Genomic DNA, 56,585 nt, shown 5'->3' on the forward strand with positions numbered 1-56,585 from the left:
GAAGAACGCGGTCAGGAAGAACACCGTGAACGGCAGCGAGTAGGCCGCGTACACCAGGATGAGTCCGGTCCACGTGCCGAACAGGCCGGCGTTGCGTACCACGAAGAAGAGCGGCACCAGGGCGAGGAAGACCGGGAACATCAGCCCGCCGACGAACAGGTAGTAGACGAACTGCTTGCCGCGGAAGTCGTACCGGGCGAAGACGTACGCCGCGGCGGCGCCCATCAGCATGGTCAGGCTGACCGAGCCGGCGACCACCACCAGGCTGTTGACGAAGTACGTGCCGATGTGTGCGCCGGTCCAGGCCCGGGCCCAGTTGTCGAAGTGCAGCGTCCCCGGCAGCCCCCACGGGTCGGCCAGGATCTCGCCGTTGCTCTTGAACGAGCTGATGAACATCCAGAGCAGCGGCAGCACGGTGAGCAGGCCCCAGAACAGCAGGAAGCCGTGCGAGAAGACGTTGGCGATGCCCAGTTCGCGGCGTACCGGCCGATCCTTGGCGGCGACCGGCGGCGCGGTGGCCGGCGCGGTCGAGGCGGCGGGGGCGGTGTTGTCCAGTGTGGTCACGAGTACTCGATCCGATCGCGCCGGCCGACCCGCAGCGACAGGACCGCCACCGAGAGGGTCAGGAAGAACATCACCACGCCGATCGCCGAGGCGTAGCCGAACTTGGTCTCGCTGCCGAAGGCGGTGTCGTACATCCGAACGCCGATCACGTCGGTGGAGAAGTTCGGCCCGCCGTTGGTCATGAGCTGGACCAGGATGAACCCGTCCAGGGCGAAGATGGCCAGGTAGACCCAGGCGACCTGCACGGTCTCCCAGAGCAGCGGCAGGGTCACCTTGCGCAGGGTGGTGAACCGGGACGCGCCGTCGAGCATCACCGCCTCGTAGATCTCCTTCGGAATGGCGGACATCGCCGCGCCGAAGAGCACCACATAGAAGCCGACGTTGCTCCACACCATCACCGCCAGCACACACCAGAAGGCGGTCGCCGGATCACCGAGCCAGGTCGGCGAGGGCAGCCCCACGGCGTGCAGGGCGCTGGTCAGCAGCCCCTTGTTCGGGTGGTAGACCTCCTTCCAGAGCAGCGCGATGATCACCACGGAGAGCACCTGCGGGAAGAAGTACACCGTGCGGTAGAGCGCGCCGCCGCGTACTCCGGTCACCCCGGCGCGGCCCTTGCGCCCGCCCATCGCCAGCATGGTGGCGAAGAAGAGCCCGAGCACGATGGTGAGCACGGGCACCAGGGCCAGCAGGACGGCGTTGTTCTGCAACGCGTTCCAGACGTACCCGTCGTGCCACAGGGCCTTGAAGTTCGCCAGCCCGACGGAGTTGGCGTCGGCCGAGTAGCCGAGCCAGTCGGTGGTGGAGATCTGGAACGCCTGCAGGTACGGCGACACGACGAAGACGACGTACAGCAGCACCGGCGGCACCAGGAAGGTGACGATCAGCGGCCACTTGCCATGTCTCACGATGAGGACCTACTTCCGGAGGTACGGCCGGTGGGGGCGGGAGCGCCCACCCCCACCGGTCGGGGTGTCACGCGGTCCGCTTGTACTTCTTGATCGTGCTGTCCTGGGCGATCGAGTCGGCGCCCTTCTGGCACTGGTCGAGGAAGTCCGCGGGGCCGATCCGGCCGCTGAAGAACTCGCCGCACGCGGCGTCGATGAGGTTGCGCTCCAGCTTGCGGTAGTAGTTGTTGTAGACCCAGTTGAAGCCGTTGGCGCCGGAGGCGTCGAGGGCCTTGACCACGGTGTTCAGCCCGTACGGCAGCTCCACGCCGTCGCTGGCGCCGGCCACGACGGTCAGGCTGGCGACCTTCTTGGTGAAGTCCTGGGCGCCCTTGCGGGACAGCATGGTCCGGAAGTACTCCAGACCACCGGCGACGTTGCGGGCCTTGGCCGGCACCATGAACGGCTCGCCGGCGGTGCCGCGGATCGCCTCGAACGGCAGCTTGTCGCCGCTGCCCAGGCTGGGGGTCGGCGCCACGGTCATGTTGAAGCCGGCCGGGGTGACGTCCTTCTGCTCGCTCTCCAGCCACGAACCGCAGGAGATGAACGCCGCCTTGCCCTGGCACCAGGCGGTCTGGGACTGCTTGTGGTCCAGGCCGGGCGAGCCCTCCAGGATGTACTTGTCCTTGACGATCTGGTGCCAGGCGTCGGCCGCGGCCTTCATCGCGTCGGACTTCCAGGCGTTGGGCTCCAGGTTGTCGATCGCGGTGGCCACCGACGGGCCGCCGAACTTGATCGCGGTGGAGATGAGCGGCCAGCTCATGTAGCGCGGGTGCAGACCGGCGTACGTCCAGGGGGCGATGCCGGCGGCCTTGATCTGCTTGCAGAGCGCGATGTGCTCGTCCCAGGTCTTGGCGTACTCCCACTTGCGCTCGGTGAAGAGCTTGCTGGAGTACCAGATGCCGTAGACGGTGTAGGTGTAGTTCAACACCAGGAACTTGCCGTCGTACGAGCCGACCTCGACCGCGCCGGGCAGCAGGGTGTCCTTGACCGTCTTGCCGGGCACGTCGAGGCTCGGCGCGGCGAGCAGCTCACCGAGGTCGGCGATGGCGTTCTGGGAGACCAGGCCGTTGAAGTCGATCTGGCCGGCGCCGGAGTTGTTGACCACGTCCGGCGGGGTGCCGTCGACGAAGCGCGGCTGGAGGGTCTTGCTGATCTCCTGGGTGGCGGTGTGCTTGACCTTCGCCTTGGGATACTTCTCGGTGTACATCGCCTCGTGGGCCTTGGCGTACTCCTCACCGAACCCACCGCCGAAGATCACCACCTCGAGCGGGGCGTCCTCCTTGACCCCGAGCGGGTTCTGCTCGCTCTTGGTGCCCTTGTAGGCGGCGGCGTCGCTCTTGTCGTCGCCACCGCCGGTCGCACAGCCGGCCAGCAGGCCGGCGGCGGGGGTGGCCAGCAGGCCGGCGGCGGCGCTGCGCCGCAGGATGTCACGCCTGTTCATGATCTCTCCTCGGTTCGGGTCGGGCGGTCGCCGGTGCAGGGGGTGGCGTCCGTCGCACGAGGCGCGGGGGCTTGTTGCTTGTCTTCATTTCACACAGTGTTGCTGAAGAATTTCTACGGCAGGAGCGCGCCGACTTCAAGCCCGACGCCCGAACCGTTATCACCATCGGCCGAACCGAGCTGGCATAGCCTCGGGCCATGCGCCGTCTGCGGCAGCTCGCCGCCGGTACGCCGGCTGCGCGGGAACGCGTCGTCGACCTGCTCCGCGCCCTGGCGATCGTCATGGTCGTCCTCGGTCACTGGGCCGTCGCCGCCATCGGGTACGACGCCGCCGGACGACCCACCGGGCGTTCCGCCCTCGGCGAGCTGCCCTGGGCGTACCCGCTGACCTGGGTGGCCCAGGTGATGCCGGTCTTCTTCCTGGTCGGCGGGTACGCCAACGCCGCCTCGCTGACCGCCCGTCAGGCCCGTGGTGGCGACGCCACCGGCTGGCTGCTGGACCGGGGCGCGCGACTGCTGCGACCCACCAGCGCGCTGCTGCTGGTGCTCGCCGGCGGCGCGCTGGTGGCCCGAATTGTCGGCGCGCGGCCCGATGAGATCCGCACCGTCGTCTGGTTCGCCACCATCCCGCTCTGGTTCCTCGCCGCCTACCTGTTCGTGGTGCCGCTGACCCCGGTGATGTACGCCCTGCACCGTCGCTTCGGCCTGCTCGTGCCGCTGGCGCTGGTCGCGTTGGTCGCCGTCGGTGACCTGGGCCGGCTCGTCGGACCGGGCACGCTGGCCTACGGCAACTACCTCTTCGGCTGGCTGGCGGTGCACCAGCTCGGTTTCGCCTGGCACGACGCGCGGTCCGCACCGGAGCACGACCGGCGCGGGCCGAGATCCCGGCGGCTGCCGCCGACCCGGCGGGTCGGGCTGCCGCTGCTGCTCGGCGGGCTGGGCGCCGCACTGGTGCTGACCGTCGTCGGCCCCTACCCGATCAGCATGCTCAACATGCCCGGCGTGCGGCTGGACAACGCCGCACCGCCGAGCCTGGCACTGCTCGCCCTGGCCACCGCCCAGCTCGGGCTGATCCTGCTGCTGCGCGACCGGGCGGAGCGCTGGCTGCACCGACCCCGCCCCTGGCAGGCGGTGATCGCGGTGAACGCGGTGGTCCTGACCGTCTTCCTGTGGCACCTGACCGCCGTCATCCTGCTGGTCGGCGCGCTCGACGCCGTGCACCTGCTGCCGACCCCGCAGGTCGGCACGGCCGCCTGGCTGGCCTGGCGGGTGCCGTGGCTGCTGCTGCTGGCCGTGGTCCTGGCCGGGCTGGTCGCCGTCTTCGGACGCATCGAGGCGCGCGGCGGACCGGCCGGCCAGCCCCGCAGGGACGGGACCGGCCGGGCGGCCCGCCGCCCACGCACAGACGGCGCTGACCCACCGCACAGCGCCGGGCGGGCGAGCGCCCGGACGCTGCTCACCGCCGGCGGATACGTCGCGGTGGTGGTCGGCCTGGTGATCAACAGCGTGACCCCGAAGACCGCACCCGAACCGCTGGGGGTGCCCGTCGCGGCCCTGCTGGCCTACCTGGCCGGGGCGGGCACCCTGCGCCTGCTCAGGTCTGGGTGGGGAAGCCGAGGTTGACCCCGCCGTGGCGGGGGTCCAGCCACCGGCTGGTGACCACCTTGCCCCTGGTGAAGAAGCGCACCCCGTCCTCGCCGTGCGCGTGCAGGTCCCCGAAGAGCGACGACTTCCATCCGCCGAACGAGTGGTACGCCATCGGCACCGGGATCGGCACGTTGATGCCGACCATGCCGACCTCCACCTCGTGCTGGTAGCGCCGGGCCGCGCCGCCGTCGTTGGTGAAGATCGCCGTGCCGTTGCCGTACGGGCTGGCGTTGACCAGTTCCACCGCCTCGTCGTACGAGCCCACCCGCACCACGCTCAGCACCGGACCGAAGATCTCGTCGGTGTAGATCGACATCTCCGGGGTGACCCGGTCGAACAGCGTCGGGCCGAGCCAGAAACCGTTCGGGTCGCCGTCCGGCGTCACGTCCCGGCCGTCCACCACCGGCACCGCGCCGGCCGCCACCCCGGCGTCCACGTAGGCGCGCACCTTCGCCGTGTGCGCGGCGGTGACCAGCGGACCCATGTCGCAGCCGCGCCGGCCGTCGCCGGTGCGCAGCCCGGCCATCCGCGCCGCGATCCGCTCGACCAGCGCGTCGGAGACCGGCTCCACCGCCACCAGCACCGAGATGGCCATGCAGCGCTCCCCCGCCGAGCCGAACCCGGCGTTCACCGCCGCGTCGGCGGCCAGGTCCAGGTCCGCGTCGGGGAGCACCACCATGTGGTTCTTCGCGCCGCCGAGCGCCTGCACCCGCTTACCGGCGGCGGTGCCGCGCTGGTAGACGTACCGGGCGACCGGGGTGGAGCCGACGAACGACACCGAGCGCACCTCCGGGTGGTCCAGCAGCGCGTCGACCGCCTCGGAGTCGCCGTTGACGACGTTGAGCACCCCGTCGGGCAGGCCGGCCTCCGCGAACCACTCGGCCAGCAGCAGCGCTGCGCTCGGGTCCTTCTCGCTCGGCTTGAGCACCACCGCGTTGCCGCAGGCCACCGCCACCGGCACGAACCACAGCGGCACCATCACCGGGAAGTTGAACGGGGAGATCACGGCGACCACCCCCACCGGCTGACGCAGGGTGTACGAGTCGACCTCGGTGGAGACGTTCTCGCTGAACGCACCCCGCAGCGCCGAGGGGATGCCACAGGCGTACTCGATCACCTCCAGGCCGCGCTGCACCTCGCCGGCGGCGTCGGCGAGCACCTTGCCGTGCTCGGCGGTGATTACCTCGGCGAGCCGGTCCCGGCGGGTGTGCACCAGCTCGCGGAAGGCGAACAGCACCGCCGACCGCTTCGCCAGCGACGCGTCCCGCCACGTCCGTGCCGCTCGGGCGGCGGCCTCGACCGCCACCGCCACGTCCGCGGCCGAGGCCAGCTCCACCTCGGCGGTACGCCGACCCGTCGCCGGGTCGAACACCTCGCCGCGCCGCTCCGACCCGCCGGAGATCCGCTTCCCGTCGATGAAGTGTCCGATGCTCATGCCGCCACCTCCGCGGACGAGCGGATCGCGTCGATGAGGATGGCCAGGCCCTCGCGGGCCTCCTCCTCGGTCAGGGTCAGCGGCGGGCCCATCCGCAGCACGTTGCCGTAGAGGCCGCCCTTGCCGGCCAGCAGGCCACCGGCCCGGCACGCCTCGAAGACCCGGGTGGTCAGCGCCGGATCGGGTTCACCGCTGCCCGGCCGGACGAACTCGACGCCGAGCATCAGCCCCTTGCCGCGTACCTCGGCGACGCAGTCCAGGCCGCCCACGGCGGCGCGCAGGCCATCGGCGAGGATCGCGCCGACGCGGGCGGCGTTGGCCTGGAGGTCGTGCTCGGTCAGGTAGTCGAGTACCGCGTTGCCGGCGGCCGTGGAGATCGGGTTGCCGCCGAAGGTGGAGAAGCTGATCGCCGGCACCGCCTCCAGCACGTCGGCCCGGCCGACCACGCCGGCCAGCGCGAAGCCGTTGCCGATGCCCTTGGCGAAGGTGAGCAGGTCCGGGGTGACGCCATGCGCCTGGTAGCCCCAGAAGTGCTCGCCGGTACGCCCCCAGCCGGTCTGCACCTCGTCGGCGATGAACAGGATGCCGTGCTCGTCGAGCACCTTCTTCCAGGCGGCGAAGAGCCCGTCCGGCGGGTGCACGAAGCCGCCCACGCCCTGGATCGGCTCGGCGATCAGCGCCGCCACGTCGCCGGAGGTCTGGGTGGCGAGCACCTCGCGCAGGTCCTCCACGGCGGCGTCGACCTGCTCGTCGGCGCTGAGGCGGGCGAGCAACCCGCGCACCCGGTCGCCGGAGTGCAGCCAGGCCACCTGGAGCGGGTTGAGGCCGCTGGCCGACCAGTTGCGGTTGCCGGTGACGCCCATCGCCGCGTACGACCGGCCGTGGTAGCTGTTGCGCACCGCGAGGATCTGGTGCGAGCGGCGGTGGTTGGTGGCCACCAGCAGCGCCGCCTCGTTGGCCTCGGTGCCCGAGTTGGTGAAGAACACCCGGGCGTCCGGAATGCCGGAGCGCTGGGCGATCTTCTCGGCCAGCTCCACCTGCTGCCGGATCAGGTACAGCGTCGAGCTGTGCACGATCCCCGTGGCCAACTGCCGCTCGACCGCCTCGCGGATCTCCGGGATGTCGTAGCCGATCATGTTGGTCAGCACGCCGCCGAAGAAGTCCAGGTAGCTGCGGCCCTGCGCGTCGGTGACCCGGCGACCCGAGCCGGAGACCAGCTCGATGGGCTCGTCGTAGTAGAGCGGCATCCAGGACGGGAGCACGGCCCGGTGCCGGGCCAGCAGGTCGTCGGTCATCGTGGCAACCCTTCAGCGGCGTTCGTGGATACCGCACGCTCCCACCGCCCGCCGATCCGGACAACTGCCACTGTGTAGCGCAGGACGCGCCGACTCCTGACAGTGCGTCAGCCCGCCTGCACGGCCGTGCGGGGTCGCTTGACCGACCCGAGGCGCCTGACGTCGGGGTGTCCGGGTGGCGAGAATGCCCCGACATGCAGGAAGTCGAGCCGATCTTCGGCTGCCTGCCCGGCGGTGGCCGGGCGGCTCCGGCCCGGCACGGTCCGACGCCGGTACGATCCGGCGGTGCCAGAACTCCCCGCGCCGCCGCCGTCCGGGCCGCTGGCCACCCGGCCGGACGTGACAGTGCCCGCCGGGCCGGACGTGACAGTGCCCGCCGGGCCGGACGTGGCGTTGCCCGACGGGGCCGGACCGACGGCGGCGCTGGTCGCCGGGATCGCCGGCTGGATCGGCGCCGACCCGCTGCGCCGACTGGTGGCCCGCTTCGGCGGCACCTGGCCGAACGCCGACCTCGCCGACACCCTGTGGTTCCTCGACGAGTTCTCCGCCCGGCACTGGGACTTCCGGGGCGGCCGGGAGCGGCCCGACGCCCGGGAGCCGGACCTCGACCCCGGCACCGCGGAGCTGGTACGCGCCGCGGCCACCGCGCTCGGCCTCGTCCGGCCCGTGCCGCCGACCCGACCGGCGTACGCCCACCTGGTGGTGCTCGGCGGCCTGGCGCACGCCTGCCTGCGTCGCGTCGCGTACGCCGCGCACCTGCTGCGCGCCGGTCTGCGGGTGACCGGCGAGGTGGCCGTGCTGGGCAGCTTCCGTCCGCTGTCAGATCTGGAGCACCGGACGTTGGCCGAGGCGGACGTGCCCGGCTGCGTGACCGAGGTGGACGCCCTCGACGCGGCGGTGCGGCTGGCGTTCGGGGTGACCGCCCCGTCCCAGGAGGACGGCGTCGACGGCGGGCACCCGCACCACTCCTGGTCGTCGCGGACGTACCTGCCGGCCGGGCTGCCACGGGTGCGGGTGCTCGCCGCGCCGTCCAGCGAGCCACAGCGGCGGCGGGCGCACACGGCGGACACCCAGCGGTTCTGGGCCGGGCACGTCCGCCTCGCCCCCATCGACCCGGTGCTGCTGGTGACCGCGCCGATCTACGTGCCGTTCCAGCACTGCGACGCGCTGCGCACGCTGGCCGTGCCGTACGGCTGCGGCATCGAGACGGTCGGGGTGGACGCCACCCTCGAGGATCTGGCCCGACTGCCGGAGCCGACGCTGAGCCCGGGCCGCTACCTGCAGGAGATCCGCTCAGCCATCCGCTCGATGCGCGCCCTGCACGACCAGCTCCCCGCACGCTGACCGGCCGCCCGCCGGCGACCGGCGAGCGCGGTGTCAGCGGGTCAGGCCCCGGCGGTGTCGGCGACGGCCTGGGCGAAGACCTCGGAGCGGTGCTCGTAGTTGCGGAACCGGCCGTAGCTCGGCGCGGCCGGCGACAGCAGCACCACCCCGCCGGGCGGGGTCAGGTCCCGGGACAGACGTACCGCTTCCACCAGGTCGTCGACCAGTTCGGTTCGCACCTTGGGCAGGTTGGTGAGCGCTTCGACGATCCGGGGACCGCTGTCCGGGATGCCGATCACGGTCAGCTCCCGCTCGGCCAGGTGCTCGGCCAGCGGCGCGTAGTCCACTCCCCGGTCGTTGCCTCCGACGATCACCGTCAACGGCCGTCCCTCGTACGCGTCGATGGCGTGCATGGCCGCGTACGGGCTGGTGGCCAGGGTGTCGTCGACGAAGGTCAGCCCGGACGGGTCGGCGATCTCGGTGAGCCGGTGGGCCAGCCCCTGGAACTCGGCGACGGCGACGGCCAGGGTGTCCTTCGCGGCCAGCACGTCGACGCCGAGCGCGTCGAGCACGGCGAGGGCGACGCAGAGGTTGCCCTCGTTGTGCCGGCCGACCAGGGGCAGCACGGCGCGGGGGAACAGCGGCTGGTCGCCGAGGTGGAACCACGGCGTGCCGTCCGGGCCGGTGGTCACGTGCGTGGTGTCCGGACGCCCGGCGCGGACCGCCGGACGGTCGGCCAGCTCGGCGGCCAGCCGGGGGTCGGCACCGTTGACCACGATCGTCTTCGGATCGTGCGCGATCAGGTTGAGCTTGTCCCGGTAGTACTCGCGCTCACCGCCGTGCGCGTCCAGGTGCTCGGGGAAGAGCGCGGTGACGACGGCGACCCGGGGTGAGTCGGTCAGGTCGCTGCACTGGTAGCTGGAGAGTTCCAGCACGTACAGCGGCGCCTCCGGCAGGTCCAGGGTGGGTACGCCGATGTTGCCGCCGAAGACGTTGGGCCGGCCCACCGCGGTGAGCAGGTGACTGATCAGGCTGGACGTGGTGCTCTTGCCCTTGCTGCCGGTGACGCCGACGGTCCGCTCGGCGTGGTCGGCCATCCACAGCGCGGTGCCCTGGGTGACGGTGGCGCCGCGCCGGCGCAGCTCGACCAGCCAGGGGTGGGTCTGCGGCACGCCCGGCGAGCGGACCACCACGTCGGCGGCGGCCAGCCGGTCGAAACCGGCCTCGCCGGTGACCAGGGGGGCCGCCTCGGCCAGCGGCCCGTCCCAGGGCAACGAGAGGAAGTTGGCGCTGTCGTCGACGGCGACCAGCTCGGCCGGGCCGTGCGCGGCGATGGCGGTCACCGCGGCCCGACCCTCCCGGCCGGTCCCCCAGACGGCGACGGTACGTCCGCGCAGGTCAGACAGGCGCACAGGCTCTCCTCGATGCTTCCGGCGGCGTTCGGCGGGCACGGTCCGACGCAGCCGGACACGGCCGGACGAACCAGGGCCTAGTATGGCGTGTGCCCAACGAGCAGCTCCGGCGGATGGACGCCTTCACTTTTCCGTCCTACTCGATCGACTTCGCCACCGGCGAGGCGTTATTCGACTACGCCCTGACCGGTCCGGCGGGCGAACAGCGGTTCACCGAGGTGATCACGCTTCCGCTGCCCGCCGAGCCGCCGTCGGACGAGACGGTGGCCACCCTCAACCGGGTCCTGGAACTGCTGCACCTGGTCGCCGGGGTCAGCTACTACAAGGCCGCCGCGCCGCACCGGCTGGTGCTGCCGGCGCCGCTGGGCGCGGCCGCCGTCGAGTACGTCACCGCCGTCTACACCCAGGGCCTGGCGGAGTACGCGTACCGCAACCAGCTGCCGCACGTGCTGGAGCTGCGTCCGGAGGTGCCGTCCGGCTCGCCGGAGCCGCCCCGCGTGTACGACGACTCCGACCGGCGCCCGCTCTCCGCCGTCGGCGGCGGCAAGGACTCCATCGTCAGCCTGGAGGCGCTGCGCCGGGCCGGCCTGGACCCGGTGCCGTTCTCGGTCAACCCCAACCACGTGATCGTCTCGGTGAACGAGGCGTCCGGGCTGACCCCCCTCGCGGCCCGGCGACGGATCGACCCGGTGCTGTTCGACCTGAACGCGGCCGGCGCGCTCAACGGGCACATCCCGGTCACCGCGATCAACTCGCTCATCGCGGTGGCCACCGCGGTGCTGCACGGGCTCGGGCCGGTGGTGATGTCCAACGAGCGCTCCGCCTCCGACCCGAACCTGATCTGGAACGGTCACGAGATCAACCACCAGTGGTCGAAGGGGGTCGCGGCCGAGGGGCTGCTGCGGGCCGCGCTGGCCGAGCACGCCGGCCTCACCGAGCCGTACTTCTCGCTGCTGCGCTCGCTGTCCGAGCTGCACATCGCCAAGCTGTTCGCCGAGTTCACCCGCTACGACGACGTGGTGACCAGCTGCAACGCCGCGTTCAAGCTGCGCGACGCGAGCGAGCGGTGGTGCCGCGACTGCCCGAAGTGCCGGTTCGTGTTCCTGGCCATGGCGCCGTTCATGCCGCGGGAGCGGATCGTCCACATCTTCGGCGGTGACCTGCTCGCCGACCCGGACCAGATCCCCGGCTACCGCGAACTGCTCGGCGTCGACGGGCACAAGCCGTTCGAGTGCGTCGGCGAGGTGGAGGAGTCGGTGGTGGCCCTGGGTCTGCTGGCCGAGCAGGACCAGTGGCGCGACGCCCCGGTCATCCTGGCCCTGGTCGACGCCGTCCCGGAGACGGCCTGGTCGGCCGTGGCCACCTCCGACGTCTTCACCCCCGGCGGCCCCAACCACATCCCGCCCACCTACGCCAAAGCCCTGACCACCCTCACCTGACCCCCCTAACCCGGTCCCGCCCCGCCCCGGGCGGGGCGGGGTCAGGGGGTGCGGACGGCGTCGAGGGCCAGGAGGGCCACGTGGAGGGAGAGGCAGGCTTCCACGGAGTCGAGGTCGACGTCGAGGATGCGGGCGATGCGGGCCAGGCGCTCGTAGAAGGCCGGCCGGGACAGGTGCGCGGCGGCGGCGCCGGCCGACTTGTTGCGGCCCTGCTCCAGGTACGCGCGCAGGGTGCCGAGCAACTGCTCCCGGGGGTGCCGGGCGTCGTACTCCAGCAGCGCGCCGAGTTCGCGCTCGACGAAGGTCTGCAACCGGGGCTCGTCGCGCAGCAGGTGCAGCAGGCCGGCGAGCCCGACGTGCGGCAGCCGGAAGATCGGCAGGTCCCGCCGGTCCCGGCGGGCCGCCTCGACGATCTGCCGGGCCTCGACCAGCGACCGCCGCGCCTCCCGCAGGTTGCCCACCCCGGAACCGGCCGCCACGATCACCGCGCTCGGCTCACCCACCGCACGGGCCGCGCCGGCTTCGAGGCGGATCCGCCGTAACGCCGCGGCGAACGCGGCCAGCGCCCGGTCCTCGGCGGTCGGGTCGGGCAGGGCGAGCAGGGCCCCGACGGAGTTGTCGTCGACCGCGCTGGTGAGGGCGGTCAGCTTGGCCTCGCGCAGGGCCTGGCCGACCGCCTCGGACAGGTCCCGCAGCCGGGCCGGGCCGGCCTCCGGGCCGGCCTCCCCCGCCGGGTCGTCGGCCCGGTGCCGGACCATCACGCCGACCAGGTGTCGGCGATCCACCACCACGCCGAGCGCCTTGGCCCGCAACGCCACCTCGTCCACCGGCCGGGAGTGGTCCAGCAGCGCGGTGAGCAGCGTGCGGTGGATCTGCCGTTCCAACCCCTCGGCGTCGCGTCGGATCAGCCGGCCCAGCGCCAGGGTGGAGGCGGCCCTCTCGACCAGGATGGTCAAGCGGGTCGGCGGCCCGTTCTCGGGCGGCGGGGCACCCACGCCGGCCGGCAACCGATCGCCGCCGCGGCGGGCGGACGACGCGCTGCCGACCGGAGCCGGATCGGCCCCCCGCAGGGCGGACACCGCACCGTCGGCGGGCCAGCGCAGCAGCAGCCGTCCCCAGTCCTGCCCCCGGGCGCCGACCACGGTGACCAGCCAGCCGCTGTCGGCGTCGTACGCGGTCCGTCCGGCCGGCCGGATCCGCCGGGAGTGCTGTTCCCAGCCGTCCAGCAGCAGTTCGGCGCTCTCCCCCGCCGGGTCGTACCCGAGCACCTGGCGCGACAGGTTCTCCAGCACCACCGGGCAGCCGGACAGCTCGGCGGCCTGCCGGATCACCTCGGCGGCGTCGGCGCCCTCGACGGAGAGGTCGGTGAACCGCTGGTGGATCTCCTCGGTGGCGCGCAGTTCGGTGAGCTGCGCGTCGATGATGAGCGCGTGCACCGCCTCGGTGATCCGGACGAACGGCGTGGCCCGGCGCAGCTCGACCAGGGGCAGGCCACGTCGCTCGGCGGTGGCGACCATCACCCGGGGTACGCCGCTGACGTACCGGCGGCCCAGCTCGACGACGAGACCGGAGACGCCGACGTCGGCCAGGTCGCCGATGAACGCGCGCAGGCCGGCGTCGTCGGCCGGCAGCCCGATGCCGGTGGTGAGCACCAGTTCGCCGCCGCCGAGCAGGGTGGCGATGTCCGGCACCTCGGCGACGTGCACCCACCGGACCGGCCGGTCCAGCGCGGCCTCGCCGGCGACCACGCGGGGTGCGCCGTGGCGGACCGGGTCCAGGCCGAGGACCTCACGGACGGTAGGGAACACGGCCGACACGCTACCCTCCGTGACACCCGAACTCGACAACCGCCGGCGTGCGCGAAGGCGACCGTCGTCTCACAGCGGGTCGTCGCGCCCCAGTTCCCAGAACGCCACGGCCGCCGCGGCGGCCACGTTCAGCGAGTCCACCCCGCGCCGCATCGGCAGGCGTACCCGGACGTCGCTGGCGCTCTGCGCCGCCCCGGTCAGGCCGGCCCCCTCGGCGCCGAAGAGCAGCGCCGCCCGGGCCCGCTGCGCCGGGGCAAGCCGCTGGATCGGCAGCGCGTCCGGCGCCGGAGTCAGCGCCAGCACGGTTAAGCCGGCCGCGCGGACCTGGTCCAGGCCGCCCGGCCAGGGCTCCAGCTTCGCGTACGGAATGGCGAACACCTCGCCCATGCTGACCCGGACGCTGCGCCGGTAGAGCGGGTCGGCGCAGGTCGGCGAGAGCAGCACGGCGTCGATGCCGAGCGCGGCGGCGCCCCGGAAGATCGCGCCCAGGTTGGTGTGGTTGTTGACGTCCTCCAGGATCACGATGCGGCGCGCGGTGGTGAGCACCTCGGCGGCCGTCGGCAGAGGCCGGCGTCGGAACGACGCCAGCACTCCCCGGTGTACGTGGAATCCGGTGGCCCGTTCCAGCACGTCCGGGGTGGCCGCGTAGACCGGTGCGTCGCCGGTGTCCAGGTCGGCGAGCTGGTCGACCCGCTTGGCGTCGACCAGGTACGACCGGGCCGGGTAGCCGGCGCGCAGCGCCCGGCGCAGCACCAGCTCTCCCTCGGCGATGAACAGGCCGTGCGGCGGTTCCCAGCGGGTGCGCAGCTCGACGTCGGTCAGCGCGCGGTAGTCGGCGATCCGGTCGTCGTCGGGGTCGGTGATCTGGTGGACGGGCACCCGACGATTCTGCCGGACGTACCGCCGGCCCCTCCCGGCCCGGTCCGGCCGCCGCCCGACGTGGTGTTTTGTCCGAAAAAGAACGGGAATGGCGGCGCGGAGCATCGGACCGGACGGGAAGGACCAGCCAGGTGACCGCAGACCGCACCGCGCCGGGCGAACCGGGCGCGCTGCCCCGGCACGCCACCGTCGCGGACCACATCGTCGCCCGCCTGTTCAGCTGGAGTGTGCACCGCTACTTCGGCTATCCCGGTGACGGCATCAACGGGCTCACCTCGGCACTGCAGCGCACCAACGAGCGGGCCCAGTTCATCCAGGTCCGGCACGAGGAGACCGCCGGCTTCGCCGCCTCGGCGCACGTCAAGTACGGCGGCGGACCGCTGGGCTGCGCGTTGGTCACCAGCGGGCCGGGCGCCATCCACCTGCTCAACGGTCTCTACGACGCCAAGCTGGACCACCAACCGGTGATCGCTCTGGTCGGGCACACGGCGGTGACCGCCGAGGGCGGCGGCTACTACCAGGAGGTCGACCTGCTCGCCCTCTACAAGGACGTCGCCGCGGCGTTCCTGGCCCAGCTCGACCACCCGGCGCAGGTACGACACCTGGTCGACCGGGCCTGCCGCACCGCGCTGGCCCGGCGTACCGTCACCGCCCTGGTCCTCCCCCTGGACCTCCAGGACGAGCCGGCCGTTCCCGACCCGCCGCACGCGCACGGTTACTACCAGACCAGCAACGTGCCCAGCACCATGACCACCGTGCCGCCCGAGGCGGACGTGCGCCGGGCCGCCGACGTGCTGCGCGGCGGGCAGCGGGTGGCGATGCTGGTCGGGCAGGGCGCGATCGGCGCGGAGCAGGAGGTCCGCGAGATCGCCGAGCGCCTCGGGGCGGGGGTGGCGACCGCGCTGCTCGGCTTCACCACCGTCGACCATCGCGAACCCTGGGTGACCGGTGCGATCGGTCTGCTCGGCACCCGGCCCAGCTGGCACCTGATGAACGGTTGCGACCGGTTGCTGATCGTCGGCAGCAACATGCCGTACTCCGAGTTCTACCCACCGGCGGGACAGGCCCGCGCGGTGCAGATCGACGTGGACGGCACACAGCTCGGGCTGCGCTACCCGACCGAGGTGAACCTGACCGGCGACGCCGGCCCCACCCTGCGGGCGCTGCTGCGCGAGCTGGGCCCGGGCCCCGGGCCGACCGCCTGGCGGGTGGAGGTCGCCGAGGAGACCTCGGCGTGGCGGCGGACGCAGCGGGACCTGGCCGAGCAGGCCGCCGACCCGGTGAACCCGCAACTGCTGTTCCACACGCTCAACGAGCGGTTGCCCGACGACGTGATGATCTCGGTGGACTGCGGCACCTCGACCGCCTGGTACGCCCGGCACCTCCAGGTCCGGCCGGGGATGCTGGCCAGCCTCTCCGGCACTCTGCTGTCCATGGGCGGCGCGATGCCGTACGCGCTGGGCGCCAAGTTCGCCCACCCGGACCGCCCGCTGGTCGCACTGATCGGCGACGGTGCGATGCAGATGAACGGTGTCAACGAGCTGATCACGGTGGCCAAGTACTGGCGCAGTTGGGCGGACCCGCGGTTCGTGGTGCTGGTGCTCAACAACCGGGACCTGGCGTTCGTCAGCTGGGAGCAGCGCACCAGCGAGGGGACGCCGATGTTCCCGGACAGCCAGCAACTGCCGGACATCGGCTACCACCAGTGGGCGCAGGTGCTCGGGCTGCACGGCGAGCTGGTCGACTCGCCCGACCAGGTGCCCGGCGTCTGGGACCGGGCCCTCGCCGCCGACCGGCCCGTGGTGATCAACGCGCTGGTGGATCCGGCCGAGCTGATGCTGCCCCCGCACTTCACCCTGGAGCAGGCGCGCAACACCGCGGCGGCGGTGCTGCGCGGCGACACCGACTGGGCCGGCATCATCCGGCGGGGCCTGCCCGCCACCATCAGCAGCTACCGGCCGCGGCGCCGGCAGGGCTGACCCGGTGGCGGGCCCCGCCGGCGGCCCGGTCACCGTCAGCTCTCGCGGTGGAAGCGCAGCAGCACCGAGCGGGAGTCGAAGGTCCGCGTCTCCGCCAGCCGCAGGTCGAACCGGTCCTTGGCGAAGAAGACCGGCTTGCCGCCGCCGAGCACCACCGGGTGCACCACCAGGTGGTACTCGTCGATCAGGCCCAGCTCGGTCAGCGACCCGGCGAGGTTCGAACCGCCGGTGAGCAGCAGGTCCTTGCCCGGCTCCCGCTTGAGCGCGGCGATCTCCCCGGCCAGGTCACCGCCACCAACGACCCGGGCGTTCCAGCCCGCCTCGGTGAGCGTCCGGGACACCACGATCTTGGGCTTCGCCCGCCAGATCGGCGCGAACCGCAGGTCGTGCGGGTCGTCGGACATCGACTCGGCCTGCGGCCAGTAGTAGGACATCAGCTCCCAGACCTTGCGTCCGTAGACGAACGCGTCGGCCCGGTCGTTCAACCCGAAGGAGTACGCGGACAGCTCCGGCCCCATCACCGGCCAGTCGAACTCGCCGTTCGGCCCCTCGATGAAACCGTCGACCGACTGGTGCACGTAGTAGACGACCTTGCGCATGACCCTGCTCCTCGCGGTGCCGAAGCGCCCCCGTCGGGCGCTCTCGCCAGGTGGTCGGAGCCGCATCCCGTCATCCGACACCGTCCGCGAACTTTTCCGGGGAATTTCCCGGCCGGCTGGCCAATCTAAGATCGGCCATGCACATCCCGACCCCGAAGACGGACGGCACAGCAGCCTTGGAGGCGGCTTTCCCGCAGCGTCTGCGTGACGACGTGCGGAAGGCGTTGGCGGTCATGCCGCCGACACAGAGTCCGCCGGTGTCGCCGTTCCGTGTGCTGGTCGATGGCGAGCCCGTGTCGATCCCCTATCGGATCTACTCCGACGAGCCGTCGGTTGCCGCACAGACGGCGCTGACTGCCACCCAGCGTGCGGTCCTGGACTGCCTGTACACGCGGCACCACGACGGCCGGGTCCGGCAGCGGCGGCTGGAGCAGGTCATCGCCCTGATCCAACCGTGGGTGGCACCGTTCGTGGTGCGGTTGGTGGGCGAATACGTGGACGACATCCTGTTGGTCATCCAACGGGCGCTCGCCCCGGAACTGGCCGTTCCCCACAGCCCCACGGCCGCCGTCTACGGGCGATTCGCCGCCGAGAACCCGGCCTTCGTGGCGCTGACCGGCCAGCAGGTCGCCAGCTACTGGGACTGTTACCACCGGCGGCGCTACCCCACGCTCACCGACTATCCCGGCTACGCCCTGATGGCAGCGCTGCGTGCGACGGCGGCCCGGCACGGCGCCTCGAACGTTGACGACACCACCCGCACCGCTTGAGCAGCGCTGCTGGCGCTGACTCGTCAGAGGTACCGGGGCACTGCCCAGCTCAGCGCTGGCGCGCGAAGCTGACGAAGGCCCGCCACGCGGATGGGTCGAAGGTGAGTGTGCCGCCCGAGCGGTCCTTGCTGTCGCGGACCAGCACCACCCCGGGCAGATTCTCCGCGACCTCCACGCAGGAGCCGCCGTTGCCGCCGGACCGGCTCGACTTGCGCCAGTGGGCACCCGTCAGGTCCATGTCTTCGCCACTTCCTTGATCAGATCGAGTGACTGCCGCCGGGAGAGTGCTTCGTTCCGCACGATCTCCCAGGTGCCCGACAGCCTAGCAACGTCGGCCGCCTGCTCCACGATCTGCGCGGTGAGCTGGTTGTCGGCGTGCGCCACCCGTTCGCCGTCGGGCAGCTCGGCGATGATGAACTGACCGGCCATGCCCAGGTACATCCCGGTGTCAGCCGGCACGACCTGCACCTGCACGTGGTCCAGCTCGGCCAGTTCCACGAGCTTGGCGAGCTGGGCGGCCATCAACCCCGGCCGGTCGACCGGCCGGCGGATCACGGCCTCGTCGAACACCGCCACGAACTGCGGGGGCTTCGACCGGATCAGGATCGCCTGACGTTCGAGGCGTGACGCGACGGCCTGGTCGATCTCCTCGGCGGTGAACCGCCCACCGGCCAGTGTGGCCCGCGCGTAGTCCTCCGTCTGCAGGAGCCCGGGGACATACAGCGGCTCGTACCAGCGGAGGAGGACGGCTTCGCGTTCGAATTCGATCCACTCGCGCAGCCAGACCGGGGCGGCGTCGTCCTTGACCAGGTCGGCCCAGAGCCGCACGAAGAGCCCGCCGGTGTCCAGTGCCCGGTCCACGGCGGCGAGGTAGTCCTCGCGGGGTGGGCGGGTGCCCAGCTCGACTGCGCTGACCTGCTTGCCGGAGAAGTGCGCCCGTTCGCCCAGCTCGTCCTGGGTGAGCCCGGCCAGGGTGCGCTGCCGGCGCAGCTCGCGGACCAGGAACTCCGAGGCCGACACGCTCACCGGCTCTCCACCTCCTCTACGGCCGGCGGGGTCGGCTCCGGGGCACTCTCGGGTGCCGGTCCGGGCCTCCCCGCCCACCTGCGGAAGCTTCCGAGCGTAGTGCCGCCATCACCAGACTGTGAAGCGCACCGCAACCCCGTGGAGAGGAGACCTGGTGAACCCGATGGACCCGTGCGAGGAGACAGGCCGGCGTGACGAGGCTGCCCGCGTACCCCCGGGTGGGGGCCGGCCGTCGGCGGCCGGCGACCTGCCGGCGTGGCTGGCGCCGCACCGGCCGTTGCAGCCGCTCTGGGTGTGCGCCGGCTGCGGCGATCCGTGGCCGTGCGCGGTGGCCCGGCTGCTGCTGCGGGCGCGGTACGAGCCGGACCGGGTGCCGCTCTACATCCTGCTGGCCGGTGTGTTCGCCAAGGCGGCGCGGGACCTCTACACGCTGAACCCCTACGACACCCCGCGCCCGCAGGCCCTGTTCACCCGCTTCGTCGACTGGGCCGACCCGCGCTTCCGCTGACCGGGGTCAGCCGCGGCGGTCCAGCCAGCGCTGGAGCCTGGTCAGCGGGTCTTCCCGGGTCTGGCGCCGGTCCGGTACGACCGGGGCGCGCTCGACCGGGCGGCGGGGTTCGCCGGCCAGCTCGCGGCTGGGGGCGGTGAACGCCTTCTCCGGCTGGCCCTTGACGGCGGTGGCGATGACCCGGGCGACCGCGTCGATCACCTTGGTCTGCACGGCCGAACCCACCGAGTCGGTCGGGTCGTCGGGGTTGGCGGCGATGCCGGCCACCGCCACCTGCGGGGTGAAGCCGACGAAGGTCTCCGTGGCGTTCTCCTCCGAGCTACCGGTCTTGCCGGCCACCGGGCGGCCGTCGAGGATGCCGTTCACCCCGGTGGCGGTGCCGCCGTTGCACTGCCCGTACGGCGACTGCTGGCCGACCGGGCAGCGGGCCGCGTCGGTGGCGGCGCGGGCCACGTCGGCGTCCAGTACGCGCTTGCAGGCGGGCTGGCCGACCGGCACCTTCTCGCCGTTCGCGGCGCTCACCGACACCACCGGCTGCGGAGTGCAGTAGGTGCCCTCGGCGGCCACCGTGGCGTACGCGTTGGCCAGGTCCAGCGGGGTGGTGGCGGCCACGCCGAGGGTGAACGAGCCCCAGTTGGCGGCGTTGTCCTTGGCGAAGGCGGCGTCCGAGTCGGCCCGGAAGGTGATGCCCAGCCGCTGCGCCATCTGCACCACCTTGTCCTGGCCGACCTGCTCGGCCAGCCAGACGAAGTAGGTGTTCACGGAACGGCCGAAGCCGTCCCACATCATCCGGTAGCCGTCCATCCACTCCGGGTTGGCGTTGGCCGGGCACCACTTGCCGTCGCAGCTGCCCGGGCCCTCGGCGGCGTAGCGGGTGGGCAGCTTGGCCGGCGCGTCGAAGCCGGTGGAGAGGGTACGGCCCGACTCCAGCGCGGCGAGCATGGTGAACAGCTTGAACGTCGAGCCGGCCTGGTACCCGTCGACGCTGGCGCCGCCGGAGATCAGCGGGTTGACGGTGTTCGGGTAGTTGGACTGCCCGGCCGGGTTGTCGGCCAGGCTGTAGTGCCGGTTGACGGCCATCGCGAGCACCCGCCCGGTGCCCGGCTCGACGGCGGCGATCGGCAGGGCGCGCTTGTTGTCGTATCCGTAGACCTTGGTGGCCTGCTGCTGCGCGGTGGCCTGGACCTGCGGGTCAAGTGAGGTGATCACGGTGTAGCCGCCCGCGCGCAGCGCCTGCTCGCGCTCCGCCACGGTGGCCCCGAAGGCCGGCTGGGCCAGCCACCACTGGCGCAGATAGTCGCAGAAGTAACCCCAGTCGTCGTGGCCCTGCGCGACCGAGATGCAGCCGTTGGGCTGCGCGGTGGGGTGCAGGGCCAGCGGCTCCGCCTTGGCCTGCGCGCCCTGGGCGGCCGTGATCGCCCCGGTCGCCACCATCGAGTCCAGCACGTACGACCGGCGCTCCAACGCGGCGGCGGAGTCCCCGTCGATCGGGCTGTACGCGTCGGGTGACTGCACCAGCCCGGCGAGCAGGGCCGCCTCGGCCAGGGTGAGCTGCGCGGGGGCCTTGCCGAAGTAGCGCTGGCTGGCCGCCGCGACGCCGTACGCGCCGGAGCCGAAGTAGGCGATGTTCAGGTACCGGCCCAGGATCTCGTCCTTGCCGAGGCTCTGCTCCAGCGCGCTCGCGTACCGGATCTCCTGGAGCTTGCGCCCGACGGTCTGGTCGGTGGCGGCGGCGCGCTCCTCGGGGGTGCGGGTCGGGTCGGTCTTGAGCACGTTGCGGACGTACTGCATGGTCAGCGTCGAGCCGCCCTGCTCGGTGCCGCCGCCCTTGACGTTCGCCACCAGCGCGCGGGCCAATCCGCGCAGGTCAGCGCCGCCGTGCGAGTAGAACCGCCGGTCCTCCGCCGCGACGATCGCCTGCCGCATCACCGGGGCGACCTCGGACAGCGCCACGTCGGTGCGGTTCACGTCGTAGAACGTGGTGATCAACGTCTTGCCGTCGTTGGCGTAGAGGTACGAGCGCTGCGGGGTGGCCGGCGTGCGCAGCGCGGCGGGCAGCGCCGCGTACGTCCCGATCGCGGAGCGCGCGGCGAACCCGAGCAGCAGGTTGCCCGGCAGCGCGGCCAAGGCCAGGGCGAGCCCGGCCAGCAAGCCGGCGAGCAGCACGGTGAACAGCCGCGACAGCGGCGAGCGGGGGGCGGCCATGGTCCCCAGGATTGCCACGAAAGCCGCCAACCGACCACCCCCGGAGCCGGATTGTCAGCAACTTCACGGCCCCCCACCAGCACTTCCCCACCGTGCGCCCCGGTCTGCCTCGTCCCGGCCCTCTGCCGTCGGGTGGGTCAGGGCGCTGGGGTGGCCAGGCTGGCGCTGGCGGCATCGCGGGCGGTTTCGCGGGGCATCAGGCGTCCCGAGCGGTAGCCGATGCCGATGCCGGCGATCAGCACGAAGATCGCGCCGAAGGTCTGCAACGAGCCGATCAGCGCGCCGCCGAGGCCGAGCAGCGGCGCGGCGATGATCAGCATGACTCCGTCGCCGAGACTGAAGGCGCCGGAGCGGGCCACCGCCCACCCGGTGAGGAACCAGCCCACGCTGTAGCAGGTGGCGCCGACCAGGACCAGCGAGCGCGCGGTGGTGCCGAAGACCGGGGTCTGCTCGGCCAGACCGGCGAAGGGCAGCATGAGCACGGTACCGGCGATGCTGACCAGCAGCCCGGCGGCGGCCACCCGGCGACTGCGGGTCGCGGCCAGCAGGCCGGTGAGTGCCAGCAGCGCCAGCAGACCGAGCCAGACCGCGGCCACCCAACCGATCAGGTAGACCGCCTGGCCGTCGGCCGGGTACGGGTCGTTGCCCACTCCACCGTCGCTGGCCATCGCCACCGCGCCGTACAGGAGGGCGTACGCGGGCAGCAGCCACACCGCAGCCCGGGCGAACCGGCGGATCGACCAGGCCCAACTGGCGTTGGTGGCTGGCCCGGCCGGGGCCGGGTCGCCGACGAACGGCAGTACGCCGAACCCTCCACCGCTGCGCCGGGAGCCCAGCGGGCCGGCCGGGTCGTGCGCGCCGGGCACCGGGGCCGAGGACCAAATCCGATTCGCCGGATCCTTCATGCGTCACCTCGCTCGTCTGCGAGCGGTGCTCGACGCGCCGGGGCGCCCCGATTGCCTGGTCACCACCCGTCCTAGGACCGATCGTGGCAGGCACCGGAGCGCCCCATGAGTCTTTCTCGCATTTAGCCGGCCGGGTGGCCGGTGCGCTGGATCAGCCGCGTTCGCGCTGGTCGGCCGGGTCGTTCACCAGGCTCTCCGGGGAAACCGGCTCCGGCGCCGGCAGCCCCGCCGGCTTCGTGCCGCCGGTGGCCTGCGCCTCGGCGACGCGTACCTCGTCGTGGATCTGCTGGGCCGCGGCCGCCGCAGCCCGGGCGGCCTCCGCGGCCTCGCGCTCCACCTGGCTGGCGTGGTCGGCCGCCTCCGGCGCGGGCAGGTCGCCCACCATCTGGCTCAACCCGCCGAGCGCGCCGCCCATCCCCTCCAGGGCCTTGGTCAACTCGGCCGGGACGATCCAGACCTTGTTGGCGCTGCCCTGGGCGATCTGCGGCAGGGCCTGCAGGTACTGGTAGGCGAGCACCTTCTGGCTCGGGTTGGCCTGGTGGATCGCGTCGAAGACGGTGCGGATGGCCTTGGCCTGACCCTCGGCCTGCAGGATCCGGGCCTGCCGGTCACCGTCGGCGCGCAGCACCGCGGACTGCTTCTCGCCCTCGGCGGTGAGGATCTGCGACTGCTTGTGGCCCTCGGCCGTGAGGATCGCCGCCCGCCGGTCCCGCTCGGCGCGCATCTGCTTCTCCATCGAGTCGCGGATGCTGGCCGGCGGCTCGATCGCCTTGATCTCGACCCGGGTCACCTTGATGCCCCAGCGGCCGGTGGTCTCGTCCAGCACCCCGGAGAGGTGGCGGTTGATCTCGTCCCGGCTGGTCAACGCCCGCTCCAGATCCAGGGAACCGATCACGTTACGCAGCGTCGTGACGGTCAGCTGCTCGATGGCCTGGAGGAAGCTCGAAATCTCGTACGTCGCCCGGACCGCGTCGACCACCTTGAAGTAGAGGACCGTGTCGATCGAGACGACCAGGTTGTCGGAGGTGATCACCGGCTGCGGCGGGAAGCTCACCACCTGCTCCCGCATGTCGACCTTGGTACGCACCGCGTCGATGAACGGCACCAGCAGGTTGAGGCCGGGGTTGAGGGTGCGCTTGTACTTGCCGAGCCGTTCGACCACGTCCTGGCGCTGCTGCGGCACGATCCGCACCGCCTTGGCCAGCGTCACCACGGCGATCAACGCCACCGCGAGCACCAGCACGCCTATGACCGTCATTACGTTCACCCTCTCGCTTCCGGCAGCTCGCCGGCGGAAGAAATGTCGTCCTGCCAGACCAGGGCGGTCGCACCCCGGACCTTAATCACCCGCACCCGTTGACCAGGCTCGAAGGACTGCGTCACGTCGTACGGCCGGGCGCTCCACAGCTCACCGTCGATCTTGACGAGGCCGTGCTCGGCGTCCACCCGCTCCAGCACCAGTGCCGTGGAGCCCTCGATGGCCTCCACGCCGAACGGCTGCTCGCCGCTCTCCAACGCCGTGCGCTGGTGCCGCCGGATCACCGGCCGCACCACCACCAGGCTGAGCGCCGACACCACCGCGAAGACCAGCGCCTGCACCGCCGCCGGCGCACCGAGCGCGGCGGCTCCGGCGGCGGCGAACGCGCCGGCCGCGAACATGATCAGGAAAAGCGTCGTCGTGAAGATCTCGGCGACCGCCAGCAGCACACCCAACACGATCCACACCACGGGGTCCACCCTTCAATCGTGACACGACAATGCACGCGCGGCTGTCCCGTGATCATCAGTAGGCTCGGCGGCACCCGCCGGCCCCGCCACCGGCGGTCCGGTCCCGGCCGCCCGAGCGAGGAGAGCCCGTTGTCCCTGCTGCCCGAAACCGCCCGCCAGGTCGACCTCCTGATCGCGCAGGCACAGTCCACCGGCCGCGTCCCGTCGCTGGTCATGGGGGTGATCCGCGACGGCGCGCTGACGCACCTGGCCACCGCCGGGGAGCACTCGCGCCCGCACGCCGACCTGCAGTACCGGCTCGGTTCGATCAGCAAGACGATGACGGCCAGCCTGGTCCTGCAGTTGCGCGACGCCGGCCGGCTGGCCCTGGACGACCCGCTGGAGCGGCACCTGCCCGACACCGGCGTCGGCACGCTCACCCTGCGCCAGCTACTCGGGCACGCCAGCGGCATGCAGCGCGAACCCGAGGGCGAGTGGTGGGAGCGGACCGAGGGCGTCGACCTGGGCACCCTGCTGACCGGGGTGTCCGCCAGCAAGATCGCCTACCCGCCGCACGCCGGCTACCACTACTCGAACCTGGCGTACGGGCTGCTCGGCGGGATGCTCGAACGACTCACCGGCACGAGCTGGGCAGATCTGCTCGCCGAGCGGATCCTCGCCCCGCTGGGGATGCGCCGCACCACGTACGCGGCCGCCGAGCCGTTCGCCCGCGGCTACGTCGTCCACCCGTGGCACGGCACGCTGCGCGAGGAACCGCGCACCGACACCGGCGCGATGGCCCCGGCCGGGCAGCTCTGGTCGACGATCGAGGACCTCGGTCGATGGGCGGCGTTCCTCGCCGATCCGGACCCGTCGGTGCTCGCCGCCGAGACGCTGACCGAGATGTGCGCGCCCGTGGTGATCAGCGACCTGGACTCCTGGACCGGCGGCCACGGCCTCGGGCTGGAGCTGTACCGCGACGGCGAGCGGGTGTACGTCGGGCACGGCGGCTCGATGCCCGGGTACGTCGCCGCACTCGCGGTGCACCGGCCCAGCCGCACCGCCGTGGTCGGCTTCGCCAACTCGTACGGCTTCGCGATCGGCGGGCTCGGCCAACGGCTGCTGACCACCGTGCTGGACGCCGAGCCGGCATTCCCACAGCCCTGGCGGCCGACCGCCGCTCCCCCGCCCAGCGGGATCACCGAGATCAGCGGCCGTTGGTGGTGGATGGGGACCCCGCTCGACGTGGCCCGCGACACCGCCGCCGGCGACCTGGTGGTCCACCTGCGCGGCGAGCGGGTGAGCCGGTTCAGCCCCGAGGGGCCGGACCGCTGGCGGGGTCGCTCCGGCCCCGAGAACGGCGAGATCCTGTCGGTGTTGCGCGACGGGACCGGACGGGCGGTCGCACTCGACATCGCCACCTTCGTCTTCACCCGTACCCCCGACGAGGCCCCCTGACCGCTCGCCCCCGTCCCGGCCCCGACCTCAGCCACCCACCGGCTCGGTGACGAAGTCGATCAGCCGTTCCATGGCGTTGATCAGCGGAGTCTCCACGTCGGCGAAGCTGTTCACCCGGGACAGGATGTGCCGCCACATGTCGGCCGGCTCCGCCACGCCGAGGGCCGCGCAGACCCCCTCCTTCCACGGGCGCCCCGGTGGCACCACCGGCCACGCCGCTATGCCCAGCGCCGCCGGCTTGACCGCCTGCCAGACATCCACGTACGGGTGCCCGGTCACCAGCACGTACGGCGAGTTGACCCGGGCCACGATCCGGCTCTCCTTGCTGCCTGGCACCAGGTGGTCGACCAGCACGCCGAGCCGCCGGGTCGGGCCGGGTGCGAAGTCACGCACCTCGGCGTCCAGGGCGTCGATGCCGTCCAGCGGCTCCACCACCACGCCCTCGATGCGCAGGTCATCGCCCCAGATCCGCTCGACCAGGGCGGCGTCGTGGATGCCCTCCACCCAGATCCGGCTGGCCTTGGCCACCTGCGCCCGGACGTTGTCCACCGCCACCGAGCCGGACGCGGTGCGCCGGCGGGCGGCCGGCACCGGCGCGCGGGTCGGGCGGCGCAGCGTCACGGGCTGGCCGTCGAGCAGGAACGCCGCCGGCAGCAGCGGGAAGTTGCGCCGCCGACCGTGGCGGTCCTCGAGCACGACCGCACCGGACTCGAAGCCCACCACGGCGCCGCAGAAACCGGAGTCGGCGTCCTCGACCACCAGGTCGGGCTCGGCGTCCACCTCCGGGGTGACCTTCCGCCGCCGCCAGTCGCCCGCCAACACGTCATCGCCGTATCGCCGCCCCATGTCGATCAAAGTAACCGCCGTGTCCCTCACCGACACCCACCGACACACCGCCCTCACCAGCACCACGGGAGGTGTGGTGCCTACGGTCTGGCCGCCCTGCCAGCACCAGGCCAGGAGGAACCGGTCGATCAGGTCGTGCGAAGCATCCGTCGGGCGAGCGTCGCGATGAGGCCCGCCAGCACGGTGGCCAGGACCTCGACGGTGATCTTGACGAGAATTGCGCTCATGTTGCTCTACCTTTCGCGTGGAATTGCACCGGTCCAGCGAAAGGTAGAGGTGGCTGGCGAACGGGAGGTGTACGGACGGCGATCGTTGCGCGCCGGCAAGGCGCCGTACGCGAAGCGCCCGCATCCCGGTCGGGGTGCGGGCGCTTCGCCGTAGGTTTGCCGCGTGTCGTGGTGTCTGAACCAACCCGCGCCGTTCGGGCGACTGGCGGGGTGTCGTCGCGGCCTGGTCACGCTCTCACTGGAAACGCCTGCCGGGCCTTCTCGCCTTGGTCGGCGTGGTCGTCACGGTGTTGCTGCCGCGGCGTCGGGCCATGATCGTCCGGGCCTTCTTCTTCAACCCCGTCAAGATTGTGCCCCTCATCGCGGGCTCCCTCCTCGAACGTCGGATCAACCGTGGCGATGCTCGCGTACCCGATGGGACAGGCGTCATTCCCGCCGGAACCGGCTCCCCACGCCGCACAGCCAGGACGAAACCCCGACCACCGAGGTGTCGGGGCTCCGTCATGCGACGGTCAAAGCGCGCTGACCGGGGCAGAGCGCGCGGCCGGAGCGGCAGTCGAGACAGGGCCGGCGGTGACCACGTACCCTTTCGGCATGTCCACCCCCACAGCGGGCGCGGCCACACTGACGCCGCGCCGGTCGAGCCGGTTCGTCGCCTGGGTGCGCGCGTGGCGCGCCGGGCTGGTGCCCTACGACGAGGTGGCCGACGCCATCGCCGGTGACGAGGAGCACCTGGTGGCCGACGCCCCCGGCACCTGGACCGACGTCCCGCTGGGTGCCGCGCTGCCCACCCTGGCCAAGCTCTCCCCGGACGAGATCCGCCTGGTGCTGCCCGCACCCGGCGATCCGCGCGGGCTGCCCGGCCCCGGCGACTTCGCCGGCGCCGCGCTGGTCGCCGGTGAGGCGGTGGTGGCCGGTGGGCTGGGGCTGATCCCGCAGGTCCGCGAGCACACGTCCGGCTCCGGGGACACCTTCGAGACGGTGCTCTGGCGGGTCTACCCGCTGCCGGCCAACGCGCCGGCCGCCTCCCTCGTGCTGCCCGGCGCCGCCGAGGCGGAGGCCGAACTGGCCGCCGCGCTCGCCGAGACCACCGCCGCGCTGACCCGACTGGACGTCGCCCAGTGGCGACCCGAGCTGGCCGGTGCGCTGGCGGCGCTCCGCCGCCCGGACGGCGCCACCGACCTGCCGCCCGGCTTCGACCCACGCGCGCGCCGGCTCTTCGCCCGCGCCGCCGTACTGGACCGGGTGCTCGCGCTGGCCGGTCACGCCGCGCCGGGTGGTGCCATCAACAACTACGAGGCGCAGCAGCGCGACGCAGCGCTGCGCCCGCTCACCACCGCCTGCCGGCAGGCGCTGGTCGCCGCCTGCAACGCCCCGCTGCGCGCCTGACCCTGGTCCACGAGCGTCACCGGAGGGCTTGTCGCCTGTCCGCCGTGCCGGTTGGATCATCGACATGACTCGCATCGCGTACGACGCAGCGGACGCGGAAGCGTTCGAGGCGACCCGCCACCTCAACGACGACGGACTGAGCGCATGGCGAACCGCCCTGACGCGGCACCTCGACCCGCACCCGGGCGCGCGAATTCTCGACCTGGGTGCCGGCACCGGCAGTTGGGCTCGGAGCTTCACCACCTGGTTCCCTGGCGTCCAGGTCGTCGCGGTGGAGCCGTCCGAAGCGATGCGCGCCCGCTCGGTGTTCCACCCCGTCCTGGCTGGCGACGCCGCGCACATCCCGCTGCACGACGCCAGCGTCGACGCGGCCTGGATCTCGACGGTCATCCACCACGTGCCCGACTTGAACGCCGCCGCCCACGAGGTGCGGCGGGTGCTCCGCCCCGGCGCACCCGTGCTGATCCGCTCCGCGTTCGCCGGCCGACACCACGCGATAACCCTGTTCCGCTACTTCCCGGAAGCCATCCGCGTGCTCGACACCTACCCCGGCGTCGCTGACGTCGAAGCCGCGTTCGCCACCGCGGGCTTCGTCGCGACGAGTCTGGAACAGGTCCCCCAGGTGACCGCCGCGTCGCTTCAGCAGGCCGCCACGACGCTGCGCCGCCAGGCGCACACGCCGCTACAGCTGATCACCGACGACGAGTACGCCCTCGGGCTGACGCGGCTACGCGCGGCGGCGAAGACCCGATCCGGTCCCGTGATCGACGCCCTCGACCTTCTTGTGCTGCGCTGACCGCCGCCGGATCCGCGCCCGTGTTGGCCGACTTCCTGCGGACACCTGCCGACTGCGGATCGTGAGCGACGGGTCAGATCTCGTCGAGCAGGTCGGCGATGGAGTTGATGATGCGGGACGGGCGGTACGGGTAGCGTTCCGCCTCGGCACGGCTGCTGATGCCGGTGAGCACCAGGATGGTCTCCAGCCCGGCCTCCAGGCCGCAGAGGATGTCGGTGTCCATCCGGTCGCCGATCATCGCGGTGCTCTCCGAGTGCGCCTCGATGGTGTTCAACGCCGAGCGCATCATCATCGGGTTGGGCTTGCCGACGAAGTACGGCTCCACCCCGGTCGCCTTGGAGATCATGGCGGCCACCGAACCGGCCGCGGGCAGGGCGCCCTCCACCGACGGGCCGGTCACGTCCGGGTTGGTGCAGATGAACCGGGACCCGCCGTCGATCAGCCGGATGGCCTTGGTGATCGCCTCGAAGCTGTAGGTGCGGGTCTCCCCCAGCACCACGTAGTCGGGGGCGTAGTCGGTGAGCACGTAGCCGACCGCGTGCAGCGCCGTGGTGAGCCCGGCCTCCCCGATCACGTACGCGGTGCCGCCCGGCCGCTGGTCGCCGAGGAACTGGGCGGTGGCCAGCGCCGACGACCAGATCGCCTCCTCCGGCACGTCCAGCCCCATCCGGTGGAGCCGGGCCGTCAGGTCGCGCGGCGTGTAGATCGAGTTGTTGGTCAGCACCAGGAACGGCTTGCCCGAGGAACGTAGCCGCTTGATGAACTCCGGCGCGCCGGGCACCGGCTGGCCCTCGTGCACGAGCACACCGTCCATGTCGGTCAGCCAGCTCTGCACGGGCTTGCGGTCATGCATCGGTGCCTCCGGGGGGCGTCGGGCGGCGGGCGGGCACGCAGCACACGGTGGGGCAGCTGTCCCACATCGGCAGCTCACCCAGGCGGCGGCGCAACCGCGCGCCGTCCGGGTCGATCCGCTCGGTGACCAGCTCGCGGACCATCGTGACGAAACGCGGGTCGGTGCCGGGGGTACCGGCGCGGACGAAGTCCAGGCCGAGCTGCTTGGCGGTCTCCAGCGCCTCGGTGTCGAGGTCCCAGACCACCTCCAGGTGGTCCGAGACGAACCCGATCGGGCTGACCACCACGCTGGTGGTGCCGGCCGCCGCCAGGGTGGCGAGATGGTCGTTGATGTCCGGCTCCAGCCACGGCACCTGCGGCGGACCGGAGCGGCTCTGCCAGACCAGGTCGTACGGCAGGTCGGGTGCGGCGGCCGCGGCCACCAGCCGGGCGGTCTCGTGCAGTTGCGCCTCGTACCGGCCGCCGTGCGGGCCGGCGTTGGCCGCCATCGAGCTGGGGATGGAGTGGGCGGTGAAGACCAGCCGGGTGGTGTCACGCCGGGCCGGGTCGAGCTGACCCAGCGCGGCCCGCACCGCGTCGACGTGCGGCTCGACGAAGCCGGGGTGGTCCCAGAACTGGCGCAGCTTCTCGATCACCGGGGCGTCCGCGCCCACGGCGGCGCGGGCCGCCGCGATGTCCTCCTGGTACTGCCGGCAGGACGAGTAGCCGCCGTACGCGCTGGTGACGAAGGCCAGCGCCCGGGTGACGCCGTCGTCGCGCATCCGGGTCACGGTGTCGGCGAGCAGCGGGTCCCAGTTGCGGTTGCCCCAGTAGACGGGCAGATCGAGGCCGTTGGCGGCGAAGTCGGCGCGGATCGCGGCGAGCAGGTCGCGGCACTGCTGGTTGATCGGCGACACCCCACCGAAGTGCAGGTAGTGCTCGGCGACCTCGGCCAGCCGCTCGGCCGGCACGCCCCGGCCCCGCGTGACGTTCTGCAGGAACGGCATCACGTCCTCGGGCCGCTCCGGGCCGCCGAAGGACACCAGCACCACCGCGTCGTACGACATGGGTCCCATTCTTGCCGGTCGCCCCGGACGCTCCGGCGACGCCCCCTGGACCCAGTTCAGGCCGCGGTTGTTAGGAGGGGCCCCCTGCCCTACACCAGGCGTTAACAGGGGGCCCTTCCTTACACGTCAGGCGCCGATGGCGTGGTAGCCGCCGTCGACGTGCACGATCTCGCCGGTGGTGGCCGGGAACCAGTCCGACAGCAGCGCCAGGCAGGCCCGGGCGGCCGGCTCCTGGTCGGTGAGGCTCCAGCCCAGCGGGGCGCGCTCGGTCCAGGCGTCCTCGAACTGGTCAAAGCCGGGGATCGACTTGGCGGCGATGGTCCGCAGCGGGCCGGCGGCGACGAGGTTGCTGCGGATGCCCTGCTTGCCCAGGTGCAGCGCCAGGTAGCGGGACGCCGACTCCAGGCCGGCCTTCGCCACGCCCATCCAGTCGTAGACCGGCCACGCCTTCGTGGCGTCGAAGGTCAGGCCGACCACCGCGCCGCCGGCGGACATCAGCGGCAGCGCCGCCATGGCCAGCGACTTGTACGAGTACGTGGAGACGTGCAGCGCGGTGGCCACGTCCTCCCAGGGAGCGTCGAGGAAGCCACCGCCGAGGCAGCTCTGCGGGGCGAAGCCGATCGAGTGCACGACCCCGTCGAGCCCGTCGACGTGTTCGCGCACCTTGTCGGCCAGCCCGGCGAGCTGCTCCGGGGAGGTGACGTCCAGCTCGATCACCGGCGCGGGCTCGGGCAGCCGCTTGGCGATCCGCTCGACCAGGGAGAGCCGGCCGAAGCCGGTGAGCACGACCTGCGCACCGTTCTCCTGGGCGAGCTTCGCCACCGAGAAGGCGATCGAGGCGTCGGTGATGACACCGGTGACGAGCAGCCGCTTACCGGCGAGCAGTCCGGACATGCAGGGGTTCCTCCGTACCTTGTCTGAGAAGCGCTGGTCAGTGGCCCATGCCGAGGCCGCCGTCGACCGGGATCACGGCGCCGGAGATGTAACCGGCGGTGTCCCCGGCCAGCCAGGTGACCACGGCGGCGACCTCGTCCGGGCTGGCCATCCGACCGGCCGGGATGGACTTGCGGATCTCCGCCTTGCGGTCCTCGGGCAGCACGGCGGTCATGTCCGTGTCGATGAAACCGGGCGCCACCACGTTCGCGGTGATGTTGCGGCTGCCCAGCTCGCGGGTGATCGAGCGGGCCACGCCGACCAGCCCGGCCTTGCTGGCGGCGTAGTTGACCTGGCCGGCGCCGCCGGAGAGACCCACCACCGAGGAGATGAAGATCATGCGGCCCCACCTGGCCCGGAGCATCTTCCCGGAGGCCCGCTTGGCGACCCGGAACGCGCCGGTGAGGTTGGTATCCACGACGCCGGTGAACTGCTCCTCGGACATCCGCAGCAGCAGCGTGTCGTCGGTGATCCCGGCGTTGGCGACCAGCACCTCGACCGGCCCCAGCTCGGCCTCCACCGCCGTGAACGCGGCGTCGATGGAGGCGGCGTCGGTGACGTCGGCGCGTACGCCGAACAGGCCCTCGGGTGCTTCGCCGCTGCGGTGGGTGACGGCCACCCGGTCGCCCTGCTTGGCGAAGGCCTGCGCGATGGCCAGGCCGATCCCCCGATTGCCGCCGGTCACCAGCACGGTGCGGGCCACGGTTCCCCCTTGCGAGTCGTCAGCACGGACGCGTCGGAGCCTAGGCGTTACCGGCAGGTAAGCGCTAACGGGAGCCGGGTCACACCGGGGTACGACGGGCGGGATCAGACCCTGGTGGCATGCCCTGGGCGGGGCCCGGCCCGTAGCCTCCCGGTGGTGAACCGGCGACCGATCAACGTGGCGTGGCGGGCTCTGCGGCAGACGGTGTCCGGCCCGGACACTCCGCCCACCCGACCGCTGCTGGCCCGGTGGCCCCGACTGGCTCCATACGCCGCCCCGGTCGGGCTGCTGGCCGCGCTCGGCCTGTTCGCCATCACGCTGGCCGTCGAGAACGAACGCCGGCTGGCGCCGCCGATCGCGGTGTTGTTCGCGGCGCTGACCGTGGCGCCGCTGCTCGCGCTGCCCCGCCGCCCGCTGCTGGCCTGGCGGCTGACCATGCTGGCGCTGCTGGTGTGCACGTTCAACGCGCCGGACGACGTGCCCTGGCCGTGGACGCCGCCGCTGGCGCTCGGCGCGATCGCGGTCCTCGCGGTGGTGGCCGCGCGGGTGGACCGGCCGGTGCTGATCTGGGTGGCGGCACTCTCGGCGGTGCCGGTGCTGACCCTGGTCCGTGCCGAAAACCGGGGCGCCACGCTGGTGGCGGTGGGGGTGCTGGCCATCCTCGGTGACCTGGTGCGGCGCAACCAGCTGTCGCGGCGCGCTCTGGTCGCGCAGACCGAGGTGAGCGAGCGGGAGCAGGAGCGCCGCGCGGTGCTGGAGGAGCGCACCCGCATCGCCCGCGAGCTGCACGACGTGGTGGCTCACCACATGTCGCTGATCGCGGTGCAGGCCGAGACCGCGCCGTACCGGCTCACCGACGTGCCGGCCGGGACGGCGGCGGAGTTCACGGCCATCGCCGGGTCGGCCCGCGACGCGCTGACCGACATGCGGCGGCTACTCGGTGTGCTGCGCAGCGAGTCGACCGGCCCGCAGACCGCGCCGCAGCCCGACCTGGCCGACCTGCCGGCGATGGTGGCGACCGCCGAGCGGGCCGGGCTGCCGGTTCGCCTGGACGCGACGCGGCCCGAGGGGGTCGCCGTGCCCGCGCCGGTCGGGCTGGCCGCGTACCGCATCGTGCAGGAGGGGCTGGCCAACGCGGCCCGCCACGCGGCCGGCGCCGCGGTGCGGGTCACCGTCCGCGCAGGTCCGTCCACGCTGGCGGTACGAATCGAGAACTCCCCGGCCGACGCCCCACCGACCGCCCAGGGCGGCACCGGGCACGGGCTGACCGGCATGCGCGAACGCGCCACCTCGCTGGGCGGTACCTTCACCGCCGGGCCGCTGCCCGACGGGGGTTACGCCGTCGCGGCGGAGCTGCCCTACGACGCGCGGGACGGAGAGCGATGATCCGGGTGCTGATCGCCGACGACCAGGCCATGGTGCGGCAGGGCTTCGGGGCGCTGCTGGCCGCCCAGCCGGATCTGCTCGTGGTGGGCGACGCCGCCGACGGCGCGCAGGCCGTCGCCGAGGCCCGCCGGCTCGACCCGGACGTGGTGCTGATGGACGTGCGGATGCCGGTCCTCGACGGCCTCGCCGCCACCCGCAAGCTGCTCGGCGACCGGTCCGCGGCGCGTCCGAAGGTGCTCATCCTCACCACGTTCGACCTGGACGACTACGTCTACGAGGCGCTGCGCGCCGGGGCCAGCGGCTTCCTGCTCAAGGACGCCCCGGCGGCCGACCTGGTGCAGGCGGTGCGGGTCGTGGCGGCCGGCGACGCGCTGCTCGCCCCGGCGGTCACCCGCCGGCTGATCGCCGAGTTCGCGGCCCGACCGGACCGCCGCCGGCCCCGCCCCACCGACCTGGCCGCGCTGACCCCCCGGGAGACCGAGGTGCTGCGCCTGATCGCCCGGGGCCGCAACAACACCGAGATCGCCGCCGACCTGGTGGTGGCCGAGCAGACCGTGAAGACCCACGTCGGGCGGATCCTGTCCAAGCTCGGACTGCGTGACCGCGCGCAGGCGGTGGTGCTGGCGTACGAGACCGGTCTGGTGGCCGCCGGCGAGTAGCCCCGTGGAGCCAGCCGGAAGACGGCTCCCCGGGACGACGTCCTCGGCCGGCCCGCCCGCGCACTCTGCCTCCGGACGACGTTCCGGAGGGAGAAACGATGCGACGACGACGTGCCAGCCGGCTGGCGCTGGCCGCGCTGCTGGGCGTGAACCTGGTCCTGCCGGCCCGACCCGAGCCGGTCGGGACGGCCGGTCTCGCCGAGGCGTACCCGTTGACCGCGGCGGCGATGCGCGCGGCCGGCGCCCCGTACGCGGACTGGGTGGCCTCCGGCCGACGGTTCCTCGCCTTCGACCCGCGCGGCGACGGCCGGGCGGTCGAGGTGCTCGGCGACCTGGCCGGCGCGGACCGGATCGCGGTGCTGGTGCCCGGTGTGGGCAGCACGCTGGCCGACTTCGACCGGGGGCTGGGCGGGGTGGCCCGCCGGGCGCCCGCGGTGCAGGCCGGTGAGCTGTACCGGGCGCTGACGGTGGCCGACCCGACGGCGCGGGTGGCGGTGCTGGCCTGGCTCGGCTACGACCCGCCCGACGGGGTGCTCACCGCCGTCGGCGCGGCCAGCGCCCGACGCGGTGCGACGGCGCTGAACGCGCTGCTGCGCGAACTGGTCGGGCGTGATCCGTCGGCCACCGTCACCCTGATCGGGCACAGCTACGGCGCGCTGGTGGTGTCACTGGCCGCCGTCAAGGCCCCGCCGCAGGTCACCGACATCGTGAGCCTCGGCGGCGTCGGGGCCGGCGTGCGCGGCGCTCGCGATCTGGGCGGCGGACGCCGGGTCTGGGCGGCCGAGGCGGGCACCGACTGGATCCGCTGGGTGCCGCCGGTGCGGCTGCTGAGCCTGGGGCACGGTCGTCGGCCCGGTGATCCGGCGTTCGGCGCCCGGCCGCTGCCGGTGGCCGGGGTACGGGGGCACGACGCCTACCTGACGCCCGGCTCGGCCACGCTGCCCGCCGTGGCGGCCGTGGTGCTCACCGGCACCACCATCGCGCCGCCCGACGGCCCGGGACTGGCCGCGCCGACCGGCACGCCGGCGGTGACCCGATGAGCCGGGACCGGGCGATCGACGCGCTGCGCGCGTACGCCATCGGTGGGGTGGTGCTCGGGCACTGGTTGGTCACCGGACTGGTGCTGGCCGACGACGGCGGGCTGCACCAGGCCAGCCCGCTGGTCGCGCTGCCCGGCCTGGCCCCGGTGACGTGGGCGTTGCAGACCCTGGGCCTGTTCTTCTTCACCGCGGGGTTCGGCTCGGCCCGATCGGCGGCCCGATATACCGACGGTGCGGGCCGCTGGCTGGCCCACCGGTCGCGTCGGCTGCTGCTGCCCACCCTGGCGCTGCTCGGGGTGGGCGCGGCGGTGCTGCTCGCCGCCACCGTCGCCGGTACCCCGGACGACACCCTGGCCGTCGCGCTGCGGCTGGCGCTCAGTCCGCTGTGGTTCCTGCTGCCGCTGCTGGTGCTGGTGGCGATGACCGGTCCGCTGCGCGCTGCCGTACGCCGCTGGGGTCCGCTGCGCTGCGCGGCGCCGGCGGTGGCCGTGGTGGCGGGGGGCGACCTGGCGATCCGGCTGCTGCCCGCCGGCACGACGGTGCCGCCGGCCACGGTGGCGGTGGCCTGGGCGGTGCCCTACCTGCTGGGCCTGGCGTACGCCGAGGGGCGGCTGGCCGGCCGGCGAGCGGCGACCACCCTGGCGGTGGGTGGGGCCGCCGCGCTGGTCGCGCTGCTGGCGCTGGGCTACCCGGTGAGCGCCGTCGGGGTGCCCGGCGCGGGCCTGTCCAATCTGAATCCGCCGTCGCTACTGGCGGTGGCGCTGGCGGTCACCCAGGTCGGGCTGGGGCTGCTCGCCCGGCCGGTGCTGGCGCGTCTGCTGACCCGCCCGCTGCCGCACGGCGCGGTGGCGGCGGTGAACCGGGACGCGATGCGGATCTACCTGTGGCACCAGCCGGTGCTGGTGGGGGTGACCGCGCTGACCGCCCGCGGCGGCCTGGCCCTGCCCGGCCTGCACACCGCGCCGGACGGCGTGGGCTGGCTGCTCGCCCGGTGCTGGTGGCTGCCACTGCTCGCGATCGTGCTGGTCACGCTGGTCCGGGCGGGGCGCCCGGTCGGCTCACCGCGCAGGCTGGGCCACCGGTCGGCGAGGGTGCCGGCGGGGTCGAACTGACCCGGCGGTGGAGGCACGGTCACCGGGTCGGCCGACTGCGCCGCGCGCTCGGGGCGGGTGTACGATCATCGACGTTCCGGCCCGCCCGACCTCAGGAGGTGATCGCTGTGCGAGATAGCGATCCTCCCAGTCGTGGCCGGGCCGATGGTCAGTCCCGCTGAGCCACGACTCAGTCTGGCGAGCTGACCCAGCTCCGCTCCCCCGCCGCCCCGGCCCGTAGCCGAGGCGAGCGTGCCGCGCCGTCCGATCCGGACGGTCGCCGGGAGCCTCCCGGTCACGACTTCGTGTGCGCGTCCTGCCTACCCCTGCGGTCCGCCCCCGCACGCGGACCGTCCAGCCGCCACCGGAGCCGTCATGAGCCGCTACGTCGCCCCACTGGGCTTCACCCTCGCCGCCGTCTGGGTGGCCGTCGTCTTCGTCCTGGCCGGCGGCGGCCACTGACCGCCGCCGGCGTCACCGCCTCAGAGCATCCGGGACGACCAGAGCAGGCTGAGCGCGCCGGCGCAGAGCGCCAGCAGCAGCGCCACCCCCGCGTACCACTGGGTGATCTCCCGCGGCTCGGTGCGGAACCCGATCGAGCTGCCCATGTCCTGGTAGACCTGCTTCAGCTCGCTCACCGAGGCCGCCTCGTAGAAGTAGCCCTCGGTGGTCTCGGCCAGCTCGGCCAGGGCCAGCCGGTCGACCGGCACCCGCTGGAGCTGCCCGCCGATGTCGACCTGACCCGAGTCGGTGCCGAAGGCGATGGTGGAGACCGGCACGTTGGCCGCCTGCGCGGCCGCCGCCGCCTCCTCCACCGACCGCCCGGAGGTACGGAAGCCGTCGGAGAGCAGCACGATGCGCGCCGGCGGGATGCCCGCCGCGCCGTCGGCCGGCACCGACCGGATCGCCTCCAGGCAGGTGAACACCGCCTCCCCGGTCGCCGTCGCCTCGGCCAGCACCAGCCCGTCGATCGCGCTGGTCACCGCCGCCCGGTCCTTGCCCGGCGGCACCAGCACGTTGGCCGCCTTGGCGAAGGAGACCAGCCCCAGGTTGTAGCTCTCCGGCAGCTCCCCCACGAACTGCTTCGCCGCCTCCTGGGCCGCCTCCAACCGGTTGGGTGCCACGTCGTCGGCCTGCATGGACAGCGACACGTCGATGGCCAGCATCACGGTGGCGCGTTCCAGCGGCTCCTTGGTGTCCATCGCCGGCCGGGCCAGCGCGGTGGCCAGCACCAGCAGGCAGAGCAGGAACGCGGTCGCCGGGACGTGCCGGCGCCAGCCCAGGCCCTTCGGCGCCAGGGTCCGCAACATCTCCACATTGGTGAAGCGCATGGCGTACGAGCGGCGGTGCAGCTGCCGCCAGACGTAGAACGCGGCGAGGGCGAGCACCGGCAGCACGGCCAGCAGCCACCACGGTTGCAGAAAACGGATCATCGTGTCGTCCCCCGGGTGCGGGCGTGCCGCTGCGCGGCCACGAAGCGCACCATGTCCAGCAGCCAGTCTCGGTCGGTACGCAGTCGCAGGTGGGCCGCGCCGGCGCCGCGCAGCGCGGCGGAGATCGCGGCCCGCTGGGCGGCGGCGGCTTCGGCATAGCGCTGCCGCAGCCGCGGGTCGGCCGTCTGCACCTCGTGCAGTTCACCGCTCTCCGGGTCGACCACCGGCAGCACCCCCACGTCGGGCAGCTCCAGCTCGCGCGGGTCGACCACCTCGATCGCCAGCACGTCGTGCCGGACCCGCAGCTTGCGCAGCGGCCGGGCCCACTGCTCGGGCGGCGCGAGGAAGTCGGAGATCACCACGGCCACCCCACGGCGGCGGGGCGGCCGGTTGAGCATCTCGACCAGGGCCCCCAGATCGCCGCGGCCGGGCTGGATCGGCGTGCCGGCCACCGCCCGCAGCAGGCCCTGCGCCTCCTTGCGGCCGGAGCGGGCGGGCAGCCGGGTCAGCGTCCCGGGCCCCGGCGCCGGTGGGCCGGCCCACCAGCGCCGCGACGGCGCGGGTGCGCCACCGCCGGTGCCGATCACCGCGCCGATCCGGTTGCCCCCGCGCACGGTCAGGTGGGTGATCGCCGCCGCGGCGGCCACCACCACCTCCCGCTTCAGCCACCGTCCGGTGCCGAAGTCGAGGCTCGCCGAGAGATCCACCGCCAGCCACGTCTCCAGTTCCCGGTCGGCGACCGTACGCCGGACGTGCGGCGTGGTGGTGCGGGCGGTGACCGGCCAGTCCATCCGGCGTACGTCGTCGCCGGGGCGGTACTCGCGCGACTCCCCCGCCTCGCTGCCGGGCCCCGGCAGCAGCCCCGCGTAGTCGCCCTGGAGCAGGCCGTCGAGCTTGCGGGTGACCATGAGCTGGAGCCGGGACAGCACCGCCTCACTGCGGTCGGCGACTCCGTCGGTGCCACGAGGGGTGGGTGAGGTCACGGCCGCTGCCCGGGCCAGCCCGCACCCGGCGGCGGCGTGCTCGGCGACGGTGAGGCCTGCTGGCGGGGCGCGACCGCCGGCAGCGGGATGGTGGACATCACCCGGTGCACGATGTGGTCGGCCGGCACGTCGTCGGCGAGCGCGTCGTAGCTGAGCACCAGCCGGTGCCGCAGGATGTCCGGCGCGATGTCCTGCACGTCCTGGGGCAGCGCGTAGTCCCGGCCGCGCAGCAGCGCCAGCGCGCGGGTGGCCCGGACCAGGCCGAGCGAGGCGCGCGGGCTGGCACCGTACTGGATCAGCTGGGCGACGTCCGGCATGCCGTGCTCGGCCGGCGCCCGGGTGGCCAGCACCAGCCGGACCGCGTAGTCGACAAGAGCGTTGTGCACGAAGACCTGGTCGGCCTTGCGTTGCAGGGCGACCAGGTCGGGGGTGCTGAACACCGGCGTGGGCTCCGGCGCCGCGACGCCCATCCGGTAGACGATCTCCCGCTCCTCGGCGTCGGTGGGGTAGCCCACCACGATCTTCATGAGGAACCTGTCGCGCTGGGCCTCCGGCAGCGGGTAGACGCCCTCCTGCTCGATCGGGTTCTGGGTGGCCATCACCAGGAACGGGTCCGGCACCCGGTGGCTCTCCCCACCGATGGACACCTGCCGTTCGCTCATCACCTCCAACAGCGCCGACTGCACCTTGGCCGGGGCCCGGTTGATCTCGTCAGCGAGCAGGAAGTTGACGAAGACCGGACCCAGCTCGACGTCGAACTTCTCGCTCGACTGTCGGTAGATGCGAGTGCCCATGATGTCGGCGGGCACCAGGTCGGGGGTGAACTGCACCCGGGCGAAGGAGCCGCCGACCACCCGGGCCAGGGTCTCCACGGCCAGGGTCTTGGCCACCCCCGGTACGCCCTCCAGCAGGCAGTGACCACGGGCGAGCAGCGCGACGAACATCCGCTCCACCATCCGGTCCTGCCCGACGATGACCCGTTTGATCTCGAACAGCGCCCGCTCTAGCAGGGTGGCGTCCTCCGCGGGTGTGGTGATCACCGGCTCGGGTCTCTCCGGGGCCGCCCCGTTCGGCGTCGGGGCGTCGGGCATGGTCGGCTGGGCCACCGGTCCTCCACAGCGTTGGTCGGTCGTCGCGGCTGGTGCGGTAACAAGACTCGCACGCCTTCCTGAGTGTCGAGGGGGGGAGAAGCCGATTTTGACCGCGCCGTCCCGGCCAGCCGAATCGCCCGGCGAGGGTGGACAGGAACCGGCCTGCCGCGTGTACGATTCATCCCGTCGCCGGGCGGCTCCCCCCGTGGCCGCCCGGCGCTAAAGCTCTCCACCGCGCCGCGTCGCAGCCGGGCCGCCCTAGACTGGCCGGGATGAGCACCCCCCTCCCCGCCGACGAGGCCCCGATCTGCTCGGCCCGGGGTTGCCGCGCCCCCGCGCTCTGGGCGCTGCGGTGGAACAATCCCCGCCTGCACGACAGCGAGCGACGCAAGACCTGGCTGGCCTGCGCCGAGCACCGCCGCACCCTCGGCGACTTCCTGGACGTCCGCGGCTTCCTGCGGGAGGTCACACCGGTGTCCGGATCGCCTACCCTCGACACGTGAGCGAGCGCGAGCGAACCAGGCGACACAGCAGCGTGGCGCCTCGCGCCACTGCCGAGGCCAGCGAGGCGGCGGCGTGAGTGAGCGCAGCGCGGAGGACCGCGTCGGCCCGCCGGCTCCGCCCGACCCCGCCTCCCCGTACAACCCGGCCTCGCCGCCCGGCCCACCGTCGCCCGGCGTCCTCCCGCCACCCGGCACCGCCCCGTCCCCGGGGACGCTCGGCCCCGACCCGTTCCCGCCCGCCGCGCCGGCACCCGCCCCGCTGCCGCCGAACGCCGTCCCGGCACCCGGCACCGTGCCGGCGCCCGCGACGCTCGGCCACGGTCCGCTGCCGTCCGGCATCCCGGCGCCGGGTCTGCTTCCGGCGGGCCCGTTGGAGCCCTGGCCGGACACCGTCCACTGGCAGCGGGTTTCCAGCGACCTGATCTGGGTGGAGCTGATCCGGCTGGCCGTGGTCGTGGCCATCGGGCTGGCGGGGACCGCGATCGCCTGGGCGCTCAGCGGCCACTGGCTGTTCGGGCTGGCCCTGGCCGTCGTGCTGCTGCTCGGCGTGTGGCGGGCCGTCGCCATCGTCCGCGCCGTCCATGCCTGGGGGTACGCCGAGCGGGAGAACGACCTGCTGGTCCGGCACGGCCTGCTGGTCCGGCGGCTCTCCATCGTGCCGTACTCCCGGATGCAGTTCGTCGACGTCAGCGCCGGGCCGCTGGAGCGTGCCTTCGACCTGGCCACGGTGCAGTTGCACACCGCGGCGGCGGCCAGCGACGCGCGGGTTCCGGGGTTGCGCCCGGCGGAGGCGTCCCGGCTGCGCGACCGGTTGACCGCGCTCGGCGAGGACCGGGCGGAGGGCCTGTGAGCGGGCTGACGGTCGGCGTCACGGCCCAGGGGCGGGCCCGATGAGCGACGGCCCCGCCGAGCCGGGCACCCGGCAGCCGGCACCGCCGCCCGGCACGTCGTCGTACCAGCCCTCGCCCACCGGTGCGGGCCCTCACCGCGCGCCGGTACCCGGCCCGCCGCCCGCCGGCACCGCGTCGTACGGGCCACCGGCCGACGCACCCGGGTACGGGCCACCCGGCGGCGCCACTCCGTACGGCCCGCACCCGGGCGGCGCCACGCCTCCCGGGATGCCGTACCTCTGGCCGGCGCCGCCCGGCGACACCGAGCCGCGGCAGCGGCTGCACCCGCTCAGCCCGCTGCTGCACGGGGCCAAGTCGCTGGTCGTGGTGATCGCCGGCCTCTCCTGGTCGACGCTGTCCCGGGTCGGCTTCGGCTGGTTCGCCGCGATGGTGGCGGTCCTGGCGCTCGGTGCCACGGTCCTGTCGGTGATCAGCTGGTACAACACCGGCTACCACGTGGTCGGCCGGGAGTTGCGGGTGTACGAGGGGCTGCTCTGGCGGCGGACCCGCGCCATCCCGCTGGAACGGTTGCAGGCCGTGGAGGTGGTCCGACCGTTGCTCGCCCAGCTCACCGGCCTGGCCGAGTTACGCCTCGAGGTGGTCGGCGGCGGCAAGACCGAGGCGCCGCTGGCGTACCTCGGCGTGGCCGACGCGGCCCGGCTGCGGGAGCGGCTGCTCGCCCTGGCCGGGCGGAGCGCGCCGCCACCGGCGGAGGGCGCGGCCGCGCCGGCCGCCTCCGGGACCACCCCGCCGGAGGCCGCGCCCGGCCGGCCGCTGCACGGGGTCCGCAACCAGCACCTGCTGATCAGCCAGTTGCTCACCCCGCAGGCGTTCCTGCTGCCGTTCGGTCTGGCCTTCGTCGTGGTGCAGTTCCTCTCCGCGGGTTCGTGGTCGTTCATCGCCGTGGCCAGCACGCTGACCGCGATGGCGGGCGTGGTACTGCAACCGGTCCGCCGGGTCCTGGACGACTGGAACTTCCGGCTGGCCCGCGACGGCGGCACCCTGCGGGTGCGCAACGGGCTGTTGGAGACGCGGGCGCAGACCGTGCCGCTGGCCCGGGTGCAGACGGTCCGGGCGACCTGGCCGCTGCTCTGGCGGGTGAACGGCTGGCTGCGGTTGCGGCTGGAGGTGGCCGGCTACTCCGTCGCGGAGGCCGACGACCGCAACCGGCCCGACCGGTTGCTGCCGGTCGGCGACCTGCCGACCGCGGCGATGATCGTCGCCGAGGTGCTGCCGGGGGTACGCCTCGACGCGCTGGCGCTGAGCCGGCCGCCGTCGCGGGCCCGCTGGCTGCATCCGCTGGGTCGGGGAGCGCTCGGCGCCGGCCTGCACGAGCGGGTCTTCGCCACCCGGTCCGGGCTGCTCACCCGACAGTTGGCGATCGTGCCGTACGCCCGCATCCAGAGCGTGCGGGTGGTGCAGGGGCCGGCGCAGCGGCGGCTCGGCCTGGCCACCGTGCACGCGGACACCGCGGGCGGTTCGGGCGCGGCGGCGCAGGACCGCGACGTCGCCGAGGCGTGGGCGCTGGCCGCCGAGTTGACCGCCCGGTCGCACGCCGCCCGCCTCGCCGGCTGAGACCCCGACGCGCCGTGGCGCTCAGCCCGCGGCCAGCCGGAGCGTCAGCGGCCGGGAGTCAGCGGTCGGCTGGCACCACGGGGGACTCGGCCGGCTCGGTCGACGGGGTCGTGCTGCCAGGGCCGTCCGGTAGCAGGTCGGTCGCGGGCCTTCCCGGCGTGGTGCGGATCACCGCTGCTCCAGCCACCGCCGGCTCGGGCGGCGCGACTCCGGCGCGGCGGACGCGCACCATCGCCCAGCCCCGCTCGGCCAGGTTGACCACCAGGTAGGTCAGCCCGACGTACGTCCAGCCCACCAGCACGTCGATCACGTAGTGCTCGCCGGAGTAGACCAGGGTGAAGGTCATCGCCAACGGGTACGCCAGCAGCAGCGGCCACCAGCGTCGACGGGTCGTCCGGAGGAAGAACAGCACCACGAACAGCGCCCACGCCGTGTGCAGCGACGGCATCGCGGCGACCGGGTTCGAGGCGATCTGACCGGCGTTGAGCACGTTGCCGGCCCCGTGCATGCCGAACGCCTTCCAGCCCCGGGTGGAGATGCGGAGCACGTCGGTCAGCAGCCCGTTCTGCGCCGCCCACCACGGCGGCGCCGCCGGGTAGAGGAAGTAGGTGGCCAGGCCGGCGGCGCAGAGGAAGCCCCAGCGCCGCATGTACGCCGCCCAGCGCCCCCGGTCGCGGATCCAGAGCACCGCGGCGGCGGCCAGCGCCACCACGAAGTGCGAGAAGTACACCCAGCTCGCGGCGACGTCCCACCACTGCACCTCGGGTCGGTAGAGGTGCTCCTGCATCCAGATGGTGGGCACCTCGCCGCCGGTGGCCCAGCCGAACATGAACCGGTCGGCGACGATCAGCTCCATCGCGTGCGGGGTGGCCCCGTTGTCGGCGAAGCCCCGGGAGAGGTTGTACGCGGCAAGCAGCAGCACCACCGGCACCCAGTCCCGGGCGAAGCGCAGATGGCTGCGCCACGGCCGCTCGCTGTTCCAGGCGATGGTTCCGGCCCAGATCCAGACGAACGCGTACGCCGGGTCGGTCGGCAGGCCGATGGCCAGCCAGCAGACGACGAAGGCGACCGCCCATATCGTCATGGCGAGAACGCGCCGACGGGGCCCGTCGGGCGACGCGGGCGGGTCGGTCCGGGCGGGGGGCTGGGGGTCAGTCACGACGGCCATCGCGGTCAAGGTTAACGACGTCGGCGGAGATCGACCGACGGGGACCATCTGCCGGCCGGCCCGACGGCGCGCTACGGGGTGCCCCGGATCGGCGGGCGCGTGGCCGGCGGGGGCGGCCAGCCCCTAGGCTGATGACCATGCAGGAGCAGCCCGAGCCGGCCTTCGCGCCGGGTCTGACCGCCCGGGTCGAGTTGACCGTCACCGACGCCGACACCGCTCAGGCGGTGGGCTCCGGGGACGTGCCGGTGCTGGGCACCCCCCGGGTGCTCGCCCTGGCCGAGGCGGCCACCGTCGCGGCGACGGCGACCCGGATGCCACCCGGCTCGACCACCGTCGGCACACGGGTCGAGTTGGAGCACCTGGCGCCGACGGTCGTCGGTCGGACGGTGCGGGCGCAGGCCCGGCTGGCGACGGTCGACGGCCGGCGGCTGTCGTTCGAGGTGAGCGTCAGCGACGGCGACGAGACGGTGGCCCGGGGCCGGGTGGAGCGCATCCTGGTGGACCGGCAGCGTTTCGTCCAGCGCGCCGGGGGGTCGTCGTGACCGCCGGCTTCGTCGAGATCGCCGACCGCGTGCACGTGCTCAGCGAGCCGCTGCTGCGGGTCAACGTCACCCTGGTCGTCGGGGACGGCGCCGCGCTGCTGGTGGACACCCTCTCCTCCGCCGGCCAGGCCATCGAGCTGGCCGCCGCCGTGCTGGCCGTCACCGACCACCCGCTCACCCTGGTCAACACCCACCACCACTACGACCACTGCTTCGGCAACGCCGTGCTGGCCGGCGACCCGCCGGGCCCGGTGTACGCGCACGAGCTGGCCGCCGCCGCGCTGCGCGACCAGCCCGAGCGGCTGCGCCGGGAGGCGTACGAGGAGCTGCGCGAGGAGCACCCGGCGCTCGCCGCCGAGCTGGCCGACACGACGCTGCTGGCCCCGACGCACACCGTGCTCACCGAGACGACGCTGGACGTGGGTGGCCGGCGGGTGCTGCTGCGCCACCCGGGCCGGGGGCACACCGACGCCGACCTGGTCGTGCACGTGCCCGACGCCGACGTGCTGGTCGCCGGGGACCTGGTCGAGCAGAGCGGCCCGCCCGCGTTCGAGGACTCGTACCCGTTGCAGTGGCCCGACGCGGTCGCCGACCTGCTGCGACTGACCACCCCGCGCACGGTGGTGGTGCCCGGGCACGGCGACCCGGTGGATGTCGGGTTCGTCCGCGCGCAGCACGCCGAGCTGGTGCGGCTGGCCTGGCTGATCCGGGCCGCGCACACCGGCGGCGCGCCACCCGAGCGGGTCGCCGCCGAGGCGCCCTTCGGCGCCCGCCCCGCCCTCACCGCCGCCCGCCGCGGCTACGCCGAACTCGACGGCACCCCGTAGCGGCGAGACCGCCGCGGGGTGGGTGGCGGGCTCAGCCGGAGTAGCGGTGGGCCACCTGGGCCCGGGTGGGCATCGCGGTGGCGCCGCCGGGAGACTCGCAGACCAGGCCGGCCACCCGCAGCGCGAACGCCACCCGGTCCACCCAGCCCGCCGGCTCGGTGGGCTCGCCGTCGACCAGCAGGTCGGCGATGAGCGCGCCCATCACCGAGTCACCGGCGCCGGTGGCGTCCACCGCGTCGACCTTGGGCGCGGGTACGCGTACCGGATCGGCGCCGGCCGCGGCGACCACCGCGCCGGCGGCGCCGAGGGTGACCACCACGGTGGCGGCGCCGAGTTCCCGCAGGTACGCGGCCACGCCCTCCTCGGGCTCGCCCGGGTAGAGCAGCTCCGCGTCGGCGCTGCTCAACTTGACCAGGTGCGCGCCGGCGGCGAACTCGGCCACCACCTCGCGCAGCCCGGCCAGCGCCTCGGGGCCGTCCAGCAGGCGGGGCCGCACGTTCGGGTCGAAGACCCGCAGGCCGGTGGCGAGCCCCCAGGCCCGCCGGGCGGCGGCCAGCGTGTCCGGCCGCAGCAGCACGATCGACCCGCAGTAGAGCACGTCGGCGCCCTCGACCAGCGCCATGTCGAGGCGCTCGGGGGTGAGCAGCGCGTACGAGGGCGGCTCGCCGTAGAAGCGGAAGTCCGGCTCGGCCCCGGCGTGGGTGACCACCGCCAACGCGGTCGGCGCGGACACGGTGACCGCCCCGGACAGCCCGACCCCGGTGGTCTCCAGGAAGTCCCGGATCCGGCCGGCGAGCGCGTCGTCTCCGAGCGAGCCGACGAACTGCGCCGCGCCACCGAGTCGGGACACCGCGACGGCGACGTTGAGCGGGCCGCCGCCGATCGCCTGCCGGTAGACCGGCTCGCACTCGCACTCGCCGTCGAGCAGGTCCACCAGTGCCTCGCCGAGCACCACCGCGTATCCCATCGCGCTCCCCCAGTCGTCGCCGACGCCATCATTCGCCGCACACTGCGATCGTGTCGCACCAGGCTGGCACAGTACGCGGCATCACGGAGCTTCGGCCGCAGTCCTACCCCGGGTGGTGGATCGGCCCGGCCAGCTCCGCCAGCGGGCGGCCCGTCCCACCCCACCGTCCCGCGACGATCTGCGCGGCCACGCTCACCGCGGTCTCCTCGGGGGTGCGGCCGCCGAGGTCCAGCCCGATCGGTGAGGCGAGCCGGGCGAGCTGCGCCGGGTCGATCCCGGCCTCGCGCAGCCGCTTGCGCCGCTCGTCGTGGGTCCGCCGGGAGCCCATCGCCCCGACGTAGGCCAGCGGATGGCGCAACGCCAGCGCGAGCACCGGCACGTCGAACTTCGGGTCGTGGGTGAGCACGCACACCACGCTGCGCTCGTCGACCCGGCCGGCGTCCAGCTCGGCGCGCAGGTAGCGGTGCGGCCACTGCACCACCACCTCGTCCGCTTCGGGAAGGCGCTGAGGGGTGGCGAAGACCGGCCGTGCGTCGCAGACGGTCACCCGGTAGCCGAGGAATGCGCCGATCCGGGCCACCGCGGCGGCGAAGTCGATCGCCCCGAAGACGATCATCCGGGGCGGTGCGGCGTGGGTCGCCACGAAGAGGCTCAGGCCGCTGCCACGGCGCTGACCGTGGTAGCCGTAGTGGAGCATCCCGCTGCGCCCGGCGGCCAGCAACCCGCGGGCGTCGGCCGTGGCGGCGGCGTCCAGCCGCTCGTCGCCGAGCGATCCGCCGACCCGCTCCCCGGTCAGCAGCAGCCGCCGGCCCAGCCGTCCCGCCGGGTCGGCCGGCACCGCGCCCGGCGGTTCGCCCGCGTCGGCCGCCACGCAGGTGACGACCGCGCTCGGTCGGCCGGTGCGGCGCGCTTCGACCAGCGCGTCCAGCTCCGCCAGGTCGTCGGCGTCGATCCGCTGCACGAACACGTCGAGTGTTCCGCCGCAGGTGAGGCCGACGGCGTACGCGTCGTCGTCGCTGATGCCGTAGCGGGTCAGCTCGGGTGCGCCGGTGTCGAGCACGCGGCGGGCCCGTTCGTAGAGGTCCGCCTCGACGCAGCCGCCGGAGACGCTGCCGGTGACTGTGTCGTCGGCGGCGACCAGCATCGTGGCGCCGGGCGGCTGCGGCGCGGACCGCCAGGTGGCCACGACGGTGGCCAGGGCGACCGACTCGCCGGCCCGGCACCGGCGGTACGCCTCGTCGAACACGTCCGGCACGCGTACCGCCTCGTCGTCTCGTCGGCCCGTTCGGCCGAGCGCCCGCTGCACCGACTCGCACAAAAGCCACAAATGCCCCTTTGTGAAATATATGGTCGGTTCCATCAGGAGGGGGTGCGAGTTGGTGAAGTCGTACCAGGAGGTGCGTACCGCGCCGAGCCCGGACAGCGCGGTGGTCCGGGGCCCCGGCGAGGTGGAGGTCCGCCTGCGGGTGAACGGGGTGAGCCGCACGACGACCGTCGAGCCGCGGGTCAGCCTGCTCGACGCCCTCCGCGACCGCCTCGAGCTGACCGGCACCAAGAAGGGCTGCAACCAGGGCGCCTGCGGCGCGTGCACGGTGTGGGTGGACCGTCGCCCGGCGCTGGCCTGCCTGACCCTGGCGATCACCTGCGAGAACCGCGAGGTGACCACGATCGAGGGACTGGCCGACGGGGACACGCTGCACCCGATGCAGCAGGCGTTCCTGGACTGCGACGCGTTCCAGTGCGGCTACTGCACCCCGGGGCAGATCATGTCCGCGGTGGCGCTGCTGGCGGAGGGGCACGCCGGCGACGACACGGAGATCCGGGAGTGGATGAGCGGCAACCTCTGCCGCTGCGCCGCGTACCCGCACATCCGCGCGGCCATCCGCCGGGTCCACGACGAGGGAGGCAGCGGCGATGCGACCCGTTAGCTATTCCCGGGTCGCCGACGTCGGCACCGCGATCGGCACGGTGAGCGCCGACCCGGACAGCGCCTTCCTGGCCGGCGGCACCACCCAGATCGACCTGCTGCGCATCTACGTCGAGCAGCCGCACCGCCTGGTCGACATCAACGACCTGCCGCTGAACCGGGTGGAGCAGTTGCCCGGCGGCGCGCTCCGGCTCGGCGGGCTGGCCCGGATGAGCGACGTGGCCCGGGAGCCGGAACTGGTCCGGCGTTACCCGATGGTCGCCGAGGCGCTGCTGCTTGGCGCCTCCCCGCAGTTGCGCAACATGGCCACAGTCGCCGGCAACCTCATGCAGCGGGTGCGGTGCAGCTACTTCCGCGACGTCGCGGCCGCCTGCAACAAGCGTGCCCCGGGCACCGGGTGCAGCGCGCTTGACGGGATCAACCGGGGGCACGCGGTGCTCGGCACCAGCGACTGCTGCATCGCCACCCACCCCTCCGACCTCGGCGTCGCGCTGGTCGCGCTGGACGCGGTGGTGCAGACCGAGGGTCCCGCCGGGCAGCGCAGCATCCCGATCGACGACTTCTTCCTGCTGCCCGGGCGGACCCCGGAACGGGAGCATCCGCTGGCCCACGGCGAACTCGTGACCGGCATCGACCTGCCCGCGACGCCCGTCGCGGCCACCTCCCGGTACATCAAGATCCGCGACCGCGAGTCGTACGAGTTCGCGCTCGCCTCCGTCGCGGTGGCCATGTCGACCGCCGACGGCCGGATCACCGGGATCCGGCTCGCTCTGGGCGGGGTAGCCACCAAACCGTGGCGGGCTCGGCACGCCGAGCGGCTGCTCGACGGCGCACCGGCGACCACCGGGTCGTTCGTCCGCGCCGCCGAGGCGGAGCTGGCCCCGGCGGTGCCGTACGGCATGAACGCCTTCAAGATCGAGCTGGCGCGGCGGACCATGGTCCGGGCTCTGGAGAGCGTGGCGCAGCGGGAGGGGACGACATGAGCCCGGCGATCGGGGCGAGCCTCAACCGGGTGGACGGCCGCTACAAGGTGCGTGGCGAGTCGCGGTACTCGGCGGAGGTGCCGGTGCCCAACCTGGCGCACGCGGTGGTGGTGAACGCGAAGATCGCCAGCGGTCGGATCACCGCGATCGACACTAGCCGGGCGGAGCGGGCCGATGGGGTGCTCGCCGTGCTCACCCACCGCAACCTGGGCCGGGTCGCCACCGTGCCGCGGCTGCTCCCCTCCCTGGCCGGGCTGGCCGCCCCGGGGCAGACCTTCTTCCCGATGCAGGACGAGACCATCCACTACGGCGGCCAGCCGATCGCTGTCGTCGTCGCCGACACCATCGAGCGCGCCGACCACGCGGGCACGCTCATCCGGATCGAGTACGAGAGCACGCCCGCGACCACCCTGCTGGACCAGGGCCGGGACCGGGCCTACGTACCGGAACGGATCTTCGGCGGCCTGCTGCCCGGCCACGGGTCCCGGGGCGACGTGGCGAAGGCGCTGGCCGAGGCGGAGGTGTGCGTGGAGGCCTCCTACCGGTTCGCGCCCAACCACCACAACCCGATCGAGCCGTCGGCCAGCACCGCGGTCTGGGAGGACGCCGACCGGCTGACGGTCTACGACTCGACGCAGGGGCCGAACGCGGTCCAGTTCACCCTCGCCGAACTGCTCGGCCTGCCACCCATCTCGATCCGGGTGGTCAGCCACGCCGTGGGAGGCAGCTTCGGCTCCAAGGCCATGGTCTGGCACCACCCGGCGTTGGCCGCGCTGGCCGCCCGGCACGTGGGCCGGCCGGTGCGGCTGATGCTCAGCCGGGAGCAGATGTTCACCTCCTGCGGACACCGCGAGGAGCAGGAGCAGCGGATCACCCTCGGCGCGCGGGCCGACGGCCGGATCACCGCGCTGCGCCACCACAAGCTCTCGCTCACCTCCCCGTTCGACGACTGGGCGGAGCCGTCGTTGCAGAGCCCGTCGGTGGCCTACACCAGCCCGAACTACGAGGGGACCTACCGCCTGGTCCGGGGCAACACCATCACCCCGACCTTCATGCGCGCCCCCGGTGAGGCGACCGGGATGTTCGCGCTGGAGTGCGCGATGGACGAGCTGGCCGAGCGGATCGGCGTCGACCCGCTGGAGCTGCGACTGCGCAACTACTCGGCGACCGACCCGGAGAGCGGCAAGCCATGGTCCAGCAGCGGGCTGACGGAGTGCTACCAGCGGGCGGCCGACCTGTTCGGCTGGCACGGTCGCGACCCGCGGCCCCGCACCCGCCGGGAGGGGCAGTGGCTGATCGGCACCGGCATGGCCAGCGCCCTCTACCCGGTGACCCAGCCGATCAACCCGCAGCGGGCCCGCGCCCGGCTCTACAACGACGGCACCGCGGTCGTCGAGGCCGGCGTCTCGGAGTTCGGCACCGGGGTCTTCACCGCGATGACCCAGGTCGCCGCGGACGCCCTGGGCCTTCCGGTCGAGCGGGTGCGCTTCGTGGGCGGCAGCAGCGACCTGCCGAACGTCACCGCCGCCGTGGGTTCCGCCGGCACCAGCGCGGTCGGCTGCGCCGTGCACCTGGCGGGGACGCACCTGCGCGACGAGCTGATCCGGCGGGCGGTGAGCGACGACCACTCGCCGCTGCACGGCGCCGACCCGGCCCGGGTGGAGGTGCGCGACGGCAGGATGGCGCTGTGCAACCGGCCCGACGTCGGCGAGACGTACGCCGACCTGATGCACCGCACCATGACCCCGGACGTGGAGGTGCTCGGCACCTGGGACCCGCCGCCGCAGGACGCCGCGTACGGGGTGCACACCTTCGGCGCGCAGATGGCCGAGGTGGCGGTGGACGCCGACCTCGGCGTGGTCCGGGTACGCCGGATGGTCGGCGTGTTCGCGCCGGGTCGGGTGCTCAACCGCAAGACCGCCCACAGTCAGCTCATGGGCGGGATGCTCTGGGGGTTGGGCCAGGCGCTGCTGGAGGCCACCCGGATGGACCCCCGACTGGGCCGCTGGGTTAACGCGAGCCTCGGCGACTACCTGGTGCCGGTCAACGCGGACGCACCGGACGTGGTGGTGGACACCATCGAGGTGCACGACGAGGCGGTGAACCCGCTCGGGATGAAGGGCGTCGGGGAGATCGGTGTCGTGGGCGCCGCCGCCGCGATCGCCAACGCCGTGCACCACGCCACCGGCCGCCGGCAGTACGAGCTGCCGATCACCCTGGAAAAGCTGCTCTGATCAACTCGACTCCACGGAAACCGGGGCATCGTCGCCACGGGGACACCGCGACATCACGCAGACCGAGTGGATCACGCGGGCGGCCCACCAGAGTCAGCCGCCCGCCGGACGGAAGGCCGCCCGGAGACCCCGCCCGACGGAAACCCGTCGGGCGGGGGCCGTGGTTCAGCGGACCATGGAGCCGACCACCGGCTTGGTGAGCAGGGCGGACTGGTTGCGCTGGATGCCCGGGTCGAGGGTCTTGGCCACGAAGATGGCGTGCCAGATGCAGAAGATCAACACGGTCCACACCTTGCGGGAGTGGTCCGCCTCCTCCCGCTTGTGCTCGTCGAGCAGCCGCAGCGCGTACGACAGGTCGAGCAGGTCGCCCGCGCCCGAGGTGCTCAGCACGTGCCGGGCCCACTCGTACATCTCGCCGCGCAGCCAGACCCGGGTCGGGGTGGGGAAGCCCAGCTTCTTGCGGTTGACGATGGCCGGCGGGACGACGCCCTGCAGGGCCTGGCGCATCGCGTACTTGGTGGCGTCGGAGCGCGGCGGCAGCTTGAGGTCGACCGGGATCTTCGCCGCGACGTCGAACACCGCGCGGTCGAGGAACGGCACCCGCACCTCCAGCGAGTGCGCCATCGAGATCCGGTCGGCCTTGACCAGGATGTCGCCGCGCAACCAGGTGTACAGGTCGACGTACTGCATCTTGGTGACGTCGTCGAGCTCGGTGCACTCGGCGTAGATCGGCGCGGTCACGTCCGTGTAGCGCACCGAGGGGTCGTAGCGGCGCATGAGCTGCTGCTTCTCCTCCTCGGTGAACATCCGGGCGTTGCCGTAGTAGCGCTGCTCGATCGGGGTGGTGCCGCGCTCCAGGAAGCTCTTGCCCTTGACGCCCTGCGGGATCGCCTTGGAGACCGCCCGCAGCCCCTTCTGCACTCCGCCGGGCAGGCCGTTGACCGTGCCCAGGGACAGCGGCTCGCGGTAGATGGTGTAGCCGCCGAAGAACTCGTCGGCGCCCTCGCCGGAGAGCACGACGGTGACGTGCTCGGCGGCCTTCTTGGCCACGAAGTACAGCGGCACCAGCGCCGGGTCGGCCACCGGGTCGTCGAGGTGCCAGACGATCTTCGGCAGCGCCTCGATCATGTCCTGCGGACCGATCTTGGTGGGGATGGTGGTGACGTCCAGGTGCCGGGCCGAGTCCTGGGCCACGTCGATCTCGGAGTAGCCGGGCACGTCGTAGCCGACGGTGAAGGTGAGGATGTTCGGGTTGAACTCGCGGGCCAGCGCCACCACCGCGGTGGAGTCGATGCCGCTGGACAGGAACGAGCCGACCGGCACGTCGGAGCGCATGTGCATCCGTACGCTCTCGCGCAGCGTCTCGCGGATCTCGTGGTAGAGCTTCTGCTCGTCGTCGACCGGCGCGGGGCGGAACACCGGCCGGTACCAGCGGCGTACGTCGATGCGCCCACCCGGGGTCCAGGTCAGGTACTCCCCCGAGCCGACCCGGTTGACGCCCTGGTGCAGGGTGCCGGGCTCCGGGACGTACTGCAGGGTCAGGTAGTGGCTCAGGTTGGCCGTGTTGATCCCGGCGTCGCCCTGGTAGTTGCTGTGCGCGAACGGCAGCAGCGCCTTCTTCTCCGACGCCAGGTAGAGCCCGTCGGCGGTCTCCAGGTAGTGCATCGGCTTGATGCCGAAGTAGTCCCGGGCGCCGAACGCGCGCCGCTCCTGGCGGTCCCAGATGACGAAGGCGAACATGCCGCGCAGCCGTGTGAGCACCTGCTCGCCCCAGAAGTGGTAGCCGGCGACGATCACCTCGCCGTCACCGGCGGTGGCGAACTGGGCGCCGAAGTCCCGGATCAGCTCGTCGCGCAGCTCGATGTAGTTGTAGATCTCACCGTTGAAGGTGAGCAGGTAACGGCCGTTCGCGTAGGGCAGCGGCTCGTGGCTCGACGCGACGTCGATGATGGCGAGCCGCTTGTGGGCGAACACGCCGTCCGCGTACCGGCCGGAGGCGTCGCCGACCACCTCGACCCCGGTCTCGTCGGGGCCGCGGTGGTGCAGGCATTCCAACGCTCCGGCGATGTGGTCGCGATGCGCGGCGGCATTGCCGTTCGCGCTGAAGAAGGCCAGAAGTCCGCACATGGTGGTCATCTTCCCACGCGCGCCGGGAGGCCGTCGCAGCCGTCCGTCGATCCGCACGGTGCCCCGCCGGGCGTCGCCGCGCGCCGGGCGCGCGGTACCGTCGGGACCAGCAACGACGCGGAGGGAGCGGCAGCATGACTGAGGGACGCACCGACGGTACGCCGACAGACGGCACCGAATCGCACGATCCGGACTTCCCGGAGGCGTTCCTGTCCTTCATGCGGCAGGGGTGGAGCGACGCGGCACTGCCCGTCACCCCCCGCCCGGAGGCCCCGAACTACGCCAAGCGGCGGGCCGCCCTCTCGGCGGCCTTCCCGGGCGAGACGCTGGTGATCCCGACCGGCACCGAGAAGGTCCGCGCCAACGACACCGACCACCCGTTCCGGCCGGGCAGCGACTTCGCCTACCTGACCGGTGACCACGACCCGGACAGCGTGCTGGTGCTGCGCCCGAACGGCTCGGGCCACGACGCCATCCTCTACATGCGGCCCCGCTCGTCGAAGGAGACCGACGAGTTCTTCCGCAGCCGCCACGGCGAGCTGTGGGTGGGCCGGCGGCACACGCTGAGCGAGAAGTCGACCGAGCTGGGCCTGCCGACCGCCGACCTGGGCGGCCTGGACGCGGCGCTGGCCGACCTGGCACCGGGGCGTACCCGGGTGCTGCGCGGCTTCGACGCCCGGGTCGACGCGGCGGTGCGCCCGTACGACGGGGTCCGCGCCGAGGGGCAGCCGGCCCGCGACCGGGAGCTGGCGATCGCCATCTCGGAGCAGAAGCTGGTCAAAGACGAGTGGGAGATCGGCCAGCTCCAGGACGCGATCGACGCCACGGTGCGCGGCTTCGAGGACGTGGCCCGGATCCTGCCGGCCGACCGGGCCGTCTCGGAGCGACTGCTGGAGGGGATCTTCGCCCTGCGCGCCCGGCACGACGGCAACGACGTGGGCTACAACTCGATCGTCGGCGCCGGCGAGCACGCCACGATCCTGCACTGGGTGCACAACCACGGCGCCACCCGTCCGGGCGATCTGCTGCTGATGGACATGGGCGTCGAGGGGCGCAACCTCTACACTGCCGACGTGACCCGGGTGGTGCCGGTCAACGGCCGGTTCACCCCGCTGCAGCGCCAGGTCTACGACATCGTGTACGCCTCACAGCAGGCCGGCATCGACGCCATCCGGCCCGGCGTGAAGTTCAAGGACGTCCACCTGACCTGCATGCGGGTGCTCGCCGAGGGCCTGTCCGACCTGGGCCTGCTGCCGGTGAGCGTGGACGAGGCGATGGACGAGAAGTCCACCGTCTACCGGCGCTGGACGCTGCACGGCTTCGGGCACATGCTCGGCATCGACGTACACGACTGCGCCAACGCCCGCAAGGAGACCTACCGCGACGGCGAGCTGGGCGAGGGCTACGTGCTCACCGTCGAGCCGGGGCTGTACTTCCAGCCGGAGGACGAGCTGGTCCCGGCCGAGCTGCGCGGCATCGGCATCCGGATCGAGGACGACGTGGTGGTCACCGCGACCGGCGCGACGAACCTCTCGGCCGCTCTGCCGCGTACCGCCGACGAGGTGGAGACCTGGCTGGGCGAGCAGCGCGAGGCCGGCCCCCGCCTGCCCGGCTGACCCCGTACGCCCCGAAGGGCCCCTCCCGTTCTCGGGAGGGGCCCTTCGCCGTCTTCGGGATGGCGTTTGTGCTGGTCACGGGCCTTCCTGCCACCCACCGCCAGTTGCCGGGCACCTGCCCCGACCTGAGCGGAATGCGGGCTTTTCTCAGATACGTCCGCATCGCGAGGAACGTTCTCATACGGTGAGGATCAGAGGCTGCAACCGATTTGTAGCTGGTCGCGGCGCCTCGTGCGATGCGACCCCGTCTGGTAGCAGGAAAGGGCGGAAGGCTCTGATGTCCAACAACCAAACGACTCCCGACGATGGGGCTACCGCGGCCACATCGAGTACAGGGCGGCGCAAAATCTGGGTGGCTGCCGGCGTTGCCGGACTGACCGGCGTGGTCGGCTTGGCGGCACTGGGCGGCCTGGCCGCTCGTGATGACAAGCCCGGCGGCTCCGATCGAACCTCGGGCGCTCAGTCGTCCACGAAGCAACCCGTCAGCGACGCCGGCAAGGCTGACGACGAGAAGTCCGACGTCGGTGCCGACAAGAACGGCGGCAAGGGCCCCGACGTCGGCGACTGGGACAACGAGTGGGACAACCAGGCCTGGGACGACGAGGGCCGGGGTGAGCGCGGTAAGGATGACAAGGGCAAGGACGGGGACCGGGTTCGGGAGGTGGACTGTGACGAGGATGATCTCGTCGAGGCCATCGATCTGCTCAACCGTGGTCACGGGGGCACCCTGAAGCTTGCCAAGGACTGCACCTACGAACTGGACGAGTTCGACGACGAGGACAAGAAGGACGACAAGAAGCACGACGGCAAGAAGGACGACGGCAAGGACGACGGCAAGAAGGACGACAAGAAGTCCCGCACGGGCCTGCCGGTGATCAAGCAGGAGATCACCATCAAGGGTGAGGGCGCGACGATCAAGCGGGACTCCAAGGACGCGTTTCGGATCTTCAAGGTCGCCGACGGCGGTGACCTGACCCTGAAGGATCTGACCCTCAAGGACGGCAAGGCCGCCGACGACGAGGACAAGAAGGACCACGGCAAGAAGGACGACAAGGGCGAGGAGCAGAAGGAGCGGCTGAAGGATCTCCTGGCCTCCGCGCTCAAGGCCCGCGGAGCCAACGTCTCCACCAACTCGTCCAACAACGACAAGAACAAGAACGACGACAAGAACAAGGACAAGGACAAGGACAAGGACAAGGACAAGGACAGGGGCGAGGACGGCGGTGCGCTGCTGGTCGAGAAGGGCGGGCGCGCCTACCTCGAGAAGACCACCCTGACCCGCAACAGCGCCAGCGGCAACGGCGGCGCGATCGCCAACTACGGCAAGGTCACCCTCAAGCTCAGCAAGGTCGACCACAACCAGGCCAACGACAACGGCGGCGGCATCTTCAACACCGGCCAGCTC

At 73.0% G+C, this 56,585-nt stretch carries 51 protein-coding genes (2 of these 51 cut by a window edge); 23 read left to right on the forward strand and 28 right to left on the reverse strand.

Features of this window, described 5'->3' with window-relative positions; all coding sequences use genetic code 11:
* The 3 genes from ACFOW4_RS06590 to ngcE all read right to left on the reverse strand — a co-directional run.
* Positions 1–564, reverse strand: the 5' portion of a protein-coding gene (locus ACFOW4_RS06590; protein WP_377525431.1) for a carbohydrate ABC transporter permease. The gene continues 354 nt to the left of window position 1, outside the view; 564 of the gene's 918 nt are visible here — the first part of the coding sequence; the start codon lies at positions 562–564; its stop codon lies beyond the left edge, outside the window.
* Positions 561–1,469, reverse strand: coding sequence for a carbohydrate ABC transporter permease (locus tag ACFOW4_RS06595; RefSeq protein ID WP_377525432.1), 909 nt, complete (start codon positions 1,467–1,469; stop codon positions 561–563). The genes ACFOW4_RS06590 and ACFOW4_RS06595 overlap by 4 nt, the downstream gene beginning before the upstream one ends.
* Before the next feature lie 67 nt (positions 1,470–1,536).
* A complete protein-coding gene (gene ngcE / locus ACFOW4_RS06600) occupies positions 1,537–2,952 on the reverse strand; it encodes an N-acetylglucosamine/diacetylchitobiose ABC transporter substrate-binding protein (RefSeq protein ID WP_377525434.1) in 1,416 nt (471 codons plus the stop codon).
* Between the two features lie 197 nt (positions 2,953–3,149).
* Between ngcE and ACFOW4_RS06605 the strand changes: the two genes are divergently transcribed.
* Positions 3,150–4,574: an acyltransferase gene (locus ACFOW4_RS06605; RefSeq protein ID WP_377525435.1), complete on the forward strand. Its 1,425-nt coding sequence runs from the start codon at positions 3,150–3,152 to the stop codon at positions 4,572–4,574.
* Here ACFOW4_RS06605 and ACFOW4_RS06610 read toward each other — a convergent pair.
* Entirely contained in the window at positions 4,546–6,033 is a 1,488-nt protein-coding gene (locus tag ACFOW4_RS06610) for a CoA-acylating methylmalonate-semialdehyde dehydrogenase (RefSeq protein ID WP_377525437.1), read from the reverse strand. The two genes, ACFOW4_RS06605 and ACFOW4_RS06610, sit on opposite strands and share 29 nt — an antisense overlap.
* Complete coding sequence (locus tag ACFOW4_RS06615) at positions 6,030–7,328, reverse strand: aspartate aminotransferase family protein (RefSeq protein ID WP_377525438.1); 1,299 nt, start codon at positions 7,326–7,328, stop codon at positions 6,030–6,032. The genes ACFOW4_RS06610 and ACFOW4_RS06615 overlap by 4 nt, the downstream gene beginning before the upstream one ends.
* Positions 7,329–7,613: 285 nt before the next feature.
* On the opposite strand from ACFOW4_RS06615, the gene ACFOW4_RS06620 reads away from it, so the two are divergent.
* Complete coding sequence (locus ACFOW4_RS06620; protein WP_377525439.1) at positions 7,614–8,672, forward strand: hypothetical protein; 1,059 nt, start codon at positions 7,614–7,616, stop codon at positions 8,670–8,672.
* A gap of 41 nt (positions 8,673–8,713) precedes the next feature.
* On the opposite strand, the gene murD is transcribed toward ACFOW4_RS06620, so the two are convergent.
* Positions 8,714–10,063 (reverse strand): UDP-N-acetylmuramoyl-L-alanine--D-glutamate ligase, encoded by a 1,350-nt coding sequence (gene murD, locus ACFOW4_RS06625; protein WP_377525441.1) that lies wholly within the window; start codon positions 10,061–10,063, stop codon positions 8,714–8,716.
* A gap of 89 nt (positions 10,064–10,152) precedes the next feature.
* Between murD and ACFOW4_RS06630 the strand changes: the two genes are divergently transcribed.
* Positions 10,153–11,502 carry a hypothetical protein gene (locus ACFOW4_RS06630; protein WP_377525442.1) on the forward strand — a complete coding sequence of 450 codons (1,350 nt, stop codon included), beginning with the start codon at positions 10,153–10,155 and terminating at the stop codon, positions 11,500–11,502.
* A gap of 41 nt (positions 11,503–11,543) precedes the next feature.
* Here the strand turns inward: ACFOW4_RS06630 and ACFOW4_RS06635 are convergent, their stop codons facing one another.
* Together ACFOW4_RS06635 and ACFOW4_RS06640 are read right to left on the reverse strand one after the other, a co-directional pair.
* Positions 11,544–13,310, reverse strand: coding sequence for a PucR family transcriptional regulator (locus ACFOW4_RS06635; RefSeq protein WP_377525444.1), 1,767 nt, complete (start codon positions 13,308–13,310; stop codon positions 11,544–11,546).
* Positions 13,311–13,379: 69 nt separating this feature from the next.
* A complete protein-coding gene (locus ACFOW4_RS06640) occupies positions 13,380–14,189 on the reverse strand; it encodes a TrmH family RNA methyltransferase (RefSeq protein ID WP_377525445.1) in 810 nt (269 codons plus the stop codon).
* A gap of 131 nt (positions 14,190–14,320) precedes the next feature.
* On the opposite strand from ACFOW4_RS06640, the gene ACFOW4_RS06645 reads away from it, so the two are divergent.
* Positions 14,321–16,168, forward strand: coding sequence for a thiamine pyrophosphate-requiring protein (locus ACFOW4_RS06645; RefSeq protein WP_377525447.1), 1,848 nt, complete (start codon positions 14,321–14,323; stop codon positions 16,166–16,168).
* 35 nt (positions 16,169–16,203) lie between these two features.
* Here the strand turns inward: ACFOW4_RS06645 and ACFOW4_RS06650 are convergent, their stop codons facing one another.
* On the reverse strand, positions 16,204–16,767 hold the full coding sequence (locus ACFOW4_RS06650) for a dihydrofolate reductase family protein (RefSeq protein ID WP_377525448.1): 564 nt from the start codon (positions 16,765–16,767) through the stop codon (positions 16,204–16,206).
* 257 nt (positions 16,768–17,024) lie between these two features.
* Between ACFOW4_RS06650 and ACFOW4_RS06655 the strand changes: the two genes are divergently transcribed.
* The gene (locus tag ACFOW4_RS06655) at positions 17,025–17,537 is read left to right on the forward strand and encodes a hypothetical protein (protein ID WP_377525450.1); all 513 of its coding nucleotides are present in this window, start codon (positions 17,025–17,027) and stop codon (positions 17,535–17,537) included.
* Positions 17,538–17,586: 49 nt separating this feature from the next.
* On the opposite strand, the gene ACFOW4_RS06660 is transcribed toward ACFOW4_RS06655, so the two are convergent.
* Positions 17,587–17,775, reverse strand: coding sequence for a DUF397 domain-containing protein (locus ACFOW4_RS06660; RefSeq protein ID WP_377525451.1), 189 nt, complete (start codon positions 17,773–17,775; stop codon positions 17,587–17,589).
* The gene (locus ACFOW4_RS06665; protein WP_377525504.1) at positions 17,766–18,557 is read right to left on the reverse strand and encodes a helix-turn-helix domain-containing protein; all 792 of its coding nucleotides are present in this window, start codon (positions 18,555–18,557) and stop codon (positions 17,766–17,768) included. Before ACFOW4_RS06665 ends, ACFOW4_RS06660 begins: the two co-directional genes overlap by 10 nt.
* 169 nt (positions 18,558–18,726) lie before the next feature.
* Between ACFOW4_RS06665 and ACFOW4_RS06670 the strand changes: the two genes are divergently transcribed.
* Positions 18,727–19,071, forward strand: coding sequence for a hypothetical protein (locus ACFOW4_RS06670; RefSeq protein WP_377525506.1), 345 nt, complete (start codon positions 18,727–18,729; stop codon positions 19,069–19,071).
* A gap of 6 nt (positions 19,072–19,077) precedes the next feature.
* Here ACFOW4_RS06670 and ACFOW4_RS06675 read toward each other — a convergent pair whose 3' ends face one another.
* The 4 genes from ACFOW4_RS06675 to ACFOW4_RS06690 all read right to left on the reverse strand — a co-directional run bounded on the left by ACFOW4_RS06675 (position 19,078) and on the right by ACFOW4_RS06690 (position 23,918).
* Complete coding sequence (locus tag ACFOW4_RS06675) at positions 19,078–21,276, reverse strand: transglycosylase domain-containing protein (RefSeq protein ID WP_377525453.1); 2,199 nt, start codon at positions 21,274–21,276, stop codon at positions 19,078–19,080.
* 137 nt (positions 21,277–21,413) lie between these two features.
* Positions 21,414–22,181, reverse strand: coding sequence for a hypothetical protein (locus ACFOW4_RS06680; RefSeq protein WP_377525454.1), 768 nt, complete (start codon positions 22,179–22,181; stop codon positions 21,414–21,416).
* Between the two features lie 151 nt (positions 22,182–22,332).
* Positions 22,333–23,439: an SPFH domain-containing protein gene (locus ACFOW4_RS06685; RefSeq protein ID WP_377525455.1), complete on the reverse strand. Its 1,107-nt coding sequence runs from the start codon at positions 23,437–23,439 to the stop codon at positions 22,333–22,335.
* Between the two features lie 5 nt (positions 23,440–23,444).
* Positions 23,445–23,918, reverse strand: coding sequence for an NfeD family protein (locus ACFOW4_RS06690; protein ID WP_377525457.1), 474 nt, complete (start codon positions 23,916–23,918; stop codon positions 23,445–23,447).
* Positions 23,919–24,038: 120 nt separating this feature from the next.
* Here ACFOW4_RS06690 and ACFOW4_RS06695 point away from each other — a divergent pair, with 120 nt between their 5' ends.
* The gene (locus tag ACFOW4_RS06695; protein WP_377525458.1) at positions 24,039–25,346 is read left to right on the forward strand and encodes a serine hydrolase domain-containing protein; all 1,308 of its coding nucleotides are present in this window, start codon (positions 24,039–24,041) and stop codon (positions 25,344–25,346) included.
* Positions 25,347–25,373: 27 nt separating this feature from the next.
* Here ACFOW4_RS06695 and ACFOW4_RS06700 read toward each other — a convergent pair whose 3' ends face one another.
* Together ACFOW4_RS06700 and ACFOW4_RS06705 are read right to left on the reverse strand one after the other, a co-directional pair.
* Positions 25,374–26,192, reverse strand: coding sequence for a DUF3097 domain-containing protein (locus ACFOW4_RS06700; protein ID WP_377525461.1), 819 nt, complete (start codon positions 26,190–26,192; stop codon positions 25,374–25,376).
* Between the two features lie 462 nt (positions 26,193–26,654).
* The gene (locus tag ACFOW4_RS06705; protein WP_377525462.1) at positions 26,655–26,780 is read right to left on the reverse strand and encodes a hypothetical protein; all 126 of its coding nucleotides are present in this window, start codon (positions 26,778–26,780) and stop codon (positions 26,655–26,657) included.
* 233 nt (positions 26,781–27,013) lie between these two features.
* Here ACFOW4_RS06705 and ACFOW4_RS06710 point away from each other — a divergent pair, with 233 nt between their 5' ends.
* A complete protein-coding gene (locus ACFOW4_RS06710; RefSeq protein WP_377525464.1) occupies positions 27,014–27,808 on the forward strand; it encodes a hypothetical protein in 795 nt (264 codons plus the stop codon).
* A 64-nt stretch (positions 27,809–27,872) separates the two neighbouring features.
* Positions 27,873–28,604: a class I SAM-dependent methyltransferase gene (locus ACFOW4_RS06715; protein ID WP_377525465.1), complete on the forward strand. Its 732-nt coding sequence runs from the start codon at positions 27,873–27,875 to the stop codon at positions 28,602–28,604.
* A 73-nt stretch (positions 28,605–28,677) separates the two neighbouring features.
* Here the strand turns inward: ACFOW4_RS06715 and ACFOW4_RS06720 are convergent, their stop codons facing one another.
* The 4 genes from ACFOW4_RS06720 to fabG all read right to left on the reverse strand — a co-directional run bounded on the left by ACFOW4_RS06720 (position 28,678) and on the right by fabG (position 32,138).
* Positions 28,678–29,457 (reverse strand): HAD-IIA family hydrolase, encoded by a 780-nt coding sequence (locus ACFOW4_RS06720; protein ID WP_377525467.1) that lies wholly within the window; start codon positions 29,455–29,457, stop codon positions 28,678–28,680.
* The gene (locus tag ACFOW4_RS06725; protein ID WP_377525468.1) at positions 29,450–30,502 is read right to left on the reverse strand and encodes a ferrochelatase; all 1,053 of its coding nucleotides are present in this window, start codon (positions 30,500–30,502) and stop codon (positions 29,450–29,452) included. Before ACFOW4_RS06725 ends, ACFOW4_RS06720 begins: the two co-directional genes overlap by 8 nt.
* 126 nt (positions 30,503–30,628) lie before the next feature.
* Positions 30,629–31,396: an enoyl-ACP reductase FabI gene (fabI, locus tag ACFOW4_RS06730; protein ID WP_377525469.1), complete on the reverse strand. Its 768-nt coding sequence runs from the start codon at positions 31,394–31,396 to the stop codon at positions 30,629–30,631.
* Positions 31,397–31,433: 37 nt separating this feature from the next.
* Positions 31,434–32,138 carry a 3-oxoacyl-ACP reductase FabG gene (fabG, locus tag ACFOW4_RS06735; protein WP_377525471.1) on the reverse strand — a complete coding sequence of 235 codons (705 nt, stop codon included), beginning with the start codon at positions 32,136–32,138 and terminating at the stop codon, positions 31,434–31,436.
* Positions 32,139–32,294: 156 nt separating this feature from the next.
* Between fabG and ACFOW4_RS06740 the strand changes: the two genes are divergently transcribed.
* From ACFOW4_RS06740 to ACFOW4_RS06755, 4 genes are all read left to right on the forward strand, one after another.
* Positions 32,295–33,524, forward strand: a complete 1,230-nt coding sequence (locus ACFOW4_RS06740; protein WP_377525472.1) for a sensor histidine kinase — start codon at positions 32,295–32,297, stop codon at positions 33,522–33,524.
* Entirely contained in the window at positions 33,521–34,183 is a 663-nt protein-coding gene (locus ACFOW4_RS06745; RefSeq protein WP_377525475.1) for a response regulator, read from the forward strand. Before ACFOW4_RS06740 ends, ACFOW4_RS06745 begins: the two co-directional genes overlap by 4 nt.
* A 98-nt stretch (positions 34,184–34,281) precedes the next feature.
* Positions 34,282–35,223, forward strand: coding sequence for an alpha/beta hydrolase (locus ACFOW4_RS06750; protein ID WP_377525476.1), 942 nt, complete (start codon positions 34,282–34,284; stop codon positions 35,221–35,223).
* The gene (locus ACFOW4_RS06755) at positions 35,220–36,335 is read left to right on the forward strand and encodes an acyltransferase family protein (RefSeq protein ID WP_377525478.1); all 1,116 of its coding nucleotides are present in this window, start codon (positions 35,220–35,222) and stop codon (positions 36,333–36,335) included. The genes ACFOW4_RS06750 and ACFOW4_RS06755 overlap by 4 nt, the downstream gene beginning before the upstream one ends.
* A 461-nt stretch (positions 36,336–36,796) precedes the next feature.
* Here the strand turns inward: ACFOW4_RS06755 and ACFOW4_RS06760 are convergent, their stop codons facing one another.
* Genes ACFOW4_RS06760 through ACFOW4_RS06770 form a run of 3 tightly spaced genes read right to left on the reverse strand, consistent with a single transcriptional unit; the run spans position 36,797 to position 39,836 of the window.
* Positions 36,797–37,747 carry a VWA domain-containing protein gene (locus tag ACFOW4_RS06760; protein ID WP_377525479.1) on the reverse strand — a complete coding sequence of 317 codons (951 nt, stop codon included), beginning with the start codon at positions 37,745–37,747 and terminating at the stop codon, positions 36,797–36,799.
* A complete protein-coding gene (locus ACFOW4_RS06765; RefSeq protein ID WP_377525508.1) occupies positions 37,744–38,748 on the reverse strand; it encodes a DUF58 domain-containing protein in 1,005 nt (334 codons plus the stop codon). The genes ACFOW4_RS06760 and ACFOW4_RS06765 overlap by 4 nt, the downstream gene beginning before the upstream one ends.
* Entirely contained in the window at positions 38,727–39,836 is a 1,110-nt protein-coding gene (locus tag ACFOW4_RS06770; RefSeq protein ID WP_377525481.1) for an AAA family ATPase, read from the reverse strand. The genes ACFOW4_RS06765 and ACFOW4_RS06770 overlap by 22 nt, the downstream gene beginning before the upstream one ends.
* 257 nt (positions 39,837–40,093) lie before the next feature.
* On the opposite strand from ACFOW4_RS06770, the gene ACFOW4_RS06775 reads away from it, so the two are divergent.
* The 3 genes from ACFOW4_RS06775 (at position 40,094) to ACFOW4_RS06785 (ending at position 42,789) form a co-directional block, all read left to right on the forward strand.
* A complete protein-coding gene (locus tag ACFOW4_RS06775; RefSeq protein WP_377525482.1) occupies positions 40,094–40,324 on the forward strand; it encodes a hypothetical protein in 231 nt (76 codons plus the stop codon).
* A gap of 325 nt (positions 40,325–40,649) precedes the next feature.
* Positions 40,650–41,174 carry a PH domain-containing protein gene (locus ACFOW4_RS06780; RefSeq protein ID WP_377525510.1) on the forward strand — a complete coding sequence of 175 codons (525 nt, stop codon included), beginning with the start codon at positions 40,650–40,652 and terminating at the stop codon, positions 41,172–41,174.
* A 268-nt stretch (positions 41,175–41,442) separates the two neighbouring features.
* Complete coding sequence (locus ACFOW4_RS06785) at positions 41,443–42,789, forward strand: PH domain-containing protein (protein WP_377525512.1); 1,347 nt, start codon at positions 41,443–41,445, stop codon at positions 42,787–42,789.
* A gap of 58 nt (positions 42,790–42,847) precedes the next feature.
* Here the strand turns inward: ACFOW4_RS06785 and ACFOW4_RS06790 are convergent, their stop codons facing one another.
* Complete coding sequence (locus ACFOW4_RS06790; RefSeq protein WP_377525484.1) at positions 42,848–43,957, reverse strand: phosphatase PAP2 family protein; 1,110 nt, start codon at positions 43,955–43,957, stop codon at positions 42,848–42,850.
* Between the two features lie 131 nt (positions 43,958–44,088).
* Between ACFOW4_RS06790 and ACFOW4_RS06795 the strand changes: the two genes are divergently transcribed.
* Positions 44,089–44,499, forward strand: a complete 411-nt coding sequence (locus ACFOW4_RS06795; RefSeq protein ID WP_377525485.1) for a thioesterase family protein — start codon at positions 44,089–44,091, stop codon at positions 44,497–44,499.
* Complete coding sequence (locus tag ACFOW4_RS06800; RefSeq protein ID WP_377525487.1) at positions 44,496–45,326, forward strand: MBL fold metallo-hydrolase; 831 nt, start codon at positions 44,496–44,498, stop codon at positions 45,324–45,326. The genes ACFOW4_RS06795 and ACFOW4_RS06800 overlap by 4 nt, the downstream gene beginning before the upstream one ends.
* 31 nt (positions 45,327–45,357) lie before the next feature.
* On the opposite strand, the gene ACFOW4_RS06805 is transcribed toward ACFOW4_RS06800, so the two are convergent.
* A complete protein-coding gene (locus ACFOW4_RS06805; RefSeq protein WP_377525489.1) occupies positions 45,358–46,293 on the reverse strand; it encodes a carbohydrate kinase in 936 nt (311 codons plus the stop codon).
* 103 nt (positions 46,294–46,396) lie between these two features.
* Entirely contained in the window at positions 46,397–47,548 is a 1,152-nt protein-coding gene (locus tag ACFOW4_RS06810) for an XdhC family protein (protein ID WP_377525490.1), read from the reverse strand.
* 172 nt (positions 47,549–47,720) lie between these two features.
* On the opposite strand from ACFOW4_RS06810, the gene ACFOW4_RS06815 reads away from it, so the two are divergent.
* The 3 genes from ACFOW4_RS06815 to ACFOW4_RS06825 are packed head-to-tail and all read left to right on the forward strand — an operon-like array spanning position 47,721 to position 51,437.
* Positions 47,721–48,221: a (2Fe-2S)-binding protein gene (locus ACFOW4_RS06815; protein ID WP_377525513.1), complete on the forward strand. Its 501-nt coding sequence runs from the start codon at positions 47,721–47,723 to the stop codon at positions 48,219–48,221.
* Positions 48,208–49,203 carry an FAD binding domain-containing protein gene (locus tag ACFOW4_RS06820; protein ID WP_377525492.1) on the forward strand — a complete coding sequence of 332 codons (996 nt, stop codon included), beginning with the start codon at positions 48,208–48,210 and terminating at the stop codon, positions 49,201–49,203. Before ACFOW4_RS06815 ends, ACFOW4_RS06820 begins: the two co-directional genes overlap by 14 nt.
* Positions 49,200–51,437, forward strand: a complete 2,238-nt coding sequence (locus ACFOW4_RS06825; protein ID WP_377525493.1) for a xanthine dehydrogenase family protein molybdopterin-binding subunit — start codon at positions 49,200–49,202, stop codon at positions 51,435–51,437. Before ACFOW4_RS06820 ends, ACFOW4_RS06825 begins: the two co-directional genes overlap by 4 nt.
* Positions 51,438–51,602: 165 nt before the next feature.
* Here the strand turns inward: ACFOW4_RS06825 and asnB are convergent, their stop codons facing one another.
* On the reverse strand, positions 51,603–53,564 hold the full coding sequence (gene asnB, locus ACFOW4_RS06830) for an asparagine synthase (glutamine-hydrolyzing) (RefSeq protein WP_377525495.1): 1,962 nt from the start codon (positions 53,562–53,564) through the stop codon (positions 51,603–51,605).
* A gap of 134 nt (positions 53,565–53,698) precedes the next feature.
* On the opposite strand from asnB, the gene ACFOW4_RS06835 reads away from it, so the two are divergent.
* Together ACFOW4_RS06835 and ACFOW4_RS06840 are read left to right on the forward strand one after the other, a co-directional pair.
* A complete protein-coding gene (locus tag ACFOW4_RS06835) occupies positions 53,699–55,180 on the forward strand; it encodes an aminopeptidase P family protein (protein ID WP_377525496.1) in 1,482 nt (493 codons plus the stop codon).
* A 352-nt stretch (positions 55,181–55,532) separates the two neighbouring features.
* A protein-coding gene (locus ACFOW4_RS06840; protein ID WP_377525498.1) for a hypothetical protein crosses the window boundary here: on the forward strand, positions 55,533–56,585 show its 5' portion. Its footprint extends 861 nt past the window's final position; only the first 1,053 of its 1,914 coding nucleotides appear in the window; it begins with the start codon at positions 55,533–55,535; the stop codon falls past the right edge of the window.

It is taken from the genome of Micromonospora sp. GCM10011542 (assembly GCF_042650685.1).
Lineage (GTDB): Bacteria > Actinomycetota > Actinomycetes > Mycobacteriales > Micromonosporaceae > Micromonospora.

Excerpts from the sequence above, each read along its gene's own strand:
- ngcE (WP_377525434.1), bottom strand. The coding sequence starts at position 2,952 with ATGAACAGGCGTGACATCCTGCGGCGCAGCGCCGCCGCCGGCCTGCTG.
- ACFOW4_RS06605 (WP_377525435.1), top strand. The coding sequence starts at position 3,150 with ATGCGCCGTCTGCGGCAGCTCGCCGCCGGTACGCCGGCTGCGCGGGAA.
- ACFOW4_RS06610 (WP_377525437.1), bottom strand. The coding sequence starts at position 6,033 with ATGAGCATCGGACACTTCATCGACGGGAAGCGGATCTCCGGCGGGTCG.
- ACFOW4_RS06615 (WP_377525438.1), bottom strand. The coding sequence starts at position 7,328 with ATGACCGACGACCTGCTGGCCCGGCACCGGGCCGTGCTCCCGTCCTGG.
- ACFOW4_RS06650 (WP_377525448.1), bottom strand. The coding sequence starts at position 16,767 with ATGCGCAAGGTCGTCTACTACGTGCACCAGTCGGTCGACGGTTTCATC.
- ACFOW4_RS06660 (WP_377525451.1), bottom strand. The coding sequence starts at position 17,775 with ATGGACCTGACGGGTGCCCACTGGCGCAAGTCGAGCCGGTCCGGCGGC.
- ACFOW4_RS06670 (WP_377525506.1), top strand. The coding sequence starts at position 18,727 with ATGGACCCGTGCGAGGAGACAGGCCGGCGTGACGAGGCTGCCCGCGTA.
- ACFOW4_RS06675 (WP_377525453.1), bottom strand. The coding sequence starts at position 21,276 with ATGGCCGCCCCCCGCTCGCCGCTGTCGCGGCTGTTCACCGTGCTGCTC.
- ACFOW4_RS06680 (WP_377525454.1), bottom strand. The coding sequence starts at position 22,181 with ATGAAGGATCCGGCGAATCGGATTTGGTCCTCGGCCCCGGTGCCCGGC.
- ACFOW4_RS06685 (WP_377525455.1), bottom strand. The coding sequence starts at position 23,439 with ATGACGGTCATAGGCGTGCTGGTGCTCGCGGTGGCGTTGATCGCCGTG.
- ACFOW4_RS06700 (WP_377525461.1), bottom strand. The coding sequence starts at position 26,192 with ATGGGGCGGCGATACGGCGATGACGTGTTGGCGGGCGACTGGCGGCGG.
- ACFOW4_RS06705 (WP_377525462.1), bottom strand. The coding sequence starts at position 26,780 with ATGAGGGGCACAATCTTGACGGGGTTGAAGAAGAAGGCCCGGACGATC.
- ACFOW4_RS06710 (WP_377525464.1), top strand. The coding sequence starts at position 27,014 with ATGTCCACCCCCACAGCGGGCGCGGCCACACTGACGCCGCGCCGGTCG.
- ACFOW4_RS06715 (WP_377525465.1), top strand. The coding sequence starts at position 27,873 with ATGACTCGCATCGCGTACGACGCAGCGGACGCGGAAGCGTTCGAGGCG.
- ACFOW4_RS06720 (WP_377525467.1), bottom strand. The coding sequence starts at position 29,457 with ATGCATGACCGCAAGCCCGTGCAGAGCTGGCTGACCGACATGGACGGT.
- ACFOW4_RS06725 (WP_377525468.1), bottom strand. The coding sequence starts at position 30,502 with ATGTCGTACGACGCGGTGGTGCTGGTGTCCTTCGGCGGCCCGGAGCGG.
- fabI (WP_377525469.1), bottom strand. The coding sequence starts at position 31,396 with ATGTCCGGACTGCTCGCCGGTAAGCGGCTGCTCGTCACCGGTGTCATC.
- ACFOW4_RS06745 (WP_377525475.1), top strand. The coding sequence starts at position 33,521 with ATGATCCGGGTGCTGATCGCCGACGACCAGGCCATGGTGCGGCAGGGC.
- ACFOW4_RS06750 (WP_377525476.1), top strand. The coding sequence starts at position 34,282 with ATGCGACGACGACGTGCCAGCCGGCTGGCGCTGGCCGCGCTGCTGGGC.
- ACFOW4_RS06755 (WP_377525478.1), top strand. The coding sequence starts at position 35,220 with ATGAGCCGGGACCGGGCGATCGACGCGCTGCGCGCGTACGCCATCGGT.
- ACFOW4_RS06760 (WP_377525479.1), bottom strand. The coding sequence starts at position 37,747 with ATGATCCGTTTTCTGCAACCGTGGTGGCTGCTGGCCGTGCTGCCGGTG.
- ACFOW4_RS06775 (WP_377525482.1), top strand. The coding sequence starts at position 40,094 with ATGAGCACCCCCCTCCCCGCCGACGAGGCCCCGATCTGCTCGGCCCGG.
- ACFOW4_RS06785 (WP_377525512.1), top strand. The coding sequence starts at position 41,443 with ATGCCGTACCTCTGGCCGGCGCCGCCCGGCGACACCGAGCCGCGGCAG.
- ACFOW4_RS06790 (WP_377525484.1), bottom strand. The coding sequence starts at position 43,957 with ATGGCCGTCGTGACTGACCCCCAGCCCCCCGCCCGGACCGACCCGCCC.
- ACFOW4_RS06795 (WP_377525485.1), top strand. The coding sequence starts at position 44,089 with ATGACCATGCAGGAGCAGCCCGAGCCGGCCTTCGCGCCGGGTCTGACC.
- ACFOW4_RS06805 (WP_377525489.1), bottom strand. The coding sequence starts at position 46,293 with ATGGGATACGCGGTGGTGCTCGGCGAGGCACTGGTGGACCTGCTCGAC.
- ACFOW4_RS06820 (WP_377525492.1), top strand. The coding sequence starts at position 48,208 with ATGCGACCCGTTAGCTATTCCCGGGTCGCCGACGTCGGCACCGCGATC.
- ACFOW4_RS06825 (WP_377525493.1), top strand. The coding sequence starts at position 49,200 with ATGAGCCCGGCGATCGGGGCGAGCCTCAACCGGGTGGACGGCCGCTAC.
- asnB (WP_377525495.1), bottom strand. The coding sequence starts at position 53,564 with ATGTGCGGACTTCTGGCCTTCTTCAGCGCGAACGGCAATGCCGCCGCG.
- ACFOW4_RS06835 (WP_377525496.1), top strand. The coding sequence starts at position 53,699 with ATGACTGAGGGACGCACCGACGGTACGCCGACAGACGGCACCGAATCG.